The following is a 49,347-nucleotide window of genomic DNA, read 5'->3' as shown; positions in this document are numbered from 1 at the left end:
TTAGATCGAGATAGTTGGCGCTGCATCTCTCTGCCGCGCAGAGTGAGTGGCGCGCTTCAGGCGGTGGAGTTTCTAACTCAGGAACAAGCTGATAAGCTTATCTCAGAGTGTAATAGAAATATGAGTTGAGATTGGGGTTGCGCAAAGAAGCGCGGCCCTTTGCTTCTAATAGTCACAGGGTTGTGATATGGATTGCGCGCCCGGTGATCTTAGAGCCTTGTATAATCGCCTGCGCTGCTGGTTATTATGTCATTCCTTTCTAGAGGTCTTTAAACCATACAGACAATCAATGCCCGAAAGTAATTCTTCTACCAATCATTTTGAATGCGGTCTGTCAATTTGATTTAATAAGCCAACCCGCCTTATCAATAAATGCAAGGTTTAGAATACAAATCTTCTTGGAATGGGAATTGCTCATCCGATGCCCGCAACGAATACTTATGCAAACTTGGAGATAAATCCATGATAGGCAGCGGCAGGCTAAGGGCAAAATCTAAGCGGACAACTTCTCTCATTTTACTTCTCTGCTTATTTGTCGGCTTTACGCAATTCGGCAGAACTTCGGCTCGCGGTAGTACCAGAGTACCGGAAGGAGAAAAAATATCCGCCGACTACAAGCTTTCTCCGGACCTGCGCGACCGGGTGCGATTATTGGGGGCATCGAAGGTTGAGTCCGGCAATGCAAGCCAGCCGGGAGAAGATCGCGTCAGGGTCATTCTTCAGTTGAAAGTTCGAGACCACAGCCATATTGATGGGCTGCTGAATGACGAAAGCGTCTCGACAGTGGATGAACTTCAAAGCTTCAACTCAAGAGTCGTAGAGTTGCCCGTTAGCAAGTTGCGCCGTATCGCCGCTTCCGATGACGTGGCTCACATTTCATTGGACAGGTCGCTACAGTCTCTCGGCCATATTGATGCCGAGACCGGCGTAAAGGAAATGCGACAAGCCAACGGCAACAGCGGCATAGAGGGTAAGGATGTAGGTATTGCCATAGTAGACTCCGGCATCTACAAGGACCACCATTCCCTGGGCGGGCGCATAGACGTGAAGCTGGATTTCACGGGCGAAGGGATTATCGAAGAGGACCCTTACGGGCATGGCACTCACGTGGCCGCGATGGCTGCCGCCAATGAACACGTTGCGCATGGGGCCTACGAGGGGCCTGCAGTCTCTTCAAAGATAATTAACCTTCGTGTCCTTGACTCGCAAGGCATCGGCCTGTCGTCAACTTTGCTGAGAGCGCTTGACTGGGTTCTGGCTCCGGCTGACCCTAACAAGCCGTCCGGAGAGAGGAACTACCAGAAATACAAGATTCGGGTTGTAAACTTGAGCCTGGGCACATTGGCGGTTGATTCTTATGCGAACGACCCGCTGTGCCGCGCCGTACGCAGGCTCGTAAACGCTGGAATTGTCGTCGTCGTGGCGGCAGGGAATAATGGGAAAGACAGCGAAGGCAATAAGCTCTATGGGCATATACACTCGCCGGGCAACGAGCCGTCCGCGATCACCGTGGGTGCGGTTAATACATTCGGCACGGATGTCCGCAGCGATGACGGAGTTGCCACTTACAGCTCGCGCGGTCCCACGCGCAGTTATTGGACGGATGCGTTAGGGATAAATCACTACGATAACCTCATCAAACCGGACCTGGTCGCACCGGGCAACAAGATCATAGGCGCGATGTCTAGCGGCAACGCGCTCGTGAGAGATTTCCCTAACCTGAGGGCGAACGTGAGCACCAACCCCGCCCATGAGCAGATGACGCTGAGCGGCACTTCAGTCGCGTCCCCCATTGTATCCGGCGCGGTGGCGCTGATGCTACAGGCTAACCCGAAGCTCACGCCCAATCTGGTTAAGGCGATATTGATGTACACGGCGCAGCCGCTTGCCGGGTATGACACCTTGGAGCAAGGCACGGGGGAGTTGAACGTCGAAGGGGCTGTGCGGCTGGCCAAGCTTGTGCGCACTGACCTGACGAACAACACGCCGCTGGGCGCACCCCTGCTCGTAAGCAGCAACCCGCCCACGCCGCGCACGACCATAGCCGGGCAGACTTTCACCTGGGCGCAGGGGATACTTGCAGACTACACATACTTAACGGGCGTTGAACTGATCACCAAGTATCAGAAAGTCTATGGCACGGGAATGCTGCTGGGCAACGGCGTAGTCATAAACAACGGCATGTTGTTAGGCAACTGGCAGTTGATATCGAACGGAATGCTGCTGGGCAATAACATCATGCTCAGCAACGGCATGCTCTTAGGAAACGGCACTCCGCTTTTGAGCTGCGGAATGCTGCTCGGCAACGGCATGCTCTTAGGAAACGGCATGCTCATAGGGAACGGCGTTGTCAGGAGCGATGGCATGCTCTTAGGCAATGGTGAATTGTGGGGCGACGCAGAGTTGCAATCAATGACCGCTATGGTAGCCGGAGACGATACGCCCTCAATGCCTGTGATAGTAGAGGGCGGCCCTGAGCAATAATCAGCGCCCCCTCGCTTACAGATACCTGCGACAGAAACAAGAGCGCGGAACTAGTCAGATAGCCAACGATTCCGGCTGCTGCCTGATTGCACCTTTTGATGGCAAAAAACACCATTGAGGAAAACTAGATGCAGTCTCTTTTTGCAAAACCAAATATGGTTGCTGGCCTTCAGCCGGGCTTGGCGACTGCAAACGCATTAAGCGTGCGCGCGCTTTCCGCCAGCGATGAGGCTGAAGTCTGGGATTTCTTATCCGCTCGCCCCATCCACACAGTCTTCATGAAAGGCTTCATCAAACAGAACGGCCTGGTTAGCGATTTTAATAGAGGGAAGTTCTACGGCTGTCGCGATATGGAAGGGCGATTGCTGGGGGTCGCTCTTTTAGGTCACATCACCTTGATTGAAACTCGAATTGACGCCGCTTTAAGAGCCTTTGCAAACTACGCGCGCGGCGGCCCATCCATATACATGATTCTTGGTGAGCAAGAGAAGGTCGAGTGTTTCTGGGACTCTTATTCAGCGGGCGCAGTTGAGCCGCGCCAGCAGCGTCGGGAATTGCTGTTCGTGCAAGAGTACCCGCCGCCTATATTCGAACCGCTCCCTGAGTTAAGGGTTGCCACGCCTGATGACCTCCGCATTCTTTTACCCATCTACGGGCAGATGCATAGCCAGGAAAGCGGAGTAAACCCTCTGGAAGTTGACCCTCAAGGGTTCAGCGAGCGGTGGCTGCGTCGAATCGAGCAAAAACAGGCATGGGTTTGGATTAAAGGTGAGAAATTAATATTCAATGCCGATATTATGTGCGATACACCGGATTGCACCTACCTGGAAGGCATCTACGTCGCCCCCAATATGCGCGGCAAAGGGTATGGTCTCAGATGTATGTCGCATCTAAGTCATATGCTGCTGGCTCGCGCCAGGTCGCTTTGCCTTCTCTGCGACGATCAAAACTCGGCAGCTACTAATTTCTTCCAAAAGGCAGGATATGATACGGCAGGCTACTACAAGACTATATTCCTGTCCTGGAAGAGCTAGCCTGAGGATCAAGGAAGAAAATGGGGACCCGCGAAAAAGCGACTAGAGAAAATATCCGACGATGTTATCAGTTAATTGTGACGGTCGCCGGTCTATCATTGTGCGCGCTTTCGGGTGCAAACCTTGCCTTGCTATATGAAACAAGGGACCAGTTGATTGTGCTTGCGCTGATACCGCTGGCCGTCATCGTCGGCGCGTTCCCGCAGAATTTCAAGCTGCCCGTAGGTCTGGCATTCACTCAAGAAGTAATCACCTTCACTCTTACGGACGCGATAGTGATCCTTGTCGCGTGTTGCTATGGGCCTTACCCTGCGATATTAATAGCTGGTATTGAGAGCTTTGTATTGGCGCGGCGCGGAGGCCGTTTGCTTTCGAGCCACCTGTTTTCGTCCGGGATGATGTCGCTCAGCGCGGCAGCCGCTTCCGCCGTTTTGAGCAGCGGGCTTTACTTTATTTTCGGCCAGGCTAGCGCGGGCGCAAATCAGAGCCTTGCTGCCGTCGCCATCTCAATGTTTCTGGCCAGCATCGCGCATTTTACCGTAAACGCAGTTTTGCTTTCGACGCTCATAGCGCTGCGTCATGGGAAGTCAATCCTGCATAGCTGGAAAGATTTTCTTTGGGCCGCCCCCATGTATCTGCCGACCGGAACTGCGGCCAGCTTGATATACGGCGCGCTTCAGATCAACCTGCTTGTGATGGTGGCCATCGGCGGGCCGACGCTGCTGACGACTTTCCTTGCCCATCGCCAATACCGCGATAGCATAAACAGGCGCATAGCAGTGATGGATAAGGCGCACCGCGAAACGATTGAAGCGCTGGCCGTCGCCATCAACGCTAAAGACGAGGTCACGCATGAGCATGTCCAGCGGGTGCAAATCTATGCTGCGGGAGTGGCGCGAATTCTCGGATGCTCTGAGGCCGAGATAGAAGCGCTCAAAGCGGGCGCGCTGCTTCATGACATCGGCAAAATAGCTGTGCCGGACTACATCTTAAACAAGCCGGGGAAGCTGACAGCGGCAGAATTCGAGAAGATGAAGTATCACACCATAGCGGGAGCGCAGATTTTGGGCCGCGTTGAGTTCCCTTACCCTGTGGTCCCTGTCGTCCGTCACCACCACGAGCGGTGGGATGGCACGGGTTACCCGGACGGACTGAGAGGCGAAGAGATACCGCTCACGGCGCGAATACTTTCTGTCGTGGATTGTTTTGACGCTGTCCGCGAAGATCGGCAATACCGCAAGGGGATGACGCGCGATCAAGCCATAGACCTACTCATACAGGGGAGCGGCACGCAATATGACCCGAACGTCGTCGGCAAGTTCATATCCAATTTGCGGGAATTCGAGGCGGAAATATCAGCGCTCCGTAACGCGCCCGTCCCTACTTTTGGAATAGAGCCTTCAGAACGGCTGTCGGAAGCCGCATTGAAGGTTGCTCCGGGTGCCGGGCTTGCCGAAGAGAATAACCAACCAGACCCAACAGCGCGCGTTCAAGATGTCACGGACGTCCTCTGCGAACTTGCAGAATCGCTGTTCGCGGCCCGCGGCCAAAAGGAGATATTCTCCGCGTTGACGGAAAAACTTCTGGCTCTGGCTCCGTACGACCTATGTGCGGTGACGCTCGTAATCCCTGGGACAGGCGACAACACGGTCGTACATGCAAGAGGACACCAGGCTCATCTGCTCGAAGGACATACTAGAGCGCTGGGCGAAGGGGTAACGGGCTGGGTGACGGCCAACGGCAAGCCATTCTGCAACGTAGACCCGAAGCTCGATTTTCGAGGCACGCTGCCGGTCGAGGTTTGCAGCTACCGCACTCTGGCTGCTTACCCGATGATAAAGAAGAATCAAATCTATGGCGCTGTCTCGCTTTACTCATCCACGCTCGATCAGTATTCTGCGGATCACTTGAAGCTCATAGAAAGAGCCGCAGACTTGGCGGCCACGGCTTTATCAAGTGCGTCGCAAACAACCTCTCCCGATGTCAGGTTTCAATCGGGCGAGGATGACTTTATTTCCAATACAGCAATCGCGAGACAGGTTCTTAATTGACCCCTTATGGATGGGCTCGTATCAGCCGAATAATGAGTGACTCCTCCGCCGACAAGCGCGGCTTTGATGAAAACGTTGCCGCGCCAAAAGCATTAGCCTCTGGCGCGGCTGTAAGTGCTAGTAATTAAAGGATGACTCGTACGGGATTTGAACCCGTGTTGCCGCCGTGAAAGGGCGGTGTCCTAGGCCCCTAGACGAACGAGTCAAAAATCAAAGCCGCATGGAGGCGAATGGCCTCTGGCGCTGAATGAAAAATAGTAGCGGAGATGGCGCGCTCGCGCAAGCGAAGGCTCGCTATCCACGCAGGTCTTCCGGTCGGTCTATGTCATCTAATTGCTCAAGCAAGCGGTAGCGCAGATCGAGGCGCGCGGCGATCTGTAAGGTATGACGCAAAACAGTGTCGGTTCCCCAATTGATGCCTTCAAACAGTTGCGGAATGGCGCGACGCAGGCCGATCAGGTAATAGCCGCCGTCGCGCGCCGGGCCCATCACTAACTCGTTGTCGCCGAGCGCTGTGAACGCCGACAAGAGGGTTGCCGGCGCGATATCCGGACAATCCGTGCCGATCAGCACCACTCCATAACAGCCTTCTTCAAATGCCTCGCGAAAGGCTTCGCGCATGCGTGCGCCGAGGTCGCCATCGCCCTGAGCGCGCAGGTGCGGGCCGCCGCCGAGCCATTGCCGCATCAGTGCGGCATCGCCACCGGCGTAGCGGACTTCGAGCGTGAGTCTTCTCAGCGTCGCAAGCCGGCGCGCGGTGGCGAGGGTTCGTTCCGTTAAGCGGCGGTGGAGATCAGCCGCGCCCTCTGCGCCGAGCGCCGGGATCAGGCGCGTCTTCGCGCGCCCCGGCTCGGGGTAGCGCGTGAAGATGATCAGCCGCTCGCCTGGTCTCTGCATCAGCTTAAGCATGCCTGATCCGGCGGCGGCGAAAAAGCGCGTGTCCCGCCCGCTTAGACCCCCTCGGTGGGCGTCGTCTTTGTTGTCGGCGGCGGCGTTGTTGTGGTTGTTGGCGGTGTCGCTGGTGTCGTTGTCGTGGTTGTCGTGGTTGTCGTCGGCGGCGGCGCAGTGCCATCGCCGGTGCCTTGAATCGCCTGTGTCATGCCGATGTCGCGACTCGATTGAATGCCTTTGGAGACGACGTACGAGCCGCCACTGATGCCCAGCAGCGCCAGAATCTGGCTGGGGATGGTCGGATAGCCCGGCGGCACCTGATTGACGATCAGGTAAAACAGCGTCAAGGCAATGACGAAGGTGAAAACCAGAAACTGGAAACGCGAGAGGCTGGCTTCACCGTCCGGCTCGCTAATCAACCCCGTGAGGTCGATCTTGCCGATGAGGATCAGCCACAGGATGATTCCTCCGAGCACGCCGAGGAAGATGGTCAATATCCAGCCGATCACTATGCCGAGTTGTGCCATTGGTCGGTTCTCCTTTTTATTGGTTATTCCGCCGGCTCTTGCTGAGCAGTGAAGTGGGCAAGAAGAGCCGTAGTTTTTCTGCCAACATCGCGTAGAGCTTGCCGCCAAGGTAAGCTCCATGACTGCCGCCTAGCAGCAGCATCATCTCGTCGGGCAATTCCGGAAGCGTCTTTGAGTGTGAATCACTGAGCCCAAGAAACAGGTAATAAGCGGCGATGGCCAGCGTGATGACCATTAATTGCAGGCGCGCCGGAGAGAAGTTGCGGGTGCCGGCTTTGGTCGTCAGCATGCCGCTGGTGTTGATCTTGCCGGTCAGTAGCTGGTAGGTGATGACCGCCATCAGACCGCCGAGCAATAACCAGATTTCAACGCGGAGAACCAGTGACAAAGTCTTCATCGCAAGTCTCGCTTTAACGTTAAATTGTATGTCGAGCGTCGGCAGCCAGATGCTCGCGGACCGCCCGCCGCCAATCAGGGCGCGTCCTGGCGGCTGATCCGTCCGTCAAGGGCCGGCGAAATCTTCAGCGCCTTCTTAATCTTTTCGCGCACCAGGTCGGCGTCGGTCTGGTTGCTTCCCGGCGGCAGCAAATCGGCTTTGCCGCGAAACATGTCATAACCTTCGTTGCCGCCCGCGATGTAACTGATCGTCGCCAGCCGGTAGCTCTTACTGTCGTCCAGCGGCTGGCCGCCGACCGTGACGCTGGTGACGCGCGAGCCCGGCGGGCGCAAGCCGTTATAGACGAACCGCAGGCCCGCGACCTGCGGGAAGCCGCCGTCTTCTGTCTGCTCGATGATGCGGCTGACGCCGCGCTCAAGGGCGCCGCGCAGCTCGGCCCCGGTCACCGCAATCATCACGACTTTGTTCTTGAAAGGGAGGATCGAATAGACGACGCGGTTGGTGATCGGCCCGGCTTTGTAAAGCAGGTCCGAGCGCAGCCCGCCGCCGTTTACCAGCCCGACATCGGCGCCGGTCGCTTCGCGGAAGGTGTCGGCGATAAAGTCCCCGACGTTGGCTTCGCGGGCGCGCACCGACTCCTGCTCCGCGTCCAGGTCGACCGTCGATTCACCGATCTTCTCTTCGAGGTTGATGCCGCCCAGCACGCCGCCGAGCTTGCTCTCATAATCATCGATGATGGCGCGGACGCGGGCGTCCTCCTGCACTCCCTGTGTGACCGGGATGACTGTCCATTCGCTGCCCTGTAGCTTGCCGCTGCGCGCATCAATCTTGAGGTCGAGGCGGCCCAGGTTGCGGGCGTCCGAGCCCATTTTGTAGATCGGCGTCATGCCGGCTTCGGGCGCAATCAGCTGATGGTCATGGCCGCCGAGAATCAAATCGAGCGGCACGGCTTCGGCCAATCGCTTATCGTCGGCAAGCAAGAGGTGAGTCAGGCCGATGACGACCTGCGCGCCCTGCGCGCGCATCTGCGGCACCAGGTCGCGCGCCGTGGCAATGGGATCGAGAATCTCGATGTCGGGGCCGGGCTGCGACGTTTGCGCGGTGTCTGCCGTCAGCAGGCCGAAGATGCCGACGCGCACCCCATCTACCTCCTGGATGACGAAACGTTGCGCGCCGCCGAAAGGCGCGCCCGTCGTTTTGTCAATCACGTTTGCCGCCAGCCATGTGAAATGCGATTCCCGCAACCGCTGGCGTAAGACATCGGGCCCAAGATCGAACTCGTGATTGCCAAGCACCGCGAGGTTCAGCCCGAGGTTGTTCCAGATGTCAATCATCTGCCCGCCCTTGAAGGCAATCGATTCCAGCGACGGCGACAGCGTGTCTCCGGAAAGCACAAAAATGACGTGGTCGGATTGGCTGACGATTGTCTTTTGCAAGGTGGCGATGCGCGCCAGCCCGCCCTCGGCATTCGGGCCGTTTGGCAACAGTTGATAGACATCGTTCAACTGCATCAGCGTGAGATTGACCACGCGGCCAGTCTGGGGAGTCGGCTTGATTACCAGCGGGCCGGCGGCCATAACCAGAAACACCACTAGAAGCATGGCGTACTGCGGCAGCGTGGGTCGCCAGCGCCGCTCGTGGCGGCGAGCGATGGCGCGATTCGTTACCGGAGAGGTCTTGCTATCGGAAAGCGCTGCGGTTCCTTTGTTTGCCATAGCCTGCTTCGTGTGCTGCCGGGCGCTACAGGATTTGAGCTGCGAAAACTAATGGGCCGATGATGGGCAGCGATTCTATCATGGAAAATCGTAAAGGAAGAAAAATTATTAAGCATTGTCCGCCGACTTCAATCCTTGGTCATGCGCTCAACTTTTCTGACCGGTAGCGAATAACCAGGGGCCGGCGACACGCGGCAAAGGGCGGTCTATGCCTTTCTCTCTTGCCCTGTGCCGGCGCTTCAGTTTGGCCCGCAACTTGTATAAACTCTATTCTTAGGGGTTCTTGCAGACGCTTGTATCGTAACCAACAGGGGTGAGGCGAGCCGTCCGGCCATCCTCGCAATCTCTTGCCTATGCAAAAACGGACAGGCTCAGCGGCGCCGCGTAAGCCGACAGGTGACGTGCCGCCGGCTGGCGAGCAACTCTTTCGCGCCGTCTTCGACAACGCCCTCGAAGCGATGGTGATTGCCGATGATCAGGGCAACTACATAGACGCCAACCCGGCGGCCTGCGAGTTGTTCGGGGTGAGCAAAGCGGAATTGCTTGGCAGCAATCTGGCGCGCTTCGCCGAGCCGGGCCACGACCAGGAGACCGCGCAAGCGTGGCGCGCCTTCCTCGATGCAGGCGAGCAGCAAGGGCTTTTCCGGCTCATCCGTCCCGACGGCGAGGTGCGCGATCTCGAATACAATGCGCGCGCCAACATCCTGCCGGGCCGCCACCTGTCGATCCTCCGCGATGTCACTCAGCGCCAGCGCACCGCACTGGCGCTCAGCGAGCAAGCCGAAGAGCTTGCCGCCGTCAATCGCATCGGGAAAATCCTCGCCGCCGAGCTGGATGTCAGAAAAATCGTCCAGGCGCTTACCGACGCGGCCACTGAGCTGACCGGCGCGCGCTTCGGCTCGTTCTTCTACAACGTGGTTGATGAAAGCGGCGCGTCGTACATGCTCTACACGCTGTCGGGCATGCCAATCGAGCACTTCAAGAATTTCCCGATGCCGCGCGCCACCGAGATTTTCGGGCCGACCTTTCGCGGCGAAAGCGTCATCCGGCTGGCCGACGTGCGCCGCGACCCGCGCTATGGCAAGAACTCGCCTTATCATGGCATCCCGCCGGGCCATCTGCCGGTCGTCAGCTACCTGGCCGTGCCGGTCGTGCTGCGCTCAGGCGAAGTCGTCGGCGGCCTGTTCTTCGGCCACCCGGACCCGAACGTTTTCACCGAGCGCGCCGAGCGCATCGTCGTCGGACTGGCGCCACATGCCGCCATCGCCATTGAAAACGCACGGCTCTATCAGCAGGCGCAACGCGCCATCGTCGAGCGCGACGAGCTGCTAGCCAGAGAGCAGGCGGCGCGCGCCGACTCCGAAGCGGCCAATCGCATAAAGGACGAATTCCTGGCGACCGTGTCGCACGAGCTGCGCACGCCGCTCAACGCCATGATCGGCTGGTCGCGTATGCTGCGCACGGGCCGGCTCGATGACGAAACCCGCGACCTGGCGCTTGAGACCATCGAGCGTAACGTCCGTTTGCAGACGCAGGTCGTCGAAGACATTCTTGACGTCTCGCACATCATTACCGGCAAGCTACAACTGAAGCCACATCCCCTTGAGCTGTCGCCGGTCATCGCAGCGGCGGTCGTGGCGCTGCGCCCGGCGGCGAATGCCAAAGGGATTGAGATTACATTAGCCCTGGACGAGGACGCCGGCATCATCAGCGGCGACGCCGACCGTTTACAACAGGTGGTCTGGAATCTACTGTCGAACGCCGTCAAGTTCACACCCGCGGGCGGGCGCGTTCATATCCGACTTGAGCGCGCCGGCCAGTCTGCGCGCATCATCGTTAGCGACACGGGGGAAGGCCTAAGCCGCGACTTCTTGCCGTTTGCCTTTGATCGCTTTCGGCAGGCTGACTCGACCAGCACGCGCGTGCATGGCGGGCTCGGCCTGGGGCTGGCCATCGTCCGTCACATCGTCGAAATGCATGGCGGCACGGTGAGCGCCGAGAGCCAGGGCGAAGGCAGCGGCGCAACCTTCACGGTCGCTTTGCCGCTGTTGCGCCCGCCCGGCGACGCCCCGGCCGGCGGTGTGTCCTCTGACGATTCGGAGTGGCGCGACCGGCCATAAAAAAATAGGCGGGTGATCTGCCACCCGCCCTTCAGGTTTTCTGTTAGGAGACTGCTACTCAGTTACTACGGTACGAAAAAGATGGTTTCAACCGTCGCGCCGGCATACGGCCTAGCGCAAGAACTCCATCGCAATCTGCGACAACGCGCCGACCAGGGGCTCGGCGATGCGGCTGGTGCGGCTGCGCCCGCCGCCGAGCGTTCCGGCCAGCAGGATGCCGAAGCCGATGCCCGCGCCGAACGCGATCAGGGTCAGCGCGCCGGGGTTCTCGCGGCCATAAGTCATCGTCTTGTCATAGGTGTTGCTCAAGACTTCCGACGTCTTGTCGTAAGCGTTGCCCAAGACTTCCGACGTCTTGTCGTAGGCATCGCTCACCACCTGCCGGGTCTGGTCAACGGTCGTCTGCGCGGTATCTTTGGCGCGCTGCGGGGCGCTGCCGGTCGTCGCCGTGCTGCGATTGCTGGCCGAACTAGGCGAGCTGGGCGAGCCAATCGAGCCGGTTGAGCCAGTCGAACCGGACGAGCCGGTGGTTGAGCTGGTGGTGTTGATGTCTTTCGTGGCATTTCGATTCGATTCCATGAATTATCCTCCTTGACGAATGAAGTGGTTCAAAACCCGATAGCAAATGACGCGCGGCGTGATCCTCTCCCCCTCTTGACCGTCGGTCAATTCTCGCAGGCTGAATCGTCGCTGCACGCTCTCGCTCCGTTGCAAATTGCCGATGATGGTTAGAGCAACCGGCTGGCGTTAAACGCGCCGTCCCGGTTGCCGTTGATTGCCTGCGAGCATCTCGCCGGCCTTGCGTTTACCGAAATCCACCGCCGCTTTGGTAATGGCCCCGGTCACCGCCGCGCGAATCGCCACGCCGGGTCCGCTTTTCTTCCCCGGCAGCGCATCGCCCATGACGTCGCGGGCGCGGTCGGCGAAGTCTTCGGCGATCTCGGCCACCGCATCCATGATGCGCTCGCGCGGCGTCGGCTCATGCTTGAACAGCCCGGCGACGATGAAGCCGGCGCCCGCCGCCAGCCCCAACGCCAGCCACGGATACTTGCCGACGTATTCACGCCAGTCGAGCGTCTCTTGAATGCGCTCGCCGAGCTTGTCTACGGTCTCCGAGATCGAGTCGCGCTTGGCGGCGATGTCCTGGCGAATCGCTTCGGCGCTGCGCTCCGGCGTCGGGCCGGTTTCGCGCCGTTGCGCGGCTACGTTAGTTGTTTGAGCCATTCCTTATCCTCCTCAAGAGTTTCGATGGTCTGTTTCGGCTTCAAGCTGGTTCGCTTGAGCCGTCCGAGGCCCGACATGGCGATGCCGCCGCCGACTGCGGCAAAGACGACGCCGACCAGCAGCGCCGCCAGCGCCGTATCCATGAAGTGCGCCAGCCCGGCGACCGCCGCGGCGGTCAGCGTAAGCAAAGCTACAAAGGCCAGCAGCCCGCCGATGGCTACGGTGACCGCGCCGGAGCGCAGGCGAGTGACCTTCTCGCTCATCTCCTGCTTGGCCAGGTCGATCTCGTCGCGGACGAGCGCCGCCGAATTGTTCGCCAGTTCGCCGAGCAACTCGCCGAACGACTCGCGCTGTATGCCGCCATTGATTCCGGTTGGGATCGTTTCGCGCATCTGCATGGCGTTACCTCCTGCGCAACAGAATGCCGAGCGCCAGACCGGCAGCGCTCGCGATGAGCAGGCTGCGGCCAGGGTTGCTATGCACCTGCTGTTGAATGTTGGATTTGATTTGCGTCGGGTCGAGGTCGCGCACATAATCGGCGGCGGAATTTAGCCAATCGGAGGCTTGATTGGCATAGCCGGCGACCGCGCCCTGCTGCCCGCTCTTTTGCCGGAGCGCGTTAGCGGCTTCGCCCAGTTTGTCGGCTACGGTTGACTTAACCTGGTCGAAGCCTGAGCCGCCATTGCCGGCTTGCACGGGCGGTCTGTTCTGACTTGCGGCGAGGTCATCTATACGCGTCATTTCCTGCATCGCACACTCCTTTATCTGATAAACAAGTCGCGCTGACTTCAGGCTGTTAAGAGCAAGACGAATGCCAGCCATACTCCCATTTCGTCGTCGCGTGGCGGCGCTCGCAAATCTGCGCCGCGAGTTTTGATGAAGGACAGATTTTTCGGCGATTTATGCCGGTTCCAGGGCTACGGCTCATAGACCGCTTTGCGGGGCATCAGGATGCCCGTGCCTGAGTCGCGTACAAGGTTGTCCCTTAACCGTGCAGTCCTGTCTGATTACCTTGCATAACTGCCGGGCGGCGCGGCGCAATCTATTAGGTTGCGTACCGCCTCGCGCCACCTGTTAAATTGCGCCACAGGCTCCGCAAAGTAGTGAAGAAACCGCCCTCTGCTACCGTCTAACTCAGCATGAAAATACTGACCGGCGCAACGCTCCTGCTTGTCCTGCTGATCGCCTGTCACCGCGCGCCGCCCGAAGGCAAAGGCGCCGGCGAAACCGTGACGGCTGGCGCGGTACGCTTTCGCGTCGAGACCATAGCCGGCGGGCTGACGGTTCCGTGGTCAATCGTCTTTGTGCCCGACGGGCGCATCCTGTTGACCGAGCGACCGGGCCGAGTGCGCGTCATCGAAAACGGCAAGCTGCGACCGGAGCCGCTCGCCACGATTAATGATGTCGAGCCATCGGGCGAAAGCGGCTTGATGGGCATGACCTTGCACCCGCAGTTCGCCGGCAACCATCTCTTGTATCTCGCCTACGCCTATCGCGCCGGCGGCCAGCGCGTCCGGGTCGTGCGTTTCAAAGAGACGAGCCGCGGCCTTGTTGATCGCAAATTGATTATCGAAGAGATTCCCGCGGCGGCCAATCACGCCGGGTGCCGCTTGCGCTTCGGCCCTGACGGCAAGCTCTACATCACAACCGGCGACGCGACTGAAAGAGCCCTGGCGCAGCAGCTCGATTCACTCGCCGGCAAGACCCTGCGCTTGAATGACGATGGCACGGTGCCGCCCGATAACCCGTTTGTCGGGCAGACCGGGGCACGCGCCGAAATCTGGTCGTACGGCCACCGCAACGCTCAGGGCCTCGATTGGCAGCCGGGCACGAATGTAATGTTTCAGACAGAGCATGGCCCGTCGGGATTTGACGGGCCGGGTGGCGGCGACGAATTCAACCTCGTCGAGCGCGGCAAGAACTACGGCTGGCCGGTGATTCATCATCAGGCGACGGGCGCGGGGATGGAAGCGCCTTTATTGGAATACACGCCGGCGGTTGCGCCGGCGAGCGGCATGTTTTATCGCGGCGCTGCCTTTCCCGAATGGCGTGGTAATTACTTTTTCGGTTGCCTGCGAGGCCAGTGCGTCATTCGTGTGGCGCTAGACGGCCGCCGCGTCGTCAGCCAGGAGCGCCTGCTGGTTGAAGATTACGGGCGCATTCGCGACGTGGCGGAAGGGCTGGACGGCACGATCTATTTCTCGACCTCGAACCGCGACGGGCGCGGGCGCGCGGCAAGCGGCGATGACCGCGTCTTGCGCCTTGTGCCGCTTCCTTAAACCGCTCTGTAAAGCAAAGCGCCGCAATGCCGGAGCCGGGCTCGACAGCATTGCGGCGCTTGGGGGATCGGAACCAGCATGGGGAGAGGCTCATTCCGATGTGGGGGACGGGGCAAAAGGGGGCGACAGAATATCTAGTGCGTCAGCTTCAACCTGCTGGAATATCTTGGGGGCAGCCCTATCAATATCAACTCGCGTACCAGAACATGCGCTGCTATCAGTTCGGGGTAGGCGATGCCGAGAAGCGAAAAAAATCATCACGAATGGATGACCGCTCGGCAACCGTCATTGCACGGCTTCAACCATAATGAATGACGCATTGCGCGCAGAATGAAAGAACTTGACTGAGCGTCAAAATGCAAGTGACAAGCGGCGTGACCCGCGAGTGACAAGTCGCGTTATCGCGGATCGGGCAAATGGTGAGTAATGCCACAAAACACGACGCGGCGACACGGAGACGCGGGGAAGGGAAGAGGCGGGGATAAAGGGACTGACTATCCTGTCGCCGCGTCGCCGCGTCACGGTTTAAGGCTAATCAGATAATTGATGCTGCTCATCAGCAGCGCGAAGCCGACGGCCAGGTTGATGCCGCCGCGCCAGAATGGCGGCGTGTTGAACAGGGTCAGCGCCAAGCTCAGCGCCACCGTCAAGCTGATGACCAGCCAACTGCGCAGGCTGTAAACCCGTATGGGCCGCTGCGGCTCGGTCATCGCCCGCAAGCGCTCGATGTTGCGCTGCGAGGTCTTCGCCAGCACGTACTTGCCTTTGGCGATGCCAATCACCAGCCACACGAGGCTTGTGGCGATAATCACACTGGCGCGGATCGTCAGCGACGCGTCGGCCATGCGCAAGACGCCCAGCGCCACTAAAACGGTGCCGCCCGACGCCCACAGAAAAAACGCCAGCTTGACGAGCGTGCGCGGCGTCAGCTTGACCGGCAGCAATAACAGGATGACGGCGATGAACGGGGTGAGAGGAAGGCTGGTCATACAGCCTCTGCGCGCGGCTCGCCACGCAGCACGCGGCCCAGGCGCGCGACGCCTTCGCTGATCTTTTCCGGCGTTTCTTTCGAGTAAGCCAGCCGCAAGGTGCTGGCGCCGCCGCCGTCAACGAAGAACGGCTGGCCGGGAACGTAAGCGACACCACAATCAAGCGCCTGCGGCAACAAGGCGGTCGCGTCCAGCTCGGCGGCCAGCTCGAGCAAGATAAAAAAGCCGCCCGTGGGCCGTGTCCAGTGCGCCGACGCCGGCGCGCACTGGTCGAGCGCCGCGAGCATCGCCCGGCAGCGCACTTCATAAAACTGTCGCAACTCCGGCAGGCGCTTTTCGACCAAACCTGAGCGCAGCGCCTCCAGCACGATTGCCTGATCGAGCACGCTGGTCGAAAGGTCTGCGCCTTCTTTCGCCAGCTCGATTTTATCGGCGAGCGCAGCGGGGGCGCGCAGGTAAGCGGCGCGCAATCCCGGCGCCAGCACCTTCGAGAACGAGCCGAGGTAGATCACCCGCTCAGGCCGCAGCGAGGCCATTGCCGGCGGGTGCGCCGCGGCGCTGAACGCGAGATCAAAGTACGGGTCGTCTTCGACAATCAACAGGTCGAACTCGTCTGCGAGCGCGACGAGTTGCTCGCGCCGCTCAAGCGTGAGGGTCACGCCCGAAGGGTTTTGAAAATTGGGGATGGTGTAGACGCATTTGACACGGCGCCCGGCCTGGCGCAGGACGATGATCTTTTCGCGCAGGTCTTCGATGTTCAGCCCCGCGTCATCCTGCCGCACGCCAACCATCTCTGCGCGCGCGTTGTGCAGCGCGATGATGCCGCCGATGTAGCTCGGCAACTCGACCATCGCCACGTCACCTGGATCGATCAACAGGCGGGCGGCCAGGTCGAGCCCTTGCTGCGAGCCGGAGGTGACGACAATCTCGGAAGGCGTCGCGTTGATGCCGCGCCCGCCGAGCATCTCGGCAATGGCTTCGAGCAAGGATTGCGGGCCGCGCGTCGGGCCGTATTGCAAGGCGAACTGGCCGCGCGAACGGATGACGCGAGCGGCAATCTCGGCGAGCGCTTCGACAGGAAAGGTCTCGCTGCTCGGCGCGCCCGCCGCCAGCGAAATGATGTCGCGGCGTCCGAGCAGTGCGGTCAGCTTGCGGATGGCATTGGGCTGAAGGCCGCGGCCCATCACCGACAGCAGCTCGTCGTAGACAATCTCTCCATCGGCCATCTGCCGTCAGCCTTTCACGTCGAACTTGAACTGCACGACGTGGCTCGTCTCGCTCGGGTCGTTGGTCCGAATGGTGACCGTTTTCGTGTGCGGGCCAGCCGCTTTGCCGGTTTCGACTTTGATGCGGATTGTGCCGACCTGACCAGGCCGGAGGACTTTCGGGAAGTCCACGGTGGTGCAGCCTCAGCTTGGCGAGACCGACTCGATGTTCAAAGTCTGTGTGCCGCCGTTCTTGACGCGAATCGGGCGCACCAGAGTCTTGTCCTGCGGCTGCTTGCCGAAGTCGAGGTCGCGATCTTGCGAGATCATGACCAGTTTCGGCCCCTCCACATGCGCGGCGGGTTGCTCGGCGGGCTTGGCCGGCGTCGCCGGGTTGCCCGGCTGCGCGGTCGCGGGCACAGGCACAGTCGGCGTAGAGGCCGGCGGCGCGGGTGCTGTTGCCGGCGGTATAGTGGTCAACGGCGGTGCCGGTTGCGCGGTCGGTGGCGTATTGGCATTCGCCGTTTCCGCAGCCGGCGCGGCGTTATTATTCGCCGGCGCGTTATTGCTTTCCGGCGCGGCACAGGCGGCGGTCAACATCAGACAAAGCAGCGCGATCCAATGTGCGTTCCTGAGAGTTGGTTTCATAAGGGGATAATTTATCATAAGACGCCGAGCCACATGAAATGATGAATGATGAACGATAAATAATGGATTGCGGAAAAGCAGGTGGGCTGACGCCCGACACTGTTCCCTCAGTTCCTCATTCATCATTCATCATTTTCCTTTTCAGCGTGACGACCGTTGCGCCCCAGCCGCCCGCCTCGCCTGGGGCATCTGAGAAGTGAGTTACAAAAGGGGTGCGGGCGAGAATGCCGCGGACGATCTCGCGCTGCACGCCGATGCCTTTGCCGTGAATGATCCGCACACCGCGACAGCCGCGCGCGTGGGCTTCCGTAAGATAGTCTTCGACGACGGCGCGCACCTGTCGGGGCGGAATCGAATGCAGGTCCAGCGCATCACGAAACGGAATGACGACGGGATCGGGAAAGGGATCGAGCGGGTCAACGCTCTCGTCTTCATCGGCCTCAATCCTCGCGCGCGGCGCGGCGCGACGCCATCGCTTCAACAGGGAGTCGAAAATCATAAAGCCATGATAGAGGGATCAGGGGCTGGTAAGAAAGATGTATCGGCGCGGTGCTTTTCCGGCTAGCCCCTAGTCCCTGCTTTCCCGCCGCTTGCCGTGCGCTGTTGTCATGGTGAATAATTGAATTTTCGACTGCACGCCGTGCGGCGGACGATCAAAGACAGGACGTATACTCTAACTTCTGCTCCACTATGACTCCACTTCGCATGATCTTTTTCCTGATGGCAGCCGCGCTGTTGACGGCGTGCGATTCGTCGCCGAAAGTGCCGAAGGGGGCGCAGAAAAATTATCCCGTGATCATTCGCGACTCCGCCGACATGCGCGCCAAAGCCGAGCGCGAATGGCGGCGCATGCTTGACGCCTACACCGTGCCGCAGACGCCACCTGACCTGCACCCGATCATTAACACGCCGCGCTCGCTGCTGGGCGTCAGCGGCGGCATCAAGCTGATGCCCGCGCCGCCCGAACGCGCGGGCGACACGACGGCGCTGCGCGAAGCCATGAAAAATTTTCTTGATCGCTGGCGCGACCTGCTCAACGCCGACCCGTCGACGGTATCACTCGCGAAAGGCGATGCCGCGGGGACGACGCACCGCTTGACTTACCGGCAGGCGAACTATGGCTTCCCGGTCGCCGGCAACTATGGCGAGATGACGGCAGTGGTCAGCAGCGACGGCCGGCTGTTGCAGCTCGACGACCGCTTCATCCCGACCACAGACCTGCCGCAGCGCCCGCAGATCGCCCGCGAAGAGGCGCAGAAGCGCGTTGTCGGTCGCAGCTTCACTTACACGGACATCGCGGGCCGCGAGCAGCGCGCCCAGGTCACGAACGCCGCCGAAGTCAGCGCCCGTCAACTGGTCATCTTGCCGATTCAGAAAGGCGATAACATCGAAGTCCATCTGGCCTGGGAAGTGACCGCGGGCCGCTCGCTTTCATGGACGGTTTATCTCGACGCGATCACCGGCGATGAGCTGCGCGTCGTGCAGAATTTTCAAACGTGAATTAGGGATTGGGTGCCGGGTGCCGGGTGTTGGTGAAGCCCACCGACACCCGGCACCCGGCACCCGGCACCCGGCCCCAATGGATTATGGAAACGGTTATCACAAGAGACACGGATATTTTGCGCGAATACATCGCGGCGCTCGATGCCCGCGAACGCGGCATGTCGCCGTTCGCGCGGTTGATGGCGACCGTCAAGCTGGCGCGGTTGCGGCGCGAGTTGAACGCTTCACAGATCGAAGCCGCCGATGATGACCTGCTGGCCCTGCGCCGCGAGATTGACGAGCGCACCGAGCGCAGCTTCATGCGACGCTTTGAAGCGCGGCCCTGGGGGGCGCGTCTGGTCATCTTCCTGATGCTCGTGATTGGCCAGCAACTGGCGCTGGCGCTGATCGCGCTGCTGGCGGCGGCGTTTGTCAGATTGGCTCCGGTGCCGAAGCGTTGGAACCCTGTGCTGCCACACGAAGACCCTGGCTACTTGCTGGTCTTCAGCTTCTTCTTCTTTTTCGTGACGCCGATGCTGGCGCTGCTGGTGGTGTTCGGGGGGCGATTCTTCCGCTCGTGGCGCAAGACGCTGCCGGCTGTGCTGCTCACTATCGTCATCTCGGCGGTCGCTACTTATCTGGTCTTTCGCAACACCGAAGCGAAAAACCCCGTGCGCCATCTCACCTCGCTCGAAGAAATGACTAAAGCGCGCGAGGTGAACGTCCCCAGTTATCGTCAGTGGGTTGCTGCCAACTGGCTGATGAGCGACCCGCAGTTCCAACGCGACTACGAAAGCTACCTGCGCAATGGGCCGGGCCGCTGGATTGTGGCGCGCATTTATCCCGAAGGCGACGTTTCGCAAGATGCGGCGTGGCGGTCGCCTGATCCTAAAGACCAGATGCAGTCGCCGGCGATGCAAGCGATGAGCGAATACCTGGACGGCGGCCAGGACCCGAATGGCTTCCGCGACTGGCTGCGTTATTACCTCGACCGCCACCGCATCTACTCCGAAGATCGTATCGAGCAAGAAGTCACCGCCATCACCGGCCCCGCCAATCAGCGTTTTCTCGGGCTCTGGCAGGTCGAGCCTTACTTGAAAGAGCGCGACCAGCGGCTCTATCGCGCTTATCTGGGCGAAGTCGGGCGCAAGCTGCGGTTGTGCGCGCTGGGCACGCTGGCGCTTTATGGCTTTGCTTTTTTAGTAGTCTTGCTTACAGGCCCGGCGCTATCGTTCTGGGAGCGCATGGCGGGCAGCGGTCGCGGCAAACGCAGCGTCCGCAGTTATGAAAGCGAGCCGGCGGTAGGCACACCGTCAAGGCCGCGCCGGCGCTACGAATCGTTCCCCGAGCGCGGCGAGATCACCACACCGCCGTTTTTCGACACGCCGCTCATTTTGCTCAGCCGGGTGCATCGCGGATTTATGCGGCTGGCCATCTTCACCATCCTTTTCGTCTTCGCCTGCTGGGCCGTGATGTATGCGATGCAGTTATCGAGCAACCGCCCCAACCCGGCGACGCAGGTGGGACTGATGCGCTCGTTCCTGGTCTTCGGCAGCAAGGCCGAAAGTGAGGTCAACCCGACAAACGGGGTGGCGAGCGCGACCTATGCGACGATCTATCGCGCCGGCTTGAATGCGCCTGCTGGTGACGCGCTTGCGGCACGGGTTGCCGGCGTCGAGAGCGAGATCGATGAGAGCGATTACCAGAACGCGCATCGCTTCAAAGAGCAGTACAAAGTGCTGGCGGCGACGCAAACCGACGTCAGCTCGTTGAAGAGCACGACGGCACAGCTCCAGCAGGCGACCACCGGCTTGCCGCAACAGATTTCGCAGGTCGGCTCGCAGGCCGAAGCCCGCGCCGGCCAGGCCGCGGGTGATGCGGCGGCGGCCCGGCAGATGGCCCAGTCGGTCGAGCAGCAACTGTCGGCCAAGCTCAAAGAGCTGGAAGGCCGCGCCGCGCGCGCCAGCGAAGAGGTTGGCCGCGTCGAAGCGCAAGCCTCTGGCATCGGCACGCGCACGGAAAAGCTCGAAACCGACATCATCGGCCTGACCAAACAGCTCGAAGCGCGCACAGACGAGTTGAGCAACCGCACCGCGAAAGAGCGCGAAGATCAGGCGGCGCGGATCGCCGCTTTGCAGAACGTCGCCTTCGCAGGGCTGGTCGGCGAGCTGACGGCGAGCGTTGACGAGATGGAGCGGCGCGTCAGCTCGAATCTTTATCGCTTCTTCAACAAGGGCGAAGCGCAGCGCGAAGCCGACACCTTGCGGCAGCGCATCACTTCGCTCGCCACGGCGCTGGGCGGCTTCACGAGCGATCAGGCGAAGCAAGCCGTCACGCAGCTCGAACAACTACGCAGCCGCCTCGACGAGATCGCCGGCCGTATCAAGTAAGCCTGTCCGCCGCTCGTATGCAGACCGGTCAAGAGATGATCGAGCAAGCTCAGGCGACCGCCTTGCGGCCCGCGCCGCGCCGCTTTGTCGTCCCGAAGCCGGTCGAGCTGGTCATCGCCTTCGCGTTGATCCTGACGGTGATGCGCTGGATCGAGTTCGGCGGCCCGGCCATCCTCGATAACGACGGCTTCTATCACATGCGCTGGAGCCGCACGCTGCGCGAGCAGTTCCCGCACCTGCCGCGCTTTCAATCGCTGCCGCTCACTATTCTCAACGAGCAGGACTACGTCGATCATCACTACCTCTTTCACCTCCTGCTGACGCCGTTCACCTTCGGCAACGATATGCGATTGGGGGCAAAGCTGGCGGCGGTGACTTTTGCAAGTCTCGGCATCCTGTCACTGTTCGGGCTGCTGGTCGCCTTCGACGTGCGCCATCGCTGGCTATGGCTAGCGCCCATCATTGCCGGCTCCGAGCCGTTCCTTTACCGCATGTCTATGACGCGGGCGCCGGCGCTGTCGCTCGGCATGATCGGGCTGGGCGCTTACCTGATACTGAAGCGCAAGTACGCGTGGCTGGGGCTGCTGTCGTTTGCCTTCGTCTGGTATTACAGTCTATTCCCGTTGATCTTCATTCTGGCGGCGCTGTATGCGGTGGCGGTCTATCTGGCCGAGCGGCGCATTGAATGGCGCGCGCCACTCTGGTCGCTGGCGGGCATCGTTGCCGGCCTGGTCATCAACCCGTACTTCCCGAAGAACCTGCACCTGCTGTGGGAGCATCTGCTGATGAAAGCCACCGCCGGATCGGGCTACGCCGTCGAGGTCGGCATCGAGTGGTATCCGTATGATGCATGGGACCTGCTGCGGTTGAGCGGGCTGGCGTTTGTGATCTTCTTTGCGGGATTGGCGGCGTTCGAGTACCGGCGGCGGGCGCGTGACCTGAAGCCGCTCTTCTTCCTGCTGGTCGCGCTGGTGCTGCTGTTGATGATGTTCAAGTCGCGGCGCTTCGTCGAATACTGGCCGCCATTCGCGGTGGTCTTCGCGGCGTTCACGATCAGCCCGCGCCTTGCCGAGTTTGATCGCTCATGGTTCAGGCAGAGTCGCGAACGCGCCGTCGCCGCCGTCGCCGCGGCCATTACCGCGGTCATCGTCGGCGCTACGGTGGTCTTTACGGTTATCGGGGCGCGCGCCGACATGAAGTCCGAACGCGAGCCGTATGCTTACCAGGGCGCGAGCGAATGGATTGCCGCGAACGTGCCGGCGGGGGCGATGATCTTCAACACCAACTGGAGCGACTTCCCGATGCTCTACTACTACAACCCGGACAACCCTTACATCACCGGGTTGGACCCGACTTATCTCTACGACCGCGACCGGGAGTTGTGGAAGCTCTACAATCGCATCACGCTCGGCGACGAAACCGACGCGGCGCCGTTAATCCGCGAACATTTCGGGGCCGAGTACGTCTTCACAGAAAATGGGCACTCGGACTTTATGGATGCGGCGATGGATAGCGGTAAATTCGAGATTGTCTACTCGGACGCGAAGGCCGTCGTACTGCGCGTCCTGTCGGCGGCAGAGGTCGAGAAGATGAAACGCGAGCCGGCGGGCGATGACGCAGGCGACAGCAGCGACGATGATGGCAGCGCGGAGTGATGAAGGAGGGCGAAAATTGGGCCTACGCTTGCCCGGTTCAAGCGCCTTCCGCTATACTGGAGCGGTTCTTGATGGAGAAGTCGCCTAGTGGCTGAGGGCGGCGGTTTGCTAAACCGCTATAGGCTGTAAAGGCCTATCGAGGGTTCGAATCCCTCCTTCTCCGCTTCCTTTTTGTTCAAACAGCTTAGGGCAATCCTTTAACCAGGATTGCCCTTTGTTATTGCACTATCTTGCTGGCCTGTACCGCAGGTGTACCACAGATTCCCCGCTCGTTGAGTAAATCAGTTGAGGTAATGTTCGCGGCAATCATTTCCGTGGACTCCGATTCGACCGGATCGCTGTGCACGTAGGTATCCGCGGTCGTCGAGATACGGCTGTGGCGGGCGAACCCTTGCGCGCGCTTCAGGTCTCCCGTCAGACGGTACAACATAGTGATCGCGCTATGCCGGAAGATGTGAAAGCCGTGATTAAACTTCTCCCGTTATATCCCGGCCTTGTCCATCGCCCGATACAAGACAGTCTTGCGGAGACTGTCTTGATTGAGCGCACCTCCATCTTCACGACAAAACACGAAGTCGTGGCCATCAGTAAAAACGGAGTGCTGCCGATGCCACAACAGAATGGTAACCAGCGGCTCTGTGCCGGGTCATAGTTATAGTGCGACAGCAATTCTCGGACAATGACCCGGCGGTATTTCAGTGGCTTTGCGCCCTCCCACGCCTGCCTTTATGGATGAGCGCCATCGTAATTTACTTGACATGATTTGTTATTCGGATTATCTTTGAGCCCGCCTTACAATACATTCATTTGAGTGCTTTTAGCTATCATCCATCATCAGCCTGATTTCTGGGCCTGGGGTGTTCGTGTGTCAGCCGACCAGGAGTCAGGCGCTCCAGGGGTTGTTGTACGAACCAGGGCTCTGATTTCGACAATCACTGTTCCTAACTCTACCTCTGGATTCAGTAGACCGCTGGCTAAGGGCGAAGTTGTGTCCGAGGTCTGCGAGTGTACTGGCCACGGGCAAATCGTCGCTTAGAAGGCTCCTTCCACAATAGTTGTTCAAGGCAAACCCGGCACTTTCCTGTTCCTGAGATGGTGCCCACAGGAGATCAGCAATGGCAAATCCTCGTGACATCCAACGTGCGCTCTACAACCGACTGGAACTGGTCAAAGCGGGATTGACGCGGCGCGACCTGATCAAGATGGGGCTGATGACGGGCGCCGGCGTGCTCATCCCCAAGGGCGGCCTGACGCACGCCCAGACGACGAGTAGCTGGGGCAGCGGCTCCGGCTGCTATAGCAATTGCAGCCCCGGATGCAGCCCACAACCGGCAAGGGTTTTTGTTGACCCGCTGCCCATTCCGCCGGTGCTGCCGGCGCGCTCACTCACTGACGCCGGCTTGCAGTTCGGCGCTCCCCCGCAGCGATGCCCCAACAACGCGATCAATTCCGCAACCGGTCTTCCCTACGAAGGCCGCGGCCAATCCAACGGCTCACTGATTTCCGGGTCGGATTGCTTCCAGTTCTTCAACCAGTATCCGGTCCAGCAGTATTTCGTGCAGCGGATCCGGGCCAATACCAACTTCCGCATGACCTCGGACACCAACATCCCGGCACAGACCATCTGGGGATTCAACCAGGGCGGGTCGAGCGCGAGCGATGTGGCGCTGTTTCCCGGACCCACCATCGTCACGCGCTACCAGCAGCCGTGGCTGGTTCGCCGCTTCAACGAACTGCCGATACAGAGCCAGAACGGCGGCTTCGGCGTTCCAGAAATCTCTACTCACTTGCACAACTTCCACACGGCTCCAGAGAGCGATGGCGGCCCGTGCCGCTGGTTCTTCCGCGGGCAGTACTTTGATTACTACTACACCGCGCAGCAGGCGGGATTCGCCTCTGACCATCAGCCGAACGGCGACATCAATGAGTCGCTGAGTACCTTGTGGTATCACGACCACCGCATCGACCACACCGCCGAGAACACCTACAAGGGCATGGAAGGCTTCCACCTCATGTTCAACCAGTTCGACACCGGCGATGAGAGCAGCGGCTTTCATCTGCCCAGCTTTCCTGCTTACGACATCCCCCTCATCATGGCCGACAAGCTGCTGGATTCGAGCACCGGCCTGATGTGCTTCGACACCTTCAACTTCAAAGGGCTGATCGGCGACGTGCAGTTGGTCAACGGCATCATCCAGCCGTTCCTGAGCGTGAATCAACGCCGCTACCGCTTCCGCATCCTCAACGGCGGGCCGTCGCGCTTCTATGAACTGTTCCTGACCGACCCCAACAACACCAGCACGGTCATTCCCTTCTGGGTCATCGCCAATGACGGCAACTTGCTACCCAAGCCTGTGAAAGTCACCAGCATCCGAGCCAGCGTGGCCGAGCGATTCGACATCATCGTTGACTTCACTCAGGTCAAGAAGCTCATCGGCACGCACAACACCGTTCGCCTGGAGAACCGGCTGGAGCAAAAAGACGGCCAGGGGCCGACCGGCAATATTCTGGCGGCGGGCACCGGCACCTATTGCATGGAGTTCCAGATCGGCTCGAAGGTGACGGACTACAGCGTTGACCCAGCCACCGGGCCGACTTTCTACGCCCTGCCTAGCGTCGTCACGCCGCGCATCACGCGCAACTTCAAGTTCGACCGCAGCAATGGCCAATGGGTGATCAACGACCAGTTCGCCGACTGCACCCAGATTCGCTTTACGGTCGAGCAGAACAGTGCCGAGAACTGGGTCATTAGTAACCCGCGCAACGACTGGCAGCACCCCATCCACATCCATTTTGAAGAGCACCAGATCCTGCAAAGGAGTTCGGGCGGGCGCCATGACCGGTCTGAATGGCAGTATTCAGGTGGATACAGCGGCGACGGATGGGGCAGCCGCGGCTACGGCAGCGGCAGCGGCAGCAACGGCGGCACGAACTCCAACGGCGTGCCGGCCGTCGAGATCGCGAGAAAAGATGTCACCCGGCTCCAATTCGACGAGACGGATACACTCTTCTTCCGCTTCCGCGACTTCGTCGGCGACTACCCGATGCACTGCCACAACACGGTGCATGAAGATCACGCCATGATGCTCATCTTTCAGGTACAGCCTGGCGTCATCGACAACAACCAGAATCCGTAAACCAGCCGCCCTGGCGATGCCAAAGGCGAAGCAATGAAGAAAGGAGAAACGACCATGGCAACGATGACAAGAAGAAAGTTGCTGGCGGCTGCCGGAATGACAACGGTCGCCGGGACGACGGCTTTGTTCGGGAAGGACAAGCCCGACAACAGCCGGCGGCGCCGCTTCCAGGACGTCTCGCCGCGCGAGCTGATCCGCCAGCGCCATCTGCCGAATGTCGAACTGATCACGCAAGACGGCGAGAAGGTCCGCTTCTACGACGATCTGGTTAAGGACAAGCGGGTGGTCATCCAGTTCATGTTCACGCGCTGCAAAGATATCTGCCCGATGGTGACGCATCACCTGGCCGAGGTACAGAGAATCTTGAGCGACCGCGCCGGCCGCGACATCTTCTTTTACTCGATCACGCTGAGTCCTGAGGAGGACGGTCCCGAAGAGCTCAGGCGGTTTGCGAAAGAACACGGGGCCGGACCGGGGTGGCTCTTTCTGACCGGAAAGCCCAAGGACATCCTGTTACTGCGAAAATCGCTCGGCTTTACTTACGATGACCCCGTGCAAGACGCTGATCGGAACAACCACAGCGGCATGCTGAAGATTGGCGATGAGCCGCTCATGCGCTGGGCCTCGTGTCAGGGCGGGGCCAATCCCAAGTGGATCGCCAGCACGATCCAGAACGAGGCCGATTCGCCCTTCAAAGGGGCCGTGAACGGGATACGGCAGGCCGACCCGGCGGTGCACAAGAAGTAAATCCTTCCCGCAACCAAAGACAAGTCAGAGGTGCCCAAGGAGAACCTCAGACGCAAGGCTCTTTTCCGAGATGGGCACCTCTTTATATTGTCCGGGCTTGTCAAGTGTGAGGGTCGTCATCTTATTAGGGAAATATCCACTCGTTCGACAGCGCGCCGTCCGGGTTGCGCACCTGCAAGCGGTCGCCGGATTGAATCACCTTGCCGGCCTTGCGGGCGATCAGCACGGTTGCCGAGTTGACTGCATCGTTCACCACTTTCTTCTGCCGCACGCCGTTGAGAAAAAGCTCAGCGCCATCGGCGAACTCCTGGCCGGTGATGATCAGTTGCTTGCGCGACCTCTCGGCCCCGGTAATTCTGGGAGTGAATATCAAACCCGCTTGCAGCACGGCTTGCAGCGATTGATAGGCCGGCTTGGGCTGATAGGTCGCGTCGAAGATCAGCGCATCGCCCATCCCCGCGAAGACACCCGGAACCCATGAATACCTGTCGGTGAAGCCCCACATCACCAGCGCCTTGCAGTTCGGCTGGCGCAAACAGAAGTCGGCCACCTCGCCATAGCTCTCCGCCTGCGTTTGCTGATCCGCCGCCGACAACGGCAGCCGGGCGCGCACGTCGAGTTCCGTAACCATCATCTCAAGGCCGAGCGACTGAAGTCGCTCGGCGTTCTGCCGGTTGGCGTCCGTGATGCGAAAGCCGTTCACGACATGCATCTGCCAGCCGACCCCATCAACCGGCACGCCGCCGGCTTTCAAATCCCGCAGCAAGGCGTAAACCGTGTCGGCCTTCTGGCCCATGTCTTCGGCGTTATAGTCGTTGTAGTAGAGTTTCGCCGCGGGGTCCGCCTCGCGCGCGAACTCGAACGCCATGCGAACGTAGTCGGGACCGATCCTTTGATACCAGAACGACGACGTGCGCAGGCCGCCGGTCGCATCGTCAATCGCCTCGTTGACTACGTCCCAGGCCAGAACTCTTCCTTTATAGCGCCCCATCACCGTGCTGATGTGATCCCGCAGCAGGCCGATCACCTCGTCACGCGTGAAGTTGCCGCCCGTGAGCCAGCCCGGCAACTGGTTATGCCAGACCAGGGTATGGCCACGAATCCTCATATGGTTGGCTTCGGCAAACGCCACGAGCGCGTCGGTGTCGGCGAAGTTGTAAGTACCCTGAGCGGGATGAATGGCGTCCCACTTGAAAGCGTTTTCGGCGACGATGATGTTGAACTCGCACCTGAGCGTGTCCTGGTAGGGCTCCTCGTTGCGCAGCGGCGCGGCGGCGACGGCGGCGCCGACGTAGAAGCCGCGTTTGTCGGCGGCCACGCGCAAGGGGAAATTCTGCGCCGAGGCGATGCCCATCGTTGGCAGGCAGATGACGGCGGCCAAAGCGACGGCCATGCGGATTCTTATTATGCCTCTCCCCATTGACGCTATTATTTTACCTGGCTTGTGATTCTAAAGCATCCCGCTGATCTTCAGCCCGACTGCCTCACGACTCGGTAGCCTATCCGGCAGCTTCACGGTGAGACCTTGCTCGCCTTGCGACCACTCCAGTTTGCCGCCGCCTAAGATCGTTACGTCCTTCACTTTCCGCCCGCCGGTCTGCGGCGAACTCGTCGCCAAACTCCTGATGACAGCCTGCGCCGTCGGCTGCGGCGCAAGCAAGTAGGCATAAAGCGCCTCGCCCTTAGTGGTGAAGCGGACGTCTTCAATCGTGTAGGGCTTGCTGCGCACATCACGCGCGCCGCCGAATTGGCCCGCCTCGGCTGTTTCGACGGTTGAAGGGCCTTCGCCGTAGATCTTCCATGGGCGGCTGCCGAAGACGCCTTCGGCGTTCGTCTTCATCCACGCCGCCATGCCTTCGAGGAACGCGACCTCGTGTTCATCAATCGTGCCGTCGCCGCGGACGGGAACGCTGAGCATGAGGTTGCCGTTCTTGCTCACGATATCGAGAAGCATATTGATGACCTGTCCGACCGTCTTGTACTTATTCTGCTCGGCGATGGCGCGGCTATAATGCCACGAGCCTATGCAAGTATCTGTTTGCCACGGTTGCGGACGTATGCCGGTGGCGACGCCCCGCTCAATGTCCTCGACGAGCGCGGCGACGTGCTCCGGCTTCATGTGCTTGGCGTTGACGACGGCCTCCAGCTTGCCGTTATTGCGCGCGAGATTGGCGTTGTAGTAGTGCGCCACAATATCAAGCCCGGCCTGGCCGAGCGGCAGCTCGGTGTCGTCGAAGTAGAGGACATCAGGGTGATATTTATCAACCAGGTCCTGACAGCGGAGGAACCACTTCTCAGCGAACACCGGGTTCATCGGCGGCGGATTCTCGTTCCACACACCGTCGTGTTTACCATGCCACTCATTCATCGCCTTGATGCTGGTGATACCGTCAGGCACAACGATGTTGCGCCCGGTGTAGAGGTCTTGCGGGTCTAGCCCCTCCCACCACTTGCCCGTGCCGTCGGCCTTCGTCAACTGTGCAGCGTCGTAGCGCACGCCGGCCTGTGGCCCCTCGGCATCGTACCCGTAGGCAACCTGGAACCAGTGCCAGGCGTGAGCCGAGTGGTTGCTGACGCCGAAGCGCAGGCCGCTTGCACGCGCGACTTTGGCCCACGTCCCAACGATGTCCTTCTTCGGGCCGACATTGACCGAGTTCCAGGCGTGATACTTCGAATCGTAGGCATCGAAGTTATCGTGGTGGTTGGCAAGGGCGAAAAAGTATTTCGCGCCGGCGCGCTTGTAAAGCGCCATCAGCTTCTCAGGCTCCCAGCGCTCCGCCTTCCATAGGCGGTCAATCTCCATGAAGCCGAACTTAGAGGGGTGGCCATAAGTTTTAACATGGTAGTCGTAAGCTGAGTCGCCCTGTTGATACATTCTACGCGCGTACCAGTCGCCCTGCTCCGGCACGCACTGAGCCGTCCAGTGCGCCCAGATGCCGAACTTGGCGTCGCGGAACCATTCGGGCACGCGGTAGTTCTGCACGAGCGATTCCCATGTCGGCTGGAATGGCCCGCGCGCGATGGTGCGGGCCGACTGAGCCGCGGTCACCGCACGAGTTCGCCAGGCCGTTAATCGCAGGCCGGCGGCGATGGCCGATGTTTTTAAGAAGTCGCGTCGAGAGAGATGCGGTTTCACCGTTAATGCTCCTTCTGGTCAAGAGGGTAGATATTCCCAATCAGCGACTCGGCTCGTTGCGGATCACGGTCGCCTTGCCTGTCACTCGGAAGCGTCCTTCGACGACCGATGTGGTCGCCGCGTCGGTGCGCCCTTTGAACCCCGGCTGCTTGCCGCCGACCGCCACAGTGAACTCACCGGGCTCGACCACGGTCGCTCCCGAATCATTAATGATCGCGAGCTGGCGCGGTTCGAGCGTGAAGCTCACCTCGCGTCGCTCGCCGGGCGCGAGGTGAATCCTTTGTACGCCCTGAAGTGAGCGAACAGGGACGCGCACCGAAGCTTCAACGTCCGTCACGTAAAGCTCGATAACTTCGTCACCCGCCCTCGTGCCAATGTTTGCCACGGTCGCCCGAACCGTAATCGGAGCGCCAGCCGCGACCGTTTTCGGCACGACGAGATTCGAGTAGCCGAAGCGTGTGTAGCTGAGGCCATAGCCGAACGGGTAGAGCGGCTCGCCCTTGAAGTACCGGTAGGTCCGCCCGTCCATCGCGTAGCTCTCGAACGGCGGCAACTGATCGAGGGATTTGTAGAACGTCACGGGCAGTCGCCCCGCCGGGTTGTAATCGCCAAAGAGCACATCGGCCAGAGCCGTGCCGCCTTCTTCGCCCGGATACCACGCCTGGAGAATTGCGTTGGCGTGGTCGGCCGCCCAGTTCACCGCAAGCGCGCTGCCGCTCAACAGCACGACGACAATGGGCTTGCCGGTTGCCGCGACCGCTTCGAGCAATCGCTGCTGGCGTTCCGGCAGGTCAATTGACGTGCGGTCGCCGCCCTTAAAGCCGGGCTCGGTGACGTTCATCTCTTCGCCTTCGAGCTTGGACGAAATGCCGAGCACCATCAGGACGGCATCGGACCTCTTCGCTGTAGCGACCGCTTCGGAGAAAGAGACCTCGCGTGATGACGGCGGCATCCAGACGAGCTTGGCGACAGCGCCGACGTGGCTCTCGAAGTACTCGACTTTCACGTCATAGGCGCGGCCCGCTTCGAGCGTCACCTGAGCGGTGATTGTCCTCGGCGCATGCTCGGTCCAATCCTCCGCGATGAGCTTGCCGTCGAGATAGACGCGGACGCCATCGTCGGCAGTCGCACCGAGCGCATATGTGCCCGACACGGGCGCGACGAGTTTTCCTGTCCACCGCGCCGAGAAGTTGTCGACAGGGATCTCTGCCGCCGGCGACCCGACACCCCAGTCGAAAGCAACTTCCGGATCGACGCGAGTGATGGCGGGAGTTCCAGAGAGGTCGCGATTGGCGAAGTACTCGGCGCGCAACCCATGCTCGCCAGCCCCTCCGCCGGCTGGTGTGAGAGAAGACGACGGGATGGGCACCCCATCCACGGACGTGAGCGACGCGCCTCGCACCGAGACGACCGTCGTCGTCTTAGAGACGGCGCGGCGGATGCCCTCAAGCGGCGTTACGGCATGCGACGTCTGGCCATTGTAGTTGCCAAGCAAAACGTCTATGTCGTCGGCGTTCGGGCCGATGACCGCAATCGTGCCGAGGTCCTTGCGCAGCGGCAGGGCGCCATCGTTCTTGAGCAGCACCATTGATTCGCGCGCCGCTTCGGCTGCCAGTCGTCTGTGCTCGGCTGAGTCGTTCTCGGAGAAGGGAATCTTTGAAAACGGGACCATCTCTGGCGGGTCGAACATTCCAAGCCGGAACCGTGCGACGAACAGGCGCTTCACGGCGCGGTCTATGTTGCTTTCCGAGATGATCCCCTGCTTCACTGCCGCGAGCAGCGTCGCGTACTCGTCGCCGCAATCGAGGTCGGTCCCCGCCTTCACGGCGCGCGCGGAGGCGGCCTCTTGTGAAGGCGCGACCTTGTGGTTCGCGAAGATATCGCCGACCGCGCCGCAGTCCGACACGACGTAGCCTGCGAAGCCCCACTCGCCGCGAAGAATGTCGGCCAGGAGCCGTGTGTTCTCACAGCACGGCTGGCCGTTGACGCGATTGTAAGCGCACATCACGGAGGCCGCCTTTCCCTCGATCACGGTGGCGCGGAATGCGGGCAAGTAGGTTTCGCGCAGGTCGCGGTCGCTCGCCGCCGCGTCGAAGCCGTGGCGCAATGGCTCCGGCCCGCTGTGTACGGCATAGTGCTTCGGCGTTGAAACTACCTTGAGGTATTTCGGATCGTTGCCCTGCAAGCCGCGCACGAAGGCAACGCCGAGACGCGACGTGAGATAAGGGTCTTCGCCGTAGGTTTCCTGGCCGCGGCCCCAGCGCGGGTCGCGGAAGATGTTGATGTTCGGCGACCAGAATGTAAGCCCATAAAAGCGACCGTGATTCCCCTGCCGCTGCGCCTCGTTGTACTTCGCCCTGGCTTCTGTCGAGATGACCTCCGCGACGCGACCGACGAGATCCGTGTCGAAGGTGGCGCCAAGCCCAATCGCCTGCGGGAAGACGGTCGCGACTCCTGAAAATGCAACGCCGTGAAGCGCTTCGTTCCACCAATCGTATTCCGGAATGCCTAGACGCGAGATGGCCGGGGCGGCGTTCATCATCTGCGAGATCTTCTCTTCGAGTGTCATGCGGGAGACGAGGTCGTCGTCGCGCCGTTCGGCGGAAAGCGATGGGTCGAGGTAGGGGGCCTTCGCGGGGCGCTGTTGCGCCACTAAAGGGAACGCACACGACGCGAAGACGAGCAGGGCCACCGCCATCGCCGCGCACCGTTGCGACATCGTTCGAGATAGCATTGCAAACCTCCAGTCCACTTCACGTGCGGTCGTGCATCATTGCTCGACAGAGATCACGGTCACCGACTTGGGTTCTAGTCTCAGAGTCAGCTTGCCACCCTGCACCTTCGCCGAGATGGGTTTCGGCACGACCGTATGCGGTGCGTCAAAGCGGTTCACGCTATCGACTCTGGGCGCGGTCAGTGTTTCCCCGGCTGCCGATTTCGGCGTGATGCCGGCCAAGGCGACCTCGATCTCGACTGCTTGATTGGGATCGACATTGGTGATTTCAAGCCATAGCTTGCCGGCTTTGTCTTTGGCGGCGATGGCGTCCACGCGCGGCAACGTGATGCCGCCGTGAGTGTAGCTGCCGGCGCTGAACGTGACCGGCACGAACGTGGCATCCTGAAACGGCACGTACATCTTGTAGACGTAATAGGTCGGCGTTAGCACCATCTTCTCTTTATCGGTCAGAATCATCGCTTGCAGGACATTGATCATCTGCGCGATGTTGGCCATGCGCACGCGCTCGGCATGTCGAACGAAGATGTTGAGGTTGAGTGCCGCAAGTATCGCGTCACGCAGACTGTTCTGCTGGACCAGAAAGCCCGGATTGCTGCCGGGCAAAGGCGCATACCACGCGCCCCATTCATCCACCACAAGGGCGACTTTTTTTTGCGGATCGTACTTGTCCATGATGGCCGCGTGCTTACTGACAAGCCCTTCCATCTCTAATGTGCCCTTGAGTATCTGACTGTATTCGGCCTCACCGAAGCCGACGGATGCGAACTTCTTCTCCCAGTTCAAAACCGTGTAGCTGTGCAGCGATAGACCTTGTATATCCCAACTCCACTGGTGATTCTGCCATGCCTTCATGACGGCTTCGGTCCATTCGTTGAAGCGCGGCTCGCCGCCGCCCGGGCCGACGGCGATCTTGAGCATCTGTTGGTTGTCCTGCTGCGCGGGATTATAATTCCTGACGAAGCGGCTGTAGAGCTTGAGCTGGCTCAGGTAGTAGTCGGGCGTCATGTTGCCGCCGCAATCCCAGCTTTCGTTGCCGATGCCGAGGAAGGCGACACGGTAAGGAGCCGGGTGACCATTGGCGGTGCGCTCCCTGGCAAGCGCGGTCGGCTGCGCTGTGGTCAGGTACTCCAACCACTCGGCAGCTTCTTGCGGAGTACCGGAGCCGACATTAACTGAGAGGTAGGCTTCAGCACCGATCTGGTCGAGGAAATCCATGAACTCGTGAGTGCCGAACGTGTTCGGCTCGATAACGCCGCCCCAGTTGGGATTGAGCGTCTCTGGCCGCTGCGGGCCGATGCCTTTACGCCAGTGGTATTCGTCGGCGAAGCAGCCGCCGGGCCAGCGCACGTTCGGCACCTTGATGGCTTTGAGCGCGGCCACAACGTCGTTGCGGATGCCGCGAGTGTTGGGAATTGAGGAACCCGGGCCGACCCATATACCTTCGTAAACGCCGTGGCCGAGATGCTCGGCGAACTGGCCGAAGATATGGCGGTCGATCTTCGCCCCGGCCTTGGATGCATCAACGTTCAGGTCAACCTTTTGAGCGACTGCGAAGGGTGCAATTAAGATCACAATGATCAGAGCGAAACTGACAAGACGTACACGCATGACAAGCAATTCCTTTCGGTCTTAGTCTTCTGATTCAATGCCGCAACCTTTATTGAGCGGCCTATTGAAAGAGTCTTGGAGCGAAGTCTTTCAGATCGCGACGCCAGGTCTGCCACTCGTGATCTGTACCCGGTGATTCGTAGAAGACGTGCTGAATCTTTGCCTCCACTAACGAGGTATGAAGACGCTGAAGTCCTGCGCGCATTCGCTCAGGCTCTACCGTTCCGACACCGACCCAGAGCAAGTGAACTTTCTTGGCGAAGGCAGCAGGCTCGGAAAATACTCCGTTGTAATCGGTCTTCGGGTCAAGTTTCTGGTTCCCAAGCATCCCGCCCGCGCCGCTGAATCCGCCGATGTAAGAAAAGAGATCGAGATGGTTCAGCGTGATCTGGAACGTCTGCATGCCGCCCATCGAAAGGCCCGCCATCGCTCGGTGATCGCGATCAGGAATCGTTCGGTAGGTCCTGTCGATGAAAGGAATCAGCGCCTGCGTAACATCATCTTCAAACACTGACATCATCTCCTGCATCGCCTTCAACATTTCGGGAGAACCGAAAGGCTTGCCCGTCAGATCGGGCAACGCATGGCCGGCGCGCCGGGCGTAGCCATAGGCCATCACCATGATCATGGGTTTGCACTTTCCTTCGGCGAGCAGATTATCCAGGATGAAGTTGGCACGCCCCTGGCGAATCCATCCCGTTTCATCTTCACCGCCGCCGTGCTGCAAGTAGAGCACGGGGTAGCGCTGCTTGGTTTGCGTTTCGTAAGTCGGCGGCAGATAGATCAGCGCGTGCCGCCAACTGCCTGTTACCTTCGAGTTGTACCAGACCTCGCGCACCTGGCCGTGCGGCACGTCTTGAATCGAATAATAAGTCGAACCCGGCTCTGGCACCTCTACGGCGCTGGCGTATTTGCTGCCGCCAAAAAAGGATTGGCTGCCGGTGTCGCTGACTTCCGCGCCATCAATGACGAAGGTGTAGTAATGCAAGCCGGGAACAAGTGGGGGCGTGGTGAACGTCCAAAATCCATCGGCCTGTTTGGTCATTTCAGCTTTGGGGCCGCTCCAGAAATTCACTCTGACCTTAGTGGCGTCGGGCGCTTTGACGCGAAGCTGAACCCTCCCCGTGCCATCAACGCGTGGGTACTCTGCCCCCCAGACGTTCGTCGTCGGGGGCCGAAAATCGCCCGCCTCCTGTGCGTAACAGAGACCCGCAAAGAGTGCGCAACAAAGACTCGATAATAAAAGCATCAGTATGTTGAACCGTCGCATCGTTCTTCTCCTCTCTATGTCTTTGACCAGTGGTTATTGACGAGCCGCCAGATGCCGCGCTCATTCTCGTCACGCAGTTCGACCGGCAGCGCCTCCTGCGGAAAGTTCTGGTAACAGACCGGGCGCGCGAAACGCTTGATCGCCGCCGTGCCCACGGAGGTCGAGCGCGCATCGGTGGTCGCCGGGTAAGGCCCGCCGTGCTGCATCGAGGCGCACACTTCGACGCCCGTCGGAAAACCGTTGAAGATGAGGCGACCGGCCTTGTTCTCTAGCACGCGGACAAGCCATGCGAACTCGCGCAGGTCGTCGGGCGTGCCGTGAATCGTCGCCGTCAACGCGCCTTCGAGATTCTCTGCCACCTGTCGCAACCGGTCTTCGGTCTCGCAGGCGACGACCAGCGTGGTCGGGCCGAAGACCTCTTCGCCGAGTTCCTTGTGTTCGAGAAAGACCGAGGCGTCGGTCGCGAAGAGGTAGGCCGAAGCCTGCGTGCGTGATCCGTCGGGTGTGATCGTTGGGTGGCTCGCTTTAAGCGGGCCGAGTTGCCTGAGCCGGCCCACACCTTCTTCGTAAGTCTTCAATATCCCTGCGTGCAGCATGGTGCCCGGCGAGGCTGCGGCGAAGAGTTCGTCGGCACGCGCGATGAACTTTTCCAGCGTCTCTCCGCGCAGCCCGATCACGAGGCCTGGGCATGTACAGAACTGGCCGACCCCTAGCGTCACCGACTGCTTCAGTCCTTCGGCAAACTCCTCCGCGCGCTCTCGAAGCGCGCCCGGCAGAACGAAGACAGGGTTCGCGCTGCCCATCTCTGCATAGACCGGAATCGGCTCTGGCCGGCGCGCTGCCGCGTCGAAGAGCGCGCGACCTGCGCGCAGCGAGCCTGTGAACCCGACCGCCTTCGTGGTTGGGTGTTCGACGACAGCAAGGCTCACCGAAGGACTCGCGCCCTGAATCAGCGAGAAGACTCCTGCGGGCAGGCCCGCTTCCTCGACCGCGCGGTTGATGGCGCGGGCCACCAGCTCCGACGTTCCCGGATGCGCTGGGTGGGCCTTCACCACGACGGGGCAACGGGCGGCGAGCGCCGACGCGGTATCGCCGCCCGCCACCGAGAAGGCAAGCGGGAAGTTGCTCGCGCCGAAGACGGCGACAGGCCCAAGCGGGACGAGCATCCGGCGCAGGTCAGGTTTCGGGACGGGCTTTCGCTCAGGCTCGGCGTGGTCTATCGAAGCCTCGACCCAGGAGCCTTCGCGCACGACGGCGGCAAACATTCGCAACTGGCCCATCGTCCGCGCCCGCTCGCCCGTCAGCCGCTCCACAGGCAGGGCCGTCTCCGCGTGTGCCCGCTCGATCAACTCGCCGCCGAGCGCCTCGATCTCTAGCGCGATACGTTCGAGAAAGCTCCCGCTCTCTTCGGCGCTTCGCTGGCGGTAATCATTGAAAGCTTGCGCCGCCGCGACCAGGGAGCGGTCAATCTCAGCGGGCGTTGCCTCGTAAAACTCCGGCCCGAACTCTTGCCCCTCGGACGGGTTGAATGCGCGAAACGATTTTCCGCCGCCTTCGACCATCTCGCCCGCGATGATGCTTCTGCCGTGTAGCTCAGACATATGTTAGAACTCCTGCGCGCGGCGGCTATTCGACGACGCTCGCGAGCGTGCCGATGGGTTCGATGGTGATGCTGATCTCGTCGCCCGGCTGCAAAGTGAAATCGTCGGGCGGGACGATACCCGTACCCGTCAGCAGGAAGCAGCCTTGCGGGAACGAGTTGTCGCGAAAGAGAAATTCGACCAGCGACTCAGGCGTGCGCTTGAGCTGCGCGAGCGTCGTCTCCCCCGCGAAGACCGTACGGCCTGCGCGCCCGATGCGCAGCTTGGTTTCGGTCGCGGCGGGAAGCCGTTCTTCCGCGACGAGGATGCAAGGGCCGAGCGCGCAGCTACGGTCATAGACTTTGGCCTGCGGCAGGTAGAGCGGGTTCGCGCCCTCTATGTCGCGCGAACTCATGTCGTTGCCGATGGTGTAGCCGACGATCTTACCCGTGCGCGTGACGACGAGCGTGAGTTCCGGTTCGGGCACGTTCCAGTGTGAATCCTGGCGTATGCGCACAGCCCCGCCGTGGCCTGCGACACGGTGCGCGGTCGCCTTGAAGAAGAGCTCCGGGCGCTCCGCCATGTAGACGCGGTCGTAGAAGTCGCCGCCGCCCGCATCTTGCGATTCCTCAATGCGCGCCGCGCGGCTTCGGTAGTAAGTGACACCCGCCGCCCAGACTTCCTGGCTGACAATCGGCGGCAGAATCTTTTCGCTGAAATCGCTGCCCACTGAAGGCAAGCCGGCAGTGCCGAGTAGATTGTGCAAGTAACCGGAGAGGTCTTCGCGGTTGATTAGCTCGTCCCAGTCAGTCTCGAATGAGTAAGCACTCGTGCCGTCTTGAATGATGACGCCATCTTTTACTCGGTAGATTTTCACTGTCGCATTCTCCAATTGATTAGCCGCTGCTTGAGCAAGCGCCCGGTTAAGAGTCCAGCGCGCGCAGTCCCGCTTCGATGACGCGAACGATTCGGTCAACATCATAGACGCTGCCACGCCACGGGCCTCCGCTCGCATTCTGGAGCGCCGCCCACAGTCTCGTGTCGGCGGGCAGAGCCGCGTCAGGCCGTAAGTCAGGGCGCGGCATCCTTGCCGCTAACATCGCCTCAGCCGGCACGTAGTCATTCGGCCCGCGCGCTTCAACCAGATCAATGCTTCCCTCCAGCTTGATCGGGTCTATTACGACGCGGATCAGATCGCCGTCACGCACCTTGCCGATAGTCTGTGCAGTAGCCCGCGAAAGGGATGCAGCCTTGCCGGCGTAACTCTTCGGCGGCGGCCTGCATCAGCAATCCGACTTCGTAATGTCCCGTATGATAGCCGAGCGCGAGGGGCGTGCCGTCGGGCAGGCGTATGCCGCCCTGCGTGCTCAGGATCAGGACTTCGGGACGTCGTAGCTGCGCTGGATTCCAACCCATCCCGACATCCTGTGTCCAGCCGAAGATGTCGCCGCTGGGACGGCCAATCAGGTCTTCCGCCGTGATGGGCAGTTGTCCGCGCGGCCCCGGCACTGCCGTCACGACCCGACAAACATTTTCGACATCCGAGTCGAAGACGGCCTCAGAACTCAACTCTCGCTCACCTCCCGAATCGTTCGACATACCTTACCCCTGGCGCAAAGTCACCATCAGAAATCCGCTCCGCGCGCCGACCACGTTGTTATACCACCCCATCCATTCATGGGTCATCTTGGCAGAGCGGCTCTTTGCTTTGCGAGTTCGACCTTGAAAGTTTCTTCTCTGTCGGCCACGTAATTCTTGTAGCCCACAGGATCAACGAAGGCGGCAAGGCCGACCTCTTTCAGCCGCGCGTATTTCGTTTCGAGATCGAAGTAGTTGCCATGCGCACCGAGAAAAATGTCACACGGCAAGGACTTCAAGACGCGGAAGGTCTTTTCGTAATCCGCCGCAATCTGCGGATAGGCCGAGTTGTTCACCAGCCGGTAGCCGGGATTCACGTTGGGACTGCCGATGATCACAACGTTGTAGGTCTTACCTGCCTCCTGCACCTTCATCGTCCATGTCGTACAACCCTTCGTGTGGCCGGGCGTGAGGTGCGCCATCAGTACGGTGTTCCCTAGCTTGACCTCATCGCCATCGTGCAGCACGCGATCTACCTTCGTGGGCTTGTAGAAGGTCGTTGCATCGTTGCCATACTGAAAGTCCGCCTTGCCGCCCGATTCAACGACCGGCACGTCCGTATCCATAACCATGTACTTCGCGCCGGTCAGCTTCTTGATGGTGTCGCTCGCAGCGTCGTGATCCCAGTGCGCGTGGCTGATGAGCAGGACCTTGATGTCTGTGAACTTGAATCCGAGCCTCTCGACGCTCGCGCGGATAAGCGGGACGTTCTCCTCAAGATCGCTGTTGATCAGGATGTGTCCCTGCGGCGTCGTGATCAGATAGTTGGCGAGGCCACGGCTTCCAACATAGTAGAGATTCCCGGCGATCTTGAAGGGCGGAAATGGTTCGGTCCAATCAGCAGGGGACTGGGCAGACGGAGCGCCAGTTATGCTTATCACCAGGATGAAGATGGCTAGCGTCAGGATTTTTTTCATTATGGCGCGAAAGAATCTGGTAGGTGTCATCAATGTCCTCTCTTGAAAACTAAGGCAGAAGCGCGGCGGAGAATTCACGCTCGCGATATTCAAAGTAGTCGAAGTCCGCCGGACGCCCTGTGCCGGCCAAGTCCTGACAGCACATCCCGACAAACGCGCCGGTGAAATTCGGGACCGTGGGTGGGCCGGCTTCATCCGACAAGATACTCGCGTCGAACTGCTCCAGCAGCCACTGCCACTCATCGCCGCCGACGCGAAAGGCGAAGCGCAGCCGCTCGTAATCCACCTCTACACGCAGATGGACGGGTATGCCTGAGGCAATGGGAATCGGCGTGGTGAATGTGTCTGGCAACTCCGGGTGGCACGTCATTACGCGGAGGTGCTTGCCGCCCGTCTCATCCGTCGAGACGTAAAGGTAATGGAACTTGGAGCCGTTGTAGTAGCAGATAAGCCCGGCCTGTTGCTGGTAGTGTTGCGGCTCGAACTCGACGACCGTCGCGGCGCTGTAGCAGTGGGCTTGTTGCCGCCGCGCGACAAGGGATTGGCGGAAGAGGCTGCCGGTCGTCTCGCGCCCGAACAAACGCAAGTAGCCGGGCCGCGCCGTCAGGCTGAACAGCTCATCCGGCCAGGGCGAGCGCAGCCATTGAAACTCGATGGGTAGCACGGGGACGTCGAAATCTTTGCGCGCCGGCGCGGGCGTAAGCGTGTGCGGCGGTAAATCAGGCGCGGCGGTTTCGCGTTGCGGGAAGGCGTCGCCGTCCTCTGTGTAGAGCCAGTCGTCCGCGCCCCATCGCATGCGTTGAATGGCTGTCTCGCGACCTAGCACGCAGCGCCCGCGATTGCGCAGCGGGCGACCGCAGAGATAAACCATGTAGGTGTCGCCGTGCTGCGTCTCGACGAGGTCGGCGTGCCCTGCCCGTTGCAGTTCCGCATCCGGTCGGTTGCGCGCCGTCAGGATGTACGTATCGGGGTGCAGCTCATATGGCCCCAGCAATTCGCGCGAACGCGCCATCGTCACTGCGTGTCCCCAGCCTGTGCCGCCCTCGGCTGTGATCAGGTAGTAATACCCGTTACGTTTGTAGAGGTGCGGCGCTTCGGTGAAGCCGATAGCTGTCCCTGTGAAGATGTTGTGCCGCTCGCCGATCAACTGATGTTCGGCGGTCGAGTACTCTTCGAGCACGATGCCGCCGAACCGGTTCTTGCCGGGTCGGTGATCCCAGAGCATGTTCACCAAATATTTTCGCCCGTCCGTATCGTGAAACAACGACGGGTCGAAGCCGCTGCTGTTCAGATAGACAGGGTCCGACCACTCGCCGTCAATCGCCGGAGAGGTCACCAGGTAGTTGTGCATGTCGCGCAAGCCCGCGCCGACGCTGCCCGTAGCGGATGTGCGCCCGTAGCGTTTGACGTCGGTGTAGATCAGGTAAAATAACTCACCATCATATGACAAACATGGCGCCCATACGCCGCAGGAGTCCGGGTCGCCGATCATATTCAACTGGCTCGGACGGCAGAGCGGGCGCGTCAGCAATCGCCAGTGTATGAGGTCACGCGAGTGATGAATCTGCACGCCGGGGAACCATTCAAAGGTCGAGGTGGCGATGTAGTAATCGTCGCCGACGCGCACAATCGAAGGGTCGGGATTGAATCCGCGCAGGATGGGGTTTTGGATCACGGTAACCGAGCCACTCATCGCAAGTCCCTTCTCAAATCCCGACCGCTTCGGCTGCTTCCCCGACCGCTTCGGCTGCCTTCACATCCGTTCTGACCACGGTCCACAAGATCACCGCGCCGATGACATCAAGCAAGCCGAGACAAATGAAAAACGGCGCGTAGCCGATCTTCGTCACCAGCGCGCCGATCAGCAGCGAAAAGATCAGCAGCCCGGCGTTGCCGAACGTGCCCGCCATCCCTGCGACCGTCGCGACTTCGTTCTTCTTGAACAGATCCGACGACATCGTGATCACGGTTACGGACAACGTCTGATGGGCGAAGCCGGCGAGGCTAAGTAGCGCAATCGCGGCATATGGGCTTTGTACAAAGCCGACGAAGCCGACACCAAGCATCATAACAGCGCCGAGCGTGAAGGCCGCGCGCCGCGCGTCAATGAGGCTGATGCGCCAGTACTTTTGCAACCACAGGCTGAACGTGCCGCCAAAAACGCAGCCGATGTCTGCCGCCAGAAACGGCAGCCACGCGAAGAGCGCGATCTGCTTCAAATCCCAGCCGCGCGTCTGCGCGAGGTAGAGCGGCATCCAGAATGTCAGCGTTCCCCAGGCCGGGTCAGCTAGAAAACGCGGCAGCGCGATGCCCCAGAAATTTCGCCGCCTGAGCAGCGCGAGCATCGCGGGCCGCGTGCCGTCGTGCTGCAAATGCTTCTCCTGCCCGGCGGCGATGTAGTCGAACTCGGCTGAGGAAAGCGAGGGGTGTTTCTCCGGTGGGTGATAGAGCCACAGCCACACGGCTACCCAGACCAAGCCCAACGCCCCTGTCATCACGAAGGCCGATTGCCAGTTATATTGCAAGATCGCCCACGCGACCAGCGGCGGCGCGAGCATCGAGCCGAACGAAGCGCCGATGTTGTAGACGCCGCCTGCGAGCCCGCGCTCATTGGCAGGGAACCACTCCGCCGTTGCCTTCATCCCAGCGGGGTTCGCCGAGCCTTCGGCCAACCCCAGCAGCCCGCGCAGGCCGGCGAGCGTTTGCCAGTTGTGCGCCAGTCCGTGCCCCATGCTGATGAGCGACCAGGCGGCAGCGAATAGCGCGTAGCCACGCTTCAGCCCAATTACATCAAGCACGTAACCGCAGAGCGGTTGCAGCATGATCGCGCCTTGAAACGTGCCGACGACCCAGGAATACTGCTCAGTGCCGATCTTCAGGTCTTCGAGCAGCGTCGGCGCGGCGACCGAGAGCGTGCTGCGCGTCAAGTAGTTGATGACCGAGCCGAGCATAATCAGCCCGATCATCCACCACCGCAGTCCTCTTAGTTTAGACATTGCCGAGACAGTTCCTTGCTTTGCTCAACGTTGCGAATCCTGGTTGCCGTAGCTCTCAAGAAAGTCGCTGTGCGTGCTCACCCAGGTTGCGTCTTCGTTTTGTGAAGTTGCCGTGTCAACCGGCCAGGAGGTTCAGCATAAACGGCGATTAAGCCAGAGTTCAATGCGACGTTGAAAAAAATGGTGAGCACGCGGTTGTGGCCGCCATGCTCACCATCCGCATCACAGACTCCTTTCTGACTACTGCCGGCGTTTGATTCACGTCCGTCGCTCAGAACGAATACTTCAGCCCCAGTTGAATCTGGCGCATCGGTATGGCCGTTGAGCTGATGACGCCGAAGCCCTGATGCGCGGCATTGGCGGGCGCTCCCGGAAATGCCGGCCCCGCCAGAATGTTTCCGTTCGGCGCGCCCCACACAGGGTGGTTGAAGACGTTGAACGCTTCGAGCCGGAACTGTAGGGCATGGTGTTCGCTGTAAGGCATGTGGAAGTATTTCCCCAACGCCATGTCAATCGACTGGAAATGCGGCGTGAGTATGGTATTGCGCCCGACATTGCCAAAGGTGCCGGCGGGCGACACGATGAAGGAGGCAGGGTCTAGCCAACGTGTGGGGGTGCGGCTCGCCGCATAGCCATTGCCTACGCCTGAGTAGCTGGGGCGATCTGGTAATGGATTGTTGGTGCCGGCATTGTTGATGCCTATGGTGAGGGTCTGCGGAACGCCGCTCTGGATCGTCGTGTTCGTGCTCAACTGCCAGCCGCCGACAAACGCGTCGGCGATTGAGTTGTTGATGCCCAGCGGCTTGCCTTTGCCTATCGGCAGTTCATAGACGGCGCCGAGAACCCAGCGATGGCGAACATCGAACGACGACAGCCCGCGCTCGCAAGCCAGGCAACTGCTGTCTTGCGGGAAGAGTGTGTCGAGGCCCTGTGTGCGGGTGCCGCTGGCATTGTCAATCGACTTGGCATAGGTGTAATTCGTGTTCAAGCTAAGCCCCTGGCCGAAGCGCCGTGTGAGCTTCACGCTGCCGGCGTTGTAGCTGGCGTTGAACCCATCATTGACATAGGAGAGCACCCCGAAGTTGGCAAACGGTCGGCGCGAGTTGATGCTACTTAAGGGGCCCGGCAGCGCCTGGTTGATGTTTTGGAAGCCGTAGAGGTGCCGGCTTTGCGACCCCAGATAGCCCACTTCCACTAGCCAGTTGTTGCCGAGCTGCCGTTGCACGCTCAACAGGTACTGCATGGTGTAAGGCGTCGCGTGGTCGTAAGCGACTGCCCACGCAAACGGCGGCGGCACCTGAACGACGGTGCCGCCGCCGCCGGGAATCGCATTGTTCCAGGTTATCGGAAGTGCGGGCGTCGTGGTGAGATCGACGCGGGCCGCGATATTGCGGGCCATGTCGAAGTACTCGGCATTGGCGATGTCCTGCATGTAGAAGATGCCAAAGCCGGTACGGATCACGGTCTTGTCATTGAGCGCGTAGGCGATGCCGATGCGCGGCGCGAAGTTCTTGTATTTGGTCTGTCGGAGGTTGTTGTTCAGACCGCCGCCACAGACCGCCTTCGTGCTGGTCCAATGGATAGCCAGGCCCTTATACGGATCCGTGCAGCCATCGCCCTGCCGCACGAAGAATGGCCAGTCGGCTTGCGGAGCATTAGCAATAAACTCGATCTTCGGTATCTTCACCGTGAAATAGTTGCCCAGCGTATTGGTGAAGGGCGGCGTCAATTCGTATCGCAAGCCCAGCGACAGTGTCAGCTTGGGAGTGACCTTCCAGGTGTCGTCAATAAACGTGTGGAAGACGTTGCGCTGGAATTTCGCATTGGCGACCGCAGCCGCATTGGTCGATACGAAGAGTTTCCCGAGCAGGAATTCGGCGAAGGAGAAGCCGCCGGTTCCATTCACAGGATTCTTTGTCGCGCCCGCTTGGAAGGTAAACACGCCGCGTGAGAACTGGTTGCCCACCTGATTGAAGTTTTGCCGGCTGTACTCGCCCCCGAAGGCGAAGGTGTGCTTGCCATGTATCCACGACAACTTATCAACGAATTGCAGACTATTGTTGTCAATTGCGAATGGGCCGTCGTTGGCGTCGCCGATTGCGGTGAACCCGCCCCCGTTAAATACAACGTTCGGAATCCCCCAGGTGATCGGATCGCCGGGATTCTGGTTCGGAATGCCGATGTCGGAAATTACATCCAGACTGCCGGCGCTCAGGGTGCCAAGCGAGTTGAAGAAACGCGTATAGCCGAACCGTGCGTCGTTGACGAGGTTGGGAGTCAAGGTCCGCGTGTTGGACCCTGTGTATTGTTCGTAGTTGGTCAGCACCTTCGTCCCCGCGAGATTGAGACCTTGCGCGGAGGTGTTTTCGTCGCCCCAGTTGTACCGGCCCATCCATTGCGACTTCGGCGACTCGATGAAATCGAGTCTGAGAACAAAGCCGTCCCGGTTGAAGGGTTGCGAACTGGTCTGCGCGTAGTTGTTGGTTCTGAGCACACTGGCGGAATTGTAGTATTTCAAAAACTTCAGCGAGATCGGGTCGAGCCGGTTCGTGGGAATGATGTTGCCCGGAAAAGGCTGTCCCGTGTTCGGATCGTAAATGATCGTCGAGGGCAGCAACTCGCTGAAGTCGCCGGCAAACATCCTGGACGTCGGTACGGTAAAGGTGTTCAACACGCTCTGCCGGCGGCGCAGCGCCTCGTAGTTGGACATAAAAAATAGTCTGTCCTGCCCGTTGAAGAGGCGGGGGATGCGCACAGGCCCGTCAAACTCGTAGCCGAAGTCATTCCACTTGAACGGATTCTTCGGCTTGGCGGTGGTGAACTGGTACTGCTTGGCGTCCAGCGCGTCGTTGCGCAGAAATTCAAAGAGCGCGCCGTGGTAGGCGTTGCCCCCCGACTTGGTGAGCACGTTCACTTGCGTGCTCTGGTGCCCATACTCCGCCGGATAAACACCGATTTGAACCTTGAACTCCTGAATCGCGTCAATGGACGGCAGGGCGACGTAGGTGTTGAAGTTCACGTCCATGTTGTTGACGCCGTCGAGCGTGTAGTAATCGAAGAAGATGCGCTGCCCGCCGGCGGAGATCGCTTGCTGGGCGCGCTCGCCGCCCTGACGGGCGCCCGCTTGCCCCGCGGCAGGCGCCAGCACGTTGGCGTTGGGCGAAAGCGCGACGAGATTCAGATATTGCCGACCATTCAGCGGCAATTCCGTCACCATCTTGTTTTCAATCACGGTGCCGACTGTCGAGTTTTCGGTGTTGAGCAGCACGCCACTGCCGCTAATCGTCACCATCTCGCCGACCGCGCCGACTTCCATCGTCACATCCAGTCGCGCCGTCTGCTGAACTTCGAGCTTGATGTCATCGAGCCGCGCCACCTTGAAGCCGGTTTGCTCGACTTTCAATTCGTAGTCGCCGGGCAGCAGCGATGGGAAGGTATAAAGTCCTTCGCTGTTGGTCGTCGCTTTGCGCGTCGCGCCAGTCGCTTTGTTGGTGACCGTCACGGTAGCGCCCGTCACCGCCGCGCCCGATGAATCCGTTACCAGACCGGTGATCTCACCGCTGGTCTGCGCCTTGCTAGTGGCGGCCAAAACGCAGAGCATCGCCACACTGCCTAGCATAAGAAGTACAGAACGCATTCTCATTTTCATCTTTCCTCCTGTGAAGATGCGCCGCGGCTGGTCATGCCGCGGGAACTTAGGACGGATGTGGCCTTACTCATACAAGGCCGGCGAAACCTTCATTCCATCAACTGAGCGAATCTCGGCAACATCAATGGACAAAATCTCTAACCGCAAAGCCAATCGGTCTGTCTATTTATTGGTAAAATCGTAGGATGACCGGGCCTACTCTACTTGGGCTATAATTGGCCGGCAAGTCTTGTAACGTTAATAAACGTTTGGTAACATCCCCCCGCACTGTTTCCACCACGGGCATAATCGCAGGAGTAAAAACTCTTATGAGCGGAACGGCACTCGGAACTGACCAGTCTCTGACGAGCGAGCAGAAGCGCGCGGCGCTCGAAGCCGTTCTCCACAGCCAGACCTTTGCCCGCACCGACCAGTTGAAATGCTTCCTGAGATACGTTTGTGAAATGGAGATGGCCGGTCGCGGCCACGAATTGACCGAGTATCTAATCGGCATCGAAGCGCTGGGGCGGCCGGCCAGTTATTCGCCGGGCGATGATTCGGCGGTGCGCACCCGCGCCTTTGCGCTCAGGAAAAAGCTGCAAGAGTTTTACGAGCACGAACAGCCCGACGCCGCGCTGCGCATCGAGTTGCTGAAGGGCTCCTACTGCCCGCACTTTGTTGAGAGCCAGCCGCCGCAAAAAGCCAATGGCGCCGACACCACGGTCGAGCCGCTCGCGTCACCGCTATTCCAATCCGCCACGGCGCACGATGAATCGCTCCCAGCCGAAACGACAAGTCGGCGTGACTGGAAAAGAAGCCGGCTGCTTGCCTTTGGCGCAGGCGTCGTGGTGACGGCGCTCGTTGTCTGCGTCCTCTACTGGAGTATGAGAGTCAGGCCGGTCGCCAGCGCGGTTTCACACAGCCCCGCGCCGATCCTGGCTGAAGCGTGGGGGCCGCTGCTTCAGCCCAATGCCGACGTGGTGCTCTGTGTCGCTAATCCTCCTAGTTTCTCGGTGCGTCGAGCTTCTTCTTTCGCCGCGACCTCCCCGACCCCGCTTACCGACCCTGACGAGCGGCCTATGCCGCCGCCGCTTTATGAGCTATACGCCAGGCGTTATGCGGCGACCACTAACCTGAACTTGGCGATCACCACCAACGCCACGTATTGGGGAGACGTATTAGGCGCGCTGACGGCGTTCAAGACCCTGAACGCAGCCGGCGTTGCGCCGCAGATGTTTCCCGAAATGGTCACGACGATGCCGACTCTGCGGCGACGCAACGTCATCTTATTTGGCGCGCCGGCATACAGCCCGGCTGTGACCCGCTTGCTGGAAAAATGCCCGCTACATGTGAAGTACCTGGATGCCATCGTCGGCACGGCTACCGAGCAATCGGTAGCAGCGCGTTATGCGCTCGAACGGGACCAACAGCAGCATCTGGCGGTAGTTTTCGGCTTAATTACCGTGCTGCCGGGCGAAAGCGCCGGCGATCACCAAGACCGCATCCTGATCTTTTCGGGAGTGAATTCAGCCGGCGCGCAAGCAGCGGCTGAGTTTTTCAGTTCGCCCGAACACCTGCTCGAATTGAAGAACGAATTGAAAAAAGCCGGACACGATACGTTCCCGCCGGCCTATCAGGTTGTGGTCAGAGCCGAGACCGATGACAGCATCCTCCTTAGCTTTCGCTATGAGACCTTTCGCATCATCCCGCCATCGCCAGGCCATTGAAGACATTCATGACTTACCCGCGTGGTTTTATAGAACCCGCTGATCCCAACCCGACTGCTCCACTGCTCGGCAACCCCTCCGGCAGGGGCCCACTTTCATGTGTGGCAACCCCTAAAGATCATTGTGGTAGAACTCCTCTCGATTTCGCGAGTTCGGCCTTGTCGGCGATCTCGTACCACAGCTGTAGCACAGAATGGGCCGAACAGTGACTAAGAAGGCGGAGCAAAGCGGGCATAGACGATTGAGAGAAAAAGAACGGGTAACAAAGATTTGATTTGCTAAACCGCTATAGGCTATTCATTGAGAGTTTGGACATAGCTTTTGCCATACGGGTAGAAGAGTTCCTTGTGACCTTCCTGCCACGCCGCTTTCAGCTCGGGCGTTGTGATGTCCCAATCGGGTCGGCATTTCTTGAGCACGGCGCGCAGGTCCTGGCGCAGTTCTTCCACCGTGGGCCGCCCGAAGAACCAATAGCCCATGTAGATTTTGTAAATGACCAGACCCGGTTCGAGGACAATCGTGTGCGGGATCATTGGATTGTGCAGCGGGTCTGTGTATTCGGCGATGTCGAGGTCTTTTTGGATGGTGCGCCCTGCATCAGAGAGGAAAGGCCAGTGGGCGCCGACGCCGCTGCGATATTCATTCGTCTCGGTGATGTTGTCGGTGCTGATCGTGACTAGCCGGCAATAGCCGACCTCGATCTCACGATGGAGTTGAACCAATCCTTCATGCTGGCGGCGGTCTTTGGGGCAGAAGCCGCCGCGGCTGAGGACGAGCACCATTGGCTCTTGACCTTGGAGTTCGGAGAGCTTCCGGCGTTTCGTGGTGTGATCGGGAAGCTCGTAGTCAGGAAAGACGGCCCCTGGAACTATGTCAGATCGCATATGAAAAACCGCCTTCTTCACATCGTTAGCACGACGCGGAACTGCGCGTCACCGCTCAGCATCCGCGCGTAAGCCTCCGCCGCCCTTTCCAGCGGATAGGTTTCAATCATCGGGCGAACGCCGGTCAGTTCGGCGAAGCGGAGGGTATCCTCAGAATCCATCGGTGTCCCCGAGGCCCAGCCCTGAATCGTTCGACTTCCAAAAATGAGCTGTGGCGGCGTGACTTCAATCGGTGTGAAGTCCGCGCCCAC

At 60.1% G+C, this 49,347-nt stretch carries 38 protein-coding genes, 2 tRNA genes and 1 pseudogene (1 of these 41 cut by a window edge); 12 read left to right on the top strand and 29 right to left on the bottom strand.

The features are described 5' to 3' along the window. The first annotated feature begins 462 nt into the window (after window positions 1-462). The 3 genes from VJ464_04680 to VJ464_04670 all read left to right on the top strand — a co-directional run bounded on the left by VJ464_04680 (window position 463) and on the right by VJ464_04670 (window position 5,569). Window positions 463-2,484, top strand: a complete 2,022-nt coding sequence (locus VJ464_04680; GenBank protein HKQ04401.1) for a S8 family peptidase — start codon at window positions 463-465, stop codon at window positions 2,482-2,484. 128 nt (window positions 2,485-2,612) lie between these two features. Beyond that, complete coding sequence (locus VJ464_04675) at window positions 2,613-3,518, top strand: GNAT family N-acetyltransferase (GenBank protein ID HKQ04400.1); 906 nt, start codon at window positions 2,613-2,615, stop codon at window positions 3,516-3,518. A 20-nt stretch (window positions 3,519-3,538) separates the two neighbouring features. After that, window positions 3,539-5,569 carry an HD domain-containing phosphohydrolase gene (locus VJ464_04670; protein HKQ04399.1) on the top strand — a complete coding sequence of 677 codons (2,031 nt, stop codon included), beginning with the start codon at window positions 3,539-3,541 and terminating at the stop codon, window positions 5,567-5,569. A 132-nt stretch (window positions 5,570-5,701) separates the two neighbouring features. Here VJ464_04670 and VJ464_04665 read toward each other — a convergent pair. From VJ464_04665 to VJ464_04645, 5 genes are all read right to left on the bottom strand, one after another. Next, window positions 5,702-5,774 (bottom strand) — tRNA-Glu (locus VJ464_04665). An 89-nt stretch (window positions 5,775-5,863) separates the two neighbouring features. Further along, window positions 5,864-6,478 carry a TIGR04282 family arsenosugar biosynthesis glycosyltransferase gene (locus VJ464_04660; GenBank protein HKQ04398.1) on the bottom strand — a complete coding sequence of 205 codons (615 nt, stop codon included), beginning with the start codon at window positions 6,476-6,478 and terminating at the stop codon, window positions 5,864-5,866. Window positions 6,479-6,519: 41 nt separating this feature from the next. Then, window positions 6,520-6,987: a hypothetical protein gene (locus VJ464_04655; protein ID HKQ04397.1), complete on the bottom strand. Its 468-nt coding sequence runs from the start codon at window positions 6,985-6,987 to the stop codon at window positions 6,520-6,522. Window positions 6,988-7,003: 16 nt separating this feature from the next. Then, window positions 7,004-7,384 (bottom strand): hypothetical protein, encoded by a 381-nt coding sequence (locus VJ464_04650; protein ID HKQ04396.1) that lies wholly within the window; start codon window positions 7,382-7,384, stop codon window positions 7,004-7,006. A gap of 74 nt (window positions 7,385-7,458) precedes the next feature. Further along, window positions 7,459-9,099 (bottom strand): 5'-nucleotidase C-terminal domain-containing protein, encoded by a 1,641-nt coding sequence (locus VJ464_04645; GenBank protein HKQ04395.1) that lies wholly within the window; start codon window positions 9,097-9,099, stop codon window positions 7,459-7,461. A gap of 353 nt (window positions 9,100-9,452) precedes the next feature. Between VJ464_04645 and VJ464_04640 the strand changes: the two genes are divergently transcribed. Continuing rightward, window positions 9,453-11,219, top strand: a complete 1,767-nt coding sequence (locus VJ464_04640) for an ATP-binding protein (GenBank protein HKQ04394.1) — start codon at window positions 9,453-9,455, stop codon at window positions 11,217-11,219. A 111-nt stretch (window positions 11,220-11,330) separates the two neighbouring features. Here the strand turns inward: VJ464_04640 and VJ464_04635 are convergent, their stop codons facing one another. The 4 genes from VJ464_04635 to VJ464_04620 form a co-directional block, all read right to left on the bottom strand. Beyond that, on the bottom strand, window positions 11,331-11,798 hold the full coding sequence (locus tag VJ464_04635; GenBank protein ID HKQ04393.1) for a hypothetical protein: 468 nt from the start codon (window positions 11,796-11,798) through the stop codon (window positions 11,331-11,333). 168 nt (window positions 11,799-11,966) lie between these two features. Further along, on the bottom strand, window positions 11,967-12,443 hold the full coding sequence (locus tag VJ464_04630; GenBank protein ID HKQ04392.1) for a hypothetical protein: 477 nt from the start codon (window positions 12,441-12,443) through the stop codon (window positions 11,967-11,969). After that, entirely contained in the window at window positions 12,422-12,841 is a 420-nt protein-coding gene (locus tag VJ464_04625) for a phage holin family protein (GenBank protein ID HKQ04391.1), read from the bottom strand. The genes VJ464_04630 and VJ464_04625 overlap by 22 nt, the downstream gene beginning before the upstream one ends. A gap of 4 nt (window positions 12,842-12,845) precedes the next feature. Further along, window positions 12,846-13,193, bottom strand: coding sequence for a hypothetical protein (locus VJ464_04620; GenBank protein HKQ04390.1), 348 nt, complete (start codon window positions 13,191-13,193; stop codon window positions 12,846-12,848). Between the two features lie 389 nt (window positions 13,194-13,582). Here VJ464_04620 and VJ464_04615 point away from each other — a divergent pair, with 389 nt between their 5' ends. Next, window positions 13,583-14,722 carry a PQQ-dependent sugar dehydrogenase gene (locus VJ464_04615; protein ID HKQ04389.1) on the top strand — a complete coding sequence of 380 codons (1,140 nt, stop codon included), beginning with the start codon at window positions 13,583-13,585 and terminating at the stop codon, window positions 14,720-14,722. A gap of 518 nt (window positions 14,723-15,240) precedes the next feature. Here the strand turns inward: VJ464_04615 and VJ464_04610 are convergent. The 5 genes from VJ464_04610 to VJ464_04590 form a co-directional block, all read right to left on the bottom strand. Then, the gene (locus VJ464_04610; protein ID HKQ04388.1) at window positions 15,241-15,711 is read right to left on the bottom strand and encodes a hypothetical protein; all 471 of its coding nucleotides are present in this window, start codon (window positions 15,709-15,711) and stop codon (window positions 15,241-15,243) included. Next, complete coding sequence (locus VJ464_04605; protein HKQ04387.1) at window positions 15,708-16,937, bottom strand: PLP-dependent aminotransferase family protein; 1,230 nt, start codon at window positions 16,935-16,937, stop codon at window positions 15,708-15,710. Before VJ464_04605 ends, VJ464_04610 begins: the two co-directional genes overlap by 4 nt. 6 nt (window positions 16,938-16,943) lie before the next feature. Next, window positions 16,944-17,108, bottom strand: a complete 165-nt coding sequence (locus VJ464_04600; protein ID HKQ04386.1) for a hypothetical protein — start codon at window positions 17,106-17,108, stop codon at window positions 16,944-16,946. A gap of 12 nt (window positions 17,109-17,120) precedes the next feature. Beyond that, the gene (locus VJ464_04595) at window positions 17,121-17,564 is read right to left on the bottom strand and encodes a hypothetical protein (protein HKQ04385.1); all 444 of its coding nucleotides are present in this window, start codon (window positions 17,562-17,564) and stop codon (window positions 17,121-17,123) included. A gap of 115 nt (window positions 17,565-17,679) precedes the next feature. Then, complete coding sequence (locus VJ464_04590; protein HKQ04384.1) at window positions 17,680-18,063, bottom strand: Smr/MutS family protein; 384 nt, start codon at window positions 18,061-18,063, stop codon at window positions 17,680-17,682. A gap of 191 nt (window positions 18,064-18,254) precedes the next feature. Here VJ464_04590 and VJ464_04585 point away from each other — a divergent pair, with 191 nt between their 5' ends. The 6 genes from VJ464_04585 to VJ464_04560 all read left to right on the top strand — a co-directional run bounded on the left by VJ464_04585 (window position 18,255) and on the right by VJ464_04560 (window position 26,975). After that, window positions 18,255-19,064: a hypothetical protein gene (locus VJ464_04585; GenBank protein HKQ04383.1), complete on the top strand. Its 810-nt coding sequence runs from the start codon at window positions 18,255-18,257 to the stop codon at window positions 19,062-19,064. Between the two features lie 86 nt (window positions 19,065-19,150). After that, window positions 19,151-21,436 (top strand): hypothetical protein, encoded by a 2,286-nt coding sequence (locus tag VJ464_04580; protein ID HKQ04382.1) that lies wholly within the window; start codon window positions 19,151-19,153, stop codon window positions 21,434-21,436. 17 nt (window positions 21,437-21,453) lie between these two features. Next, on the top strand, window positions 21,454-23,091 hold the full coding sequence (locus VJ464_04575) for a hypothetical protein (GenBank protein ID HKQ04381.1): 1,638 nt from the start codon (window positions 21,454-21,456) through the stop codon (window positions 23,089-23,091). A gap of 73 nt (window positions 23,092-23,164) precedes the next feature. Next, window positions 23,165-23,254 (top strand) — tRNA-Ser (locus tag VJ464_04570). 952 nt (window positions 23,255-24,206) lie between these two features. Next, window positions 24,207-26,228 (top strand): multicopper oxidase domain-containing protein, encoded by a 2,022-nt coding sequence (locus tag VJ464_04565; protein ID HKQ04380.1) that lies wholly within the window; start codon window positions 24,207-24,209, stop codon window positions 26,226-26,228. Window positions 26,229-26,261: 33 nt separating this feature from the next. Continuing rightward, on the top strand, window positions 26,262-26,975 hold the full coding sequence (locus tag VJ464_04560) for an SCO family protein (GenBank protein ID HKQ04379.1): 714 nt from the start codon (window positions 26,262-26,264) through the stop codon (window positions 26,973-26,975). A 124-nt stretch (window positions 26,976-27,099) separates the two neighbouring features. Here VJ464_04560 and VJ464_04555 read toward each other — a convergent pair whose 3' ends face one another. From VJ464_04555 to VJ464_04495, 13 genes and pseudogenes are all read right to left on the bottom strand, one after another. Further along, on the bottom strand, window positions 27,100-28,368 hold the full coding sequence (locus VJ464_04555) for an endo-1,4-beta-xylanase (GenBank protein HKQ04378.1): 1,269 nt from the start codon (window positions 28,366-28,368) through the stop codon (window positions 27,100-27,102). Between the two features lie 57 nt (window positions 28,369-28,425). Next, entirely contained in the window at window positions 28,426-30,111 is a 1,686-nt protein-coding gene (locus VJ464_04550; protein ID HKQ04377.1) for an alpha-L-fucosidase, read from the bottom strand. A gap of 40 nt (window positions 30,112-30,151) precedes the next feature. Further along, window positions 30,152-32,845, bottom strand: a complete 2,694-nt coding sequence (locus VJ464_04545) for a glycoside hydrolase family 3 C-terminal domain-containing protein (GenBank protein HKQ04376.1) — start codon at window positions 32,843-32,845, stop codon at window positions 30,152-30,154. A gap of 36 nt (window positions 32,846-32,881) precedes the next feature. Continuing rightward, complete coding sequence (locus VJ464_04540; GenBank protein ID HKQ04375.1) at window positions 32,882-34,456, bottom strand: alpha-L-arabinofuranosidase C-terminal domain-containing protein; 1,575 nt, start codon at window positions 34,454-34,456, stop codon at window positions 32,882-32,884. 61 nt (window positions 34,457-34,517) lie between these two features. Beyond that, entirely contained in the window at window positions 34,518-35,726 is a 1,209-nt protein-coding gene (locus tag VJ464_04535) for an alpha/beta hydrolase-fold protein (GenBank protein HKQ04374.1), read from the bottom strand. 14 nt (window positions 35,727-35,740) lie between these two features. Continuing rightward, on the bottom strand, window positions 35,741-37,327 hold the full coding sequence (locus VJ464_04530; GenBank protein HKQ04373.1) for an aldehyde dehydrogenase (NADP(+)): 1,587 nt from the start codon (window positions 37,325-37,327) through the stop codon (window positions 35,741-35,743). A 25-nt stretch (window positions 37,328-37,352) separates the two neighbouring features. Further along, complete coding sequence (locus tag VJ464_04525) at window positions 37,353-38,183, bottom strand: fumarylacetoacetate hydrolase family protein (protein HKQ04372.1); 831 nt, start codon at window positions 38,181-38,183, stop codon at window positions 37,353-37,355. Window positions 38,184-38,229: 46 nt separating this feature from the next. Then, window positions 38,230-38,514 (bottom strand): hypothetical protein, encoded by a 285-nt coding sequence (locus VJ464_04520; GenBank protein ID HKQ04371.1) that lies wholly within the window; start codon window positions 38,512-38,514, stop codon window positions 38,230-38,232. Window positions 38,515-38,533: 19 nt separating this feature from the next. Further along, a pseudogene (locus tag VJ464_04515) lies at window positions 38,534-38,824 on the bottom strand (YjhG/YagF family D-xylonate dehydratase). Between the two features lie 164 nt (window positions 38,825-38,988). After that, window positions 38,989-39,861 (bottom strand): subclass B3 metallo-beta-lactamase, encoded by an 873-nt coding sequence (gene bla, locus VJ464_04510; GenBank protein HKQ04370.1) that lies wholly within the window; start codon window positions 39,859-39,861, stop codon window positions 38,989-38,991. 49 nt (window positions 39,862-39,910) lie between these two features. Beyond that, the gene (locus tag VJ464_04505) at window positions 39,911-41,554 is read right to left on the bottom strand and encodes a glycoside hydrolase family 43 protein (GenBank protein HKQ04369.1); all 1,644 of its coding nucleotides are present in this window, start codon (window positions 41,552-41,554) and stop codon (window positions 39,911-39,913) included. Between the two features lie 13 nt (window positions 41,555-41,567). Continuing rightward, complete coding sequence (locus VJ464_04500; GenBank protein HKQ04368.1) at window positions 41,568-42,857, bottom strand: MFS transporter; 1,290 nt, start codon at window positions 42,855-42,857, stop codon at window positions 41,568-41,570. 271 nt (window positions 42,858-43,128) lie between these two features. Continuing rightward, window positions 43,129-46,506, bottom strand: coding sequence for a carboxypeptidase regulatory-like domain-containing protein (locus VJ464_04495; GenBank protein HKQ04367.1), 3,378 nt, complete (start codon window positions 46,504-46,506; stop codon window positions 43,129-43,131). 308 nt (window positions 46,507-46,814) lie between these two features. Here VJ464_04495 and VJ464_04490 point away from each other — a divergent pair, with 308 nt between their 5' ends. Continuing rightward, window positions 46,815-48,212 carry a hypothetical protein gene (locus VJ464_04490; protein ID HKQ04366.1) on the top strand — a complete coding sequence of 466 codons (1,398 nt, stop codon included), beginning with the start codon at window positions 46,815-46,817 and terminating at the stop codon, window positions 48,210-48,212. Window positions 48,213-48,505: 293 nt separating this feature from the next. On the opposite strand, the gene VJ464_04485 is transcribed toward VJ464_04490, so the two are convergent. Both VJ464_04485 and VJ464_04480 read right to left on the bottom strand, forming a co-directional pair. Further along, complete coding sequence (locus VJ464_04485; protein HKQ04365.1) at window positions 48,506-49,096, bottom strand: redoxin domain-containing protein; 591 nt, start codon at window positions 49,094-49,096, stop codon at window positions 48,506-48,508. Between the two features lie 17 nt (window positions 49,097-49,113). After that, window positions 49,114-49,347, bottom strand: the end of a protein-coding gene (locus VJ464_04480; protein ID HKQ04364.1) for an alcohol dehydrogenase. 771 nt of this gene lie beyond the right edge of the window; only the last 234 of its 1,005 coding nucleotides appear in the window; its start codon lies off the right edge, out of view; its stop codon occupies window positions 49,114-49,116.

The sequence above is a fragment of the Blastocatellia bacterium genome (assembly GCA_035275065.1).
Lineage (GTDB): Bacteria > Acidobacteriota > Blastocatellia > UBA7656 > UBA7656 > DATENM01.
Note: the sequence above shows the minus strand (reverse complement) of the source record. Positions and strands in the feature narration are given on the sequence as shown.

Coding starts and splice junctions, on each gene's coding strand:
- VJ464_04680 (HKQ04401.1), top strand. CDS start 463: ATGATAGGCAGCGGCAGGCTAAGGGCAAAATCTAAGCGGACAACTTCT.
- VJ464_04675 (HKQ04400.1), top strand. CDS start 2,613: ATGCAGTCTCTTTTTGCAAAACCAAATATGGTTGCTGGCCTTCAGCCG.
- VJ464_04670 (HKQ04399.1), top strand. CDS start 3,539: ATGGGGACCCGCGAAAAAGCGACTAGAGAAAATATCCGACGATGTTAT.
- VJ464_04660 (HKQ04398.1), bottom strand. CDS start 6,478: ATGCTTAAGCTGATGCAGAGACCAGGCGAGCGGCTGATCATCTTCACG.
- VJ464_04655 (HKQ04397.1), bottom strand. CDS start 6,987: ATGGCACAACTCGGCATAGTGATCGGCTGGATATTGACCATCTTCCTC.
- VJ464_04650 (HKQ04396.1), bottom strand. CDS start 7,384: ATGAAGACTTTGTCACTGGTTCTCCGCGTTGAAATCTGGTTATTGCTC.
- VJ464_04645 (HKQ04395.1), bottom strand. CDS start 9,099: ATGGCAAACAAAGGAACCGCAGCGCTTTCCGATAGCAAGACCTCTCCG.
- VJ464_04640 (HKQ04394.1), top strand. CDS start 9,453: ATGCAAAAACGGACAGGCTCAGCGGCGCCGCGTAAGCCGACAGGTGAC.
- VJ464_04635 (HKQ04393.1), bottom strand. CDS start 11,798: ATGGAATCGAATCGAAATGCCACGAAAGACATCAACACCACCAGCTCA.
- VJ464_04630 (HKQ04392.1), bottom strand. CDS start 12,443: ATGGCTCAAACAACTAACGTAGCCGCGCAACGGCGCGAAACCGGCCCG.
- VJ464_04625 (HKQ04391.1), bottom strand. CDS start 12,841: ATGCAGATGCGCGAAACGATCCCAACCGGAATCAATGGCGGCATACAG.
- VJ464_04620 (HKQ04390.1), bottom strand. CDS start 13,193: ATGCAGGAAATGACGCGTATAGATGACCTCGCCGCAAGTCAGAACAGA.
- VJ464_04615 (HKQ04389.1), top strand. CDS start 13,583: ATGAAAATACTGACCGGCGCAACGCTCCTGCTTGTCCTGCTGATCGCC.
- VJ464_04610 (HKQ04388.1), bottom strand. CDS start 15,711: ATGACCAGCCTTCCTCTCACCCCGTTCATCGCCGTCATCCTGTTATTG.
- VJ464_04605 (HKQ04387.1), bottom strand. CDS start 16,937: ATGGCCGATGGAGAGATTGTCTACGACGAGCTGCTGTCGGTGATGGGC.
- VJ464_04595 (HKQ04385.1), bottom strand. CDS start 17,564: ATGAAACCAACTCTCAGGAACGCACATTGGATCGCGCTGCTTTGTCTG.
- VJ464_04590 (HKQ04384.1), bottom strand. CDS start 18,063: ATGATTTTCGACTCCCTGTTGAAGCGATGGCGTCGCGCCGCGCCGCGC.
- VJ464_04585 (HKQ04383.1), top strand. CDS start 18,255: ATGACTCCACTTCGCATGATCTTTTTCCTGATGGCAGCCGCGCTGTTG.
- VJ464_04580 (HKQ04382.1), top strand. CDS start 19,151: ATGGAAACGGTTATCACAAGAGACACGGATATTTTGCGCGAATACATC.
- VJ464_04575 (HKQ04381.1), top strand. CDS start 21,454: ATGCAGACCGGTCAAGAGATGATCGAGCAAGCTCAGGCGACCGCCTTG.
- VJ464_04565 (HKQ04380.1), top strand. CDS start 24,207: ATGGCAAATCCTCGTGACATCCAACGTGCGCTCTACAACCGACTGGAA.
- VJ464_04560 (HKQ04379.1), top strand. CDS start 26,262: ATGAAGAAAGGAGAAACGACCATGGCAACGATGACAAGAAGAAAGTTG.
- VJ464_04555 (HKQ04378.1), bottom strand. CDS start 28,368: ATGGCCGTCGCTTTGGCCGCCGTCATCTGCCTGCCAACGATGGGCATC.
- VJ464_04545 (HKQ04376.1), bottom strand. CDS start 32,845: ATGCTATCTCGAACGATGTCGCAACGGTGCGCGGCGATGGCGGTGGCC.
- VJ464_04540 (HKQ04375.1), bottom strand. CDS start 34,456: ATGCGTGTACGTCTTGTCAGTTTCGCTCTGATCATTGTGATCTTAATT.
- VJ464_04535 (HKQ04374.1), bottom strand. CDS start 35,726: ATGCGACGGTTCAACATACTGATGCTTTTATTATCGAGTCTTTGTTGC.
- VJ464_04530 (HKQ04373.1), bottom strand. CDS start 37,327: ATGTCTGAGCTACACGGCAGAAGCATCATCGCGGGCGAGATGGTCGAA.
- bla (HKQ04370.1), bottom strand. CDS start 39,861: ATGAAAAAAATCCTGACGCTAGCCATCTTCATCCTGGTGATAAGCATA.
- VJ464_04505 (HKQ04369.1), bottom strand. CDS start 41,554: ATGAGTGGCTCGGTTACCGTGATCCAAAACCCCATCCTGCGCGGATTC.
- VJ464_04500 (HKQ04368.1), bottom strand. CDS start 42,857: ATGTCTAAACTAAGAGGACTGCGGTGGTGGATGATCGGGCTGATTATG.
- VJ464_04495 (HKQ04367.1), bottom strand. CDS start 46,506: ATGAAAATGAGAATGCGTTCTGTACTTCTTATGCTAGGCAGTGTGGCG.
- VJ464_04490 (HKQ04366.1), top strand. CDS start 46,815: ATGAGCGGAACGGCACTCGGAACTGACCAGTCTCTGACGAGCGAGCAG.
- VJ464_04485 (HKQ04365.1), bottom strand. CDS start 49,096: ATGCGATCTGACATAGTTCCAGGGGCCGTCTTTCCTGACTACGAGCTT.